We start from the raw sequence: 57,671 nt of genomic DNA, 5'->3' as shown, positions 1-57,671 counted from the left end.
TCTCTGGTCATCACTTGACCAATGTGTTGGGCTAGGTAATGAAGGAGTTCGAATTCTCGATGGGTAAGATCCACACCCTTCCCGCGTTTGGTAACGGAGTAAGAGTCCGGATGAATCACCAGGTCACCGATTTCGATATCGTGATTATCGTCTTTTCCTTCCCCAGCTGAGCCAGTGATGTTCTGCCGTCTCAAGTTGGCCTTGACCCGTGCCACTAATTCACGGTTGGAAAACGGCTTAGTAACGTAGTCATCGGCACCAAGCTCCAGTCCGAGCACCTTATCAAGTTCGGAATCCTTGGCGGTTACCATGATAATTGGCATGTTGTGGGTCTTTCGAACTTCCTTGGCAACTTCTAAGCCATCGACCTTTGGCAACATGAGATCAAGAATAATGAGATCGGGTGTATTACTATCAACCTTATCAAGGGCCTCTTGCCCATCGTGTGCGACGTCAACGTCAAATCCTTCTTTGGTTAAACTAAATTTTTCAATGTCTGTAATTGGTTTTTCATCATCGACAACTAGAATTTTTTTCTTCATAATATTATTTGTCTCCTTTGGACTATTGGCAGTCCCTATATCAATCAAGTTTGGGATCAAGGCTTATTTTACGCTCAATCCTAGTTAAATTGTAACACATCAAATTACTCGCTTCACGTTATTCAACAACTGTTGTTAATTAATAACAGCTCTTTTCAGTATTTCTTCCGTATCTGCAATTTCGCCTTTTTTTGTAAATTAGTGTTGCATGGGGTTTTGCGGTATGCTATTATAATAAATGTACTTTTGATTTGGGCAGTTAGCTCAGCTGGCAGAGCAACGGACTCTTAATCCGTGGGTCCAGGGTTCGATCCCCTGACTGCCCATCACATATCATGATCATGGTTAACGCCATGATCTTTTTTTATATCATTAATTTCACTAAAAAAGGAAAGACCATCTTCGTTAATTGCGAAGGATCCTTCCTTTTTTATTTTTTAATTGCTAAAATCTCGGTTAAAATTGCTAAAACAGCACAAAAGCCGGCCATCGCCAGACCAATCCAAATCAAGCTTTGATCCTCAATAAACGGAACGAGAATCAAAAACATTGCCGCCAAAAAGGCCAAGATTAACGATAGGACATGTTGCTTTTTCACGCTTAACACCTCTAATCCTTGAACACCATGGGATTACATCAATTGTTTCACGTGGAACAATTATCATTTAAAACAATGAAACCTGTTGATAGGCAACTTCATCTAATTTTTTCAACTGATTAATTACAACTTGGACACCTTTGGTGGTAAAAGCCGCGTTTACGTATAGTTTATCCGCTCCACATGGTTGAGGCAAGTTAAAATGACCAATTTTTGGTACCATTAACTGCTTTTTCACACTCAGGTCACTGGGGCTATTATTTCCCTTGAGCCATTTGATGGTGTAGTGATGGGCTCTTAAGAACTGGTAAAACTCACGTTTCGTCATTTCCATCCCACTTACGTGTAACTCACCGTAAACATCATCAATCGATTTGGTGATCTGATTCTGCTTTAAACTATTTCCGTAACGCAACACGATTGGTTTTACCTGCTGCTGAATCCAGCGCATTAGTCGGTCAGCACGTGGATAATTACTAAGGGAAGCAAGACGACACGTTCCTAAAACGGTTAATCGGTTAACTCCATTTTCATCAGTCACTAGTTCACTGTCTGAAAGCGAAACCATTTTGGGCTTCAATAAATTAATTACATCTAAGTAGTCAAAATAGACGTTCGACCCATCGAAACTAACGGTCAGTGGATGCCCACGAAAACCACCTACATCAATCACCTGCACGTTCTCACCTCCAACTAGTCCTTAATGTCGTTTAAGATCCATACTGAGATTGCCGCCAAAACCATGGTAACCGCCGCAATCGCAAAGATGTTAGCAATGGATCCAATTGCCATCACAACTAGTGGACTGGCAAGTGAAGCCACAATTTGGGGAATACAAATTTGAACGTTAAACAGTCCCATGTACACACCAATGTACTTTCCTGGAATCTCACGGGTTACAAAAGTCAACGGGTAGACCGAAACGCCAGCCCATCCAATGCCAATCAAAATAAACGCAAGCACCTGCAAGAAAACGGTGTGGGAGAATGCTGACATCAAAAAGCCGACTCCGCCAATTACCAAACTAATTGAAAAGAGCAACTTGTACTTTCGTTGGGGGATTCTTGATAGTAAAAGTGAAAAAATAACAGCTGATAAAGCATAAACGGCCGATAAAATTCCAAATAAATTACCACCGGACTGATAACCACTGCTCATCGGATTGGTTGTGTTGAAAACGTTTTTGGCAATGATACTCGTCCCGTACATCCACATGTAGGCAAAGCCAATGTAGGCAAAAAGTTGGATGATGGATACCACCCAGAAAACGCGTGGAGCATCTTTTAAAAGCATCCACGTACTCTTTTTGGCCCGTTCGCCATTCTGCTCCAGTCCATGATAATCATTAAACTGTCTAGGGGGGTACTCATCAACCTTCATGACGGTAATAAACGTACAGAAGATTAAAACGATCACCGCAACGTAGAACGAAAAAATGACTGAATTAGGAATCATCCCTTTACTAGCGGTGTTACTGACCCCGAGCTCGGTGAAAACCCACGGCGATAAACACGCTAACACACTCCCAATGTTTAAGAAAAAACTCTGAATTGAGTAAGCAAACCCACTCTGACGTTGATTAACCATGTCACCAATCAACATCTTGTAGGGTTGCACACACATATTGAACGCAATCATCAAAACCAACGTGATGACTGCGGCCAGTGAGATCGTAATGATGCTCGGCCAGCCAAAATCACCAACGTTTGGTAAAAGAAACAGGGTAATGGCGGAAGCAACGGTCCCAATAATGAGGTAGGGAACTCTTCTTCCCCATTTTGGCACCCAGGTTCGATCGGACCATGCTCCCACTAACGGTTGGACAAATAATCCCGCAATTGGGGGAATAATAAACAGAAGCCCTAAAAGACTCGGAGAAGTCCCGAGGGTCTGAAAAATTCTTCCCAGTTGCGAATTCATTAAGCCAAACGCCATTTGGACTCCAAGAATTCCAAAGGATAGAAACCAGATTGCGGCCGTGGTAAGTTTTGGCAACCCTTGTGTCTTTTCATTGTTATTCATTGAAAATCCTCTCAATCATTCTTAATTTTAATAAAAAGACCACTTACTCTGTAAGTGGCCTTTTACTGTACACCATCGTTTGAAGCGTATGAAATCGATGAAAACTTATTATACGATTTAATAAAGAGCAGTTTAACCGTTCCACGTGGACCCGAACGGTTCTTTTCGATAATAACTTCAACTTCACCAACGTTATCATCATCATTTTCAACACCGGAACGTGGATCTTGATCCTCATCGTCTGAATCGTGTTCATAATAATCCTCTCGGTATAAGAATGCAACAATGTCAGCATCCTGTTCGATTGACCCCGATTCACGGATGTCAGACAGCACCGGACGCTTGTCCTGACGCTGTTCCACCCCACGCGAAAGCTGAGATAACGCAATCACTGGCACCTGTAATTCATTGGCCAGCTTTTTAAGTTGTCTGGAAATCTCAGACACTTCCTGTTGCCGGTTTTCTTTATTACCACCCTCAATTAACTGGAGGTAGTCGACCACAATCAGCCCTAAGTTTCCCGTTTGTTTTGCCAAACGACGACAGTTGGCCCGAATTCCAGCCATTTTATTGCCGGGAGTATCATCAATGTAAATGTGGGCCTTAGAAAGACTGCCCATCGCAATGACTAGATTTTGCCACTCCTCTTCGGTCAACTGACCCGTTCTAAGGTGATTGGCATCAATGCTACCTTCAGCACACAACATTCGGTTTACTAACGATTCGGCACTCATTTCCAAACTGAAAATGGCCACTGTCTTGTCGGTCTTGGTTCCCACGTTTTGTGCAATGTTTAGCGCAAAGGCGGTTTTACCAACGGCCGGTCTGGCAGCTAAAATCATCAATTCACCGGGATGAAGTCCGGTCGTCATCTTGTCAAGCTCATGATAACCAGTCGCAAGTCCCGTGATGTCGTCGCCACCATTTTGAGAAAGTTGGTCAATCTTTGTAAATGATTCGTTTAAAACATCTTTGATGTTCTTAAATCCCGACTGATTACGGTCCTCAGAGACATTCATAATGTCACGTTCGGCATTATCTAAGAGGTCTTCGACGTCTTCGGACTGTTCGTATCCCTGAGTGGCAATGTTAGTAGCCGTCTGAATCAAGCGCCTAAGCACGGCCTTATTTCTTACAATTTTAGCGTAGTAGACCAAGTTAGCGGCCGTTGGCACGGCGTTGGTCAGATCAATGATGTAAGGCACACCACCAACGTCTTCCAGCTGGTCACGCTGCTTCAAAAGATCGGTCACAGTCACGGCATCAATGCCCTGATCGTCATCATTTAGATCCAACATCGCCTTAAAAATTAATTGATGCGCCCGCTTATAGAAGTCATCTGGATTCAGATATTCCATCGCGTCAACTAAACCGTCGGTACTCAGAAAAATGGAACCCAAAACGGCCTTTTCGGCCTCAATATTTTGTGGTGGCGTGTGATCATTTAAAGTATCGTTGTTCATTATCGACTCTTTTCTAACTGCAACTTACGACTATTTTTCGCTGACGTGAACCCGAATTTGAGCGGAAACCTGGGGATGAACCTTAACGGGAACATCAGTGTAACCCATGGTCTTGATTGGTTCACTTAATTCAATCTTCCGTTTATCCAGTTTAATGTTGTATTGATCCAAAAGTCCCTGAGCAATCTGTTTACTGGTAATAGAACCGAACAAGCGACCGTCAGACCCAGCCTTGGCTTTCAACTCAACGACGGTTTTGTCATTTTCAAGTTCTTTTTTCAGTTTCTTGGAATCTGCTAGTTCCTCTTGCTCGTGCTCCTGTTCAACGTGTTGTTGAGCCTTTAATTCACTGATAGCCTGCTTGGTAGCTTCTTTAGCCAAGCCCTTCTTAATCAAAAAGTTGTTAGCATACCCAGATGGCATGTCCTTAACATCGCCCCGGTTGCCCTTGCCTTTAACATCGCTTAAAAAGATTACTTTCATTTTAAATCCCTCCTTGTTTACTAATAATTTAACAGATTTAAACTAATTCTGCTATTGGTCGGTTTTATCATCGTTATTAACGATTTTATCAATGGCACCTAGCAGTGTCTTCTTAACCTCTGAAACACTTTCGTCGGGAATTTGCGTAGCTCCCGCTGATAAGTGGCCACCTCCACCAAGTGCTTCCATAATCAACTGAACGTTAATGTTACCATTACTTCGCGCCGAGATTCCAATGTTCCCGTTCGTCCGCTTAAAGACGATAAACGAGGCTTCCACTCCGTCAATCGTCAGTAGCGAATCAACGGCTTGCGCGGCAATGACCGAATCATATTCCTTATCATCTTCAGCGGTAATCAGGGCCATGTTCTCATCAATCTGTTCCATCATGGAAATCAGGTGGTTTCGGGCCATGTAATTATTGATACTTTCCTTCATGAAGTCGGCCATTTCGTCAGCGTTGGCACCGGCTGACCGCAGATAACTCGCCGCATCAAACGTTCTCGTTCCCGTTCTAATCGTAAAGGATTGGGTGTCAACCACAATCCCACTCAGCATGGCAGTCGCCTCTAACTGGTTGATTGGATCGGCGTCCTGAGACTGGTACTCAAACATCTCGGTAATCAGTTCGCAGGCTGACGAAGCGTAAGGTTCAATGTAAACCAGGATCGGATTCTCTGGGAAGTCCTCCCCACGCCGGTGATGGTCAATGATGACAACGCGGTTCTTTAAGCGTTTGTAAAGGTCACCAGAAACACCCATGTCAGGTTTGGAATGGTCAACCATAATCAGCAAACTGTTGTCAGTTGCCTTTTTCAACGCCTTATCTGGAGTAATAATTGACTCTTTAATGTCTGGATAATCATCAATCGCGTTTAATAACCGCTTGATGTCTGAGTGCGGTTCTTCGTCATCCATCACAATCCAACACTGCTTCCCGTTCATCTGGGCAATCCGTCTAATTCCCATGGCGGCTCCCATCGCGTCCATGTCAGGTTGAGCATGACCCTGAACGAAAATCTGATCCGATTCTTTCATTAACTCTTGTAAAGCGTGGGAAATCATCCGCGCCCGGACCCGAGTCCGTTTCTCCATTGGGTTCGTCTTTCCACCATAGTAGCGGGCTTCTTTGTCCTTGGCCTTAACGACGACTTGATCTCCACCACGACCGAGGGCTAAATCAAGGTTACTTTGAGCCTGGTCAGCTAAGTTGTTCAGGTTATTATCATCGTATGAAATCCCGATACTAAGGGTCAAAGGAAGGTTCTGTTTCGAGGTATCTTCTCGAATCACGTCTAAAATCTTAAATTTATCCGCCTCAATTTGATTCAACGCGGAAACGTACAACAAGATAAAGTAATGATCCGCATCAATTCGCTTTAGAAAAATCCCGTATTCCTGCGCCCACGAGCTCAGTTCGTTGGTGATGTAGTTTCTAAGGTTCGAGACGTCCTGGTCGCTCATTGACTGCGTAATTTCGTCAAAGTTATCCAGAAAAATCTGGCCGACCGCAATTTTACCGTTTTCGTACTTCTTTTCAATCTCAGCATAGCGGGTAATGTCCATCATGTAGACGGTGTTGTACTCTCTTTGAATCAACATATCGAACATGTGACCGCGCCAGGTGACCTCAATTGGCTTGGTCTGATCAAGGTTTGCCTGAATGATGTCAAAGAGGTCTGGAGCAGAATGGTCAAGTGGATATCCGACCACCTCCGTACTATCAAAGTATGGCTGTAAATATGGATTAATCCACTCCACCACGTGGTTATCATCAAGGATTAAGATCCCAATCGGCATCTCAAGCAGTGACTCCTGTTGTCCGCGCATGATTTGATAGGACAAATCGTTGATGTATTTATCGGATTCTTCACCCACGCGGTTCATCGTGTTAATGGTATAGACGAGTCCCACACAAGCAATCAGTAAAAGAACGATTCCGATAAAGAAGTTGTAGAGAAAGGCAATTACTAGTCCCAAAATCAATGAAATTGCAATAAAAATCGTAATTTTTCTTAATCGTGTATTTTTTAAAAATGGCGGCAACGTCATTTGTGAAAAGAATTTCTTCATAGTAACTCCCATCTTTGCTCCATTATAGCTTCTATTTTATCACATTGAGGCAACCCAATAATCGGATAAAAAAAAGACCTAACTAAATTAGTTAAGTCTCAAATTCTTAATTAGTCACCAACTACGAATGGCATTAAGCCCATGATGCGGGCACGCTTGATCGCAATGGTCAACTTACGTTGGTTTTTAGCGCTTGTTCCGGTAACTCGACGAGGTAAAATCTTACCACGTTCTGATACGAAACGTCTTAACAAATCAACGTCTTTGTAATCAATGTATTCAATGTGATTAGCGGCGATAAAGTCAACCTTACGGCGACGATGGCCACCTCTTCTTTGTTGAGCCATGTGTAATTCCCTCCTAAAACATTAATCAAATCGTTCCATTAAAATGGAAGATCATCATCGGAAATATCAATCTGGTCTCCAGAGTTAGCAAACGGATCCTTCGAATTGTCGTTACCTTTGCTATTGTTAGGAGTGGCCTGACCACTCGTCTTTGGAGTTCCAAATGGATTTTCGCTAGGAGCGTGATTGCCACCGTTGTTAACTTGACCCTGACCATTTCCGTTCTGTGAACGTGGTTCAAGGAGAGTGAAGTTCTCAACGACTACTTCGGTAACATAAACTCGTTGTCCCTGCTTGTTTTCGTAATTTCGGGTCTGAATTCGACCTTCAATTCCAACCAGGGAACCCTTATGCACAAAGTTGGCAAAGTTTTCAGCTGATTTGCGCCAAATAACACAGTTGACGAAGTCAGCTTCCCGATCACCATTCGAATTAGTGAAACGACGGTCAACAGCTAGCGTAAAAGTACCCACTGCTGCGCCGTTTTGGGTGTATCGCAAATCAACGTCTCGTGTTAAGCGTCCAGTAAGAACTACTGTATTAATCATACTGAAAAACTCCTTTCATTCTAATTATTTGTCGTCTCTTCTTACGATCATATGACGTAAGATGTCTTTGTTAAACTTAGCAAGACGGTCAAACTCGTCTAGACCTTGGTCGTTGTCGCCTTCTTCAACGTTAACAATGTGGTAAGTACCTTCATTGTAACCGCCGATTTCGTAAGCAAGACGACGTTTTTGCCAGTCTTTTGAATCGATTACGTTTGCACCGTTATCAGTCAAGATCTTATCGAAGCGGTTGACCAAGTCAGTCTTGGCAGCATCGTCGATATCTGGTCTGATGATGTAAGTAATTTCGTATTTGTTTTCCATGAATTACACCTCCTTGTGGACTGTCGGCTCTTCAGTGATTTGAAGAGCAAGGGGAGTCAATTAAAATCTAATTAAACTCACAACGATTGATTATATCATTGATTGTTTTTTACTTCAACAGGACATTCGAGACATTGACTTGCGATACATGATTAAATACGAAGCTTTTTTTAAATCTTTTTTTAATCACCATTATAAATTGAATTTTTTACGACCACGTAATCAACTTTTCTAATGGCATCAATGTCTTTTCCACCAGCATAAGAAATTGAGGACTGCAAATCTTCCTGCATCTCCCGTAAGGTGTCGTAGATGCTGCCTTTAAACGGAACCAACAACTTCTTACCCTCGACGTTCTTGTAGGCACCCTTTTGAAATTGCGATGCGGAACCAAAGTACTCTTTGTATTCCTTACCGTCTTTTTCAACGTTTTTACCGGGTGACTCTTTGTGGCCCGCAAACATCGATCCAATCATGCACATTGTAGCACCAAAGCGAATCGATTTGGCGATATCGCCATCGGTCCGAATCCCACCGTCAGCAATGATGGGCTTTCTGGCACCCTTCGCACAGTACCGAATGGCAGCTAGTTGCCATCCTCCCGTTCCAAAGCCGGTCTTAATCTTGGTAATGCAGGCTTTCCCGGGTCCAATTCCAACCTTGGTAGCGTCCGCTCCGGCATTTTCAAGTGCCCGCACGGCTTCTGGCGTTCCAACGTTTCCAGCAATCAGGAAGGTGTCAGGCATCTGTTCTTTGACGAATTTAATCATATTGATAACCGAGTCCGAGTATCCGTGAGCAATGTCAATCGTAACGTATTCAGGAAGCTGGTTGGCTTTGACCAAATCTTTAATGAAGTCATACTCGCCAGGCTTGACCCCAATGCTGATAGAGGCAAAGACCCCGTCAGCGTGCATCTTTTTAACAAAATCAAGTCGTTTCTCAGGTTGAAAACGGTGCATGACGTAAAAATAACCGTTTTTTGCGAGGCTTTCGGCTAAATCAGCATTAATGACCGTCTGCATGTTGGCGGGTACGACCGGAATCTTGAACTTACGGCCACCGAATTCCACGGAAGTATCACACTCACTTCTAGAATTGACCACACACTTATTCGGAATTAGTTGAATATCTTCGTAATCAAACACGTCCATCTTCATAACTCTCCTTGATTATTTTACGAACTATTTTGTCAAATTTAGTTTAAATGTTTCAAACACAACCAATATCATAATCGAATTGCACCATTTAATCAATATGAAAGTGCCAATTTACGAATGTTAACCATAAATTTAGGCAAAAAAATAGCACTACCGTTAACGTAGTGTTATTTTTGACCATTATTCTTCGGATTGATCGGCAGATGAAGCTGGTTCATTGACCTTTGATTCGTTTTCTTCATCCTTTGCAACGACAGCCATCGTAGCAACCTTAGCATTATCGTCGACTCGGATTAAATGAACTCCAAGGGTGGCACGGCCGGTTTCAGAAACGTTATTAACCGCAAACCGAATCATAACACCCATGTTAGTGATTAACATGATGTCTTCATCACCAGTCACGGTACTTAATCCCACTAGGGGACCATTTTTCTTAGTAACGTTTGACGTCTTGATTCCTTTACCACCGCGACCCTTGATCGGGTAGTCGGAAGCTTTCGTGCGTTTCCCGTATCCATTTTCAGAAATGACAAACACGTCACTATCAGGTGTCAAGATGGCCGCTCCAACCACATAGTCATTTGGTCTGAGTCGAACTCCTCTCACTCCTGAAGCGGAACGTCCCATGGAACGAACGTCATCGGCCTTAAAGCTAACGGCGTACCCCAAATGAGTTCCAATGATCATGTTGTCGCCGTTATCCACGATGGATACGCCAATCACTTCATCATTATCGTGTAAGTGAATGGCCTTTAAACCATTCTTTCGAATGTTCAAGAAGTCAGAGACTGGGGTTCGTTTAACCGTTCCCAGTTTCGTTGTAAAGAACAGGTACTTGTCCTCGTCATTATGCTGGGACGAAATACTGATAACCGTTTGAATCTTCTCATTTTGACCCAAGTTTAAGAGGTTAACAATTGGAATTCCCTTCGCGGATCGTCCGTACTCTGGGACTTCGTAAGCTTTCATACTATAAACTTTGCCAGCGTTCGTGAAGAACAAGAGTCGATCATGGGTTGCCGTTGACAGGAGATGTTCAATGAAATCGTCCTTATTGACACCCATTCCTTGAATTCCACGACCTCCACGATTTTGGGCCTTGAACTCATCGGTTGGTAACCGTTTAATGTAGCCGTTGTGGGTCAATGTAATTACGACGTTTTCCTCTTCGATTAGGTCTTCGTCCTCAATACTGGTAATTTCACCAACCAGTAATTCGGTCCGCCGTTTGTCACCAAACTTCTTCTGAATCTCAAGGAGTTCATCGTAAATAATGCCGTTGATCCGATCTCGACTGTTTAAAATGTCTTTGTAATCTTTAATGTTAGCCAGTAATTTATTGTGCTCGTCGGTAATCTTGCCACGTTCCAGTCCGGTTAATCGAACCAGCCGCATGTCTAAGATGGCCTGAGCTTGCTTGTCGTCTAAATCAAAATTGCTAATCAGTTCGTTTTTGGCGATATCGCCAGTCGCGGAATTACGAATAATCTTGATGACGGCGTCAATGTTGTCAAGAGCAACCAGTAACCCTTCCAGAATGTGAGCTCGGGCTTGAGCCTTACGTAAGTCAAACTTTGTTCTTCTGGTAATAACTTCCACCTGATACTCCAGGTAGTACTGCAAAATTTGTTTCAGACTCAAGACTTTCGGCGCACCATCAACGATGGCTAGCATGTTGAAACTAAAGGAGGTTTGCATCAGGGTTAACTTGTACAGATTGTTCAAGATAACTTCGGCTGAAGCATCCCGTTTAACATCAATCACAACCCGCATTCCATCCTTATCGGACTCATCGTTAATGGCGGTAATGCCCTCAATTCGTTTGTCCCTTACTAGTTCAGCAATCCGTTCGATTAACTTGGCCTTGTTGACCATGTACGGCAATTCAGTCGCAATAATGCGCTGCTTGCCGTTTTTTTGTTCCTCAATGTCAACCTTAGCCCGAACGATGATACTACCACGACCCGTTTCGTAGGCTCTTCTGATTCCAGATTTACCCATGACCACTCCCCCAGTTGGGAAGTCAGGTCCAGGAAGAGCTTCCATCAGATCATTGGTGGTAGCGTCTGGATTTCTCATCAAAATGTGAATTGCACTAATTACTTCGCTTAAATTGTGAGGTGGAATGTTAGTGGCCATTCCAACCGCAATCCCAGAAGCTCCATTTAAAAGCAGATTCGGAATTCTGGCCGGTAAGACCACTGGTTCACGTTCGGTACCATCGTAGTTGGGCTGAAAATCAACGGTGTCCTTGTTGATGTCTCGCAACATTTCCATCGCAATCTTAGAGAGTCGTACCTCGGTGTAACGCATGGCAGCGGCACCATCACCGTCGACGGAACCAAAGTTTCCGTGTCCGTCAACTAACATGTAACGATAACTAAATTCCTGAGCCATTCGAACCATGGCCTCATACACGGAACTGTCACCGTGAGGATGAAACTTTCCTAGAACGTCCCCAACAATTCGCGCGGATTTCTTGTAAGGCTTATCCGGTGTAACTCCTAGTTCGTGCATATCGTACAGGATTCGACGATGAACCGGTTTCAAACCGTCACGAACGTCAGGAAGCGCACGGGACACAATCACACTCATTGCATAATCCAAGAATGATGATCTCATCTTCTTCGATAATTCAATGTTTTGAACTCGACTTGGTTTATTATTTTCTTCATTTGCCAAGAGATTTTGCCTCCATTCCTTGTTAAATCAGTCAATTAACCTAATTGTTTCACGTGAAACAATTTATACATCCAGGTTTTCAACAAAGGTTGCGTTGTCTTCAATAAACTTCCGTCTTGGAGCCACCTTTTCACCCATTAACATGGTGAAGGCTTCTTGAGCAGCCGAAGCATCATCCGAAGTAACCCTTAGAAGCCGACGATGATCTGGATTCATGGTGGTGTCCCACAACTGTGAGGCATCCATTTCGCCTAAACCTTTGTATCGTTGAATTTGTGGTTTTGGTGAAGCCGGAAGTTGGGCTAACAACTCCTGAAGTTCCTCATCAGAATCAACGTATCGTTGGAATTTGTTTCCCTGACGAACTCGGTACAACGGTGGCTGGGCAATGTAGACGTATCCAGCATCAATCATTGGACGCATGTAGTTATAAATTAAGGTTAGAAGCAAAATCTGAATGTGGGCTCCATCAACATCGGCATCGGTCATGATGATTAACTTGTGGTAGTTAACCTTACTAATGTCGAAGTCACTGCCAAAGCCAGTCCCCATCGCGGTAAACAAAGAACGAATTTCTTCATTAGCCAGAATTTTTTCCATCGTGGCCTTTTCAACGTTTAAAATCTTGCCACGAATTGGCAGGATAGCCTGCGTCAGTCTAGAACGACCCTGTTTAGCGGAACCCCCGGCCGAGTCACCTTCGACAATGAACAATTCAGAGACTTTCGGATCCTTACTAGTATTATTAGCTAACTTCCCGGGTAAACTGTTGATTTCAAGTCCGCTTCGTTTTCTGGTTACTTCACGAGCTCTTTTCGCTGCGGCTCGCGCTTTAGAGGCCACGGAACCCTTTTCAACAATCTGTTCGGCAATCTGAGGATGTTCCATCATGAACTTGGAAAATTCCTGACCGAAAATGTGGTTCGTAGCGGTTCTCGCATCAGAGTTACCAAGTTTGGTCTTGGTCTGACCCTCAAATTGAGGATCGGGATGCTTAACCGAAACGACCGCGGTCATTCCTTCTCGAACATCGTCACCAGAAAGGTTCGGTTCGCTATCCTTAATTAAATTGTTGTTTCTCCCGTAGTTATTGATAATTCGGGTCAAAGCCTGCTTGAACCCTTCTTCGTGGGTTCCACCTTCATAGGTATTGATGTTATTAGTAAACGTCAAAAGGGTACTGTGATAATCATTCGTATACTGAATTGAAACTTCGACCGTGATGCCATTTTCCTGACCCTCAATGTAAATCGGATCTTTGAAAATCGGAGTGCGACCCCGATCGAGGAATTCAACGTAGTGCCGAATTCCACCTTCGTAGAAGAAATCGTGTTCCACGGGTTTTTCGGGGCGATCGTCTCTAATTGTGATTCTTAACCCCTTGTTTAAAAAGGCCAGTTCTCTGACACGCGTGGTCAAAGTCTTCATGTTAAAGGTCGTGGTCTCGGTAAAGATGTCTGGATCGGGAACAAAGTGAACCTTAGTTCCGTGAGCATCCCTGGGTGCGTCCCCAATGACTTTCATTGGCGTCTTGACGTGACCCCTTTCAAAGTCCATGTAGTACCGCTTGCCACCTTTAGTAACAACAACGTCCAGTTCCTTTGACAAGGCGTTTACCACTGAGGCTCCAACTCCGTGAAGTCCACCAGAAACCTTGTATCCGCCACCACCGAATTTACCACCAGCGTGAAGGATAGTGAAGACGGTCTCTAGTGCCGATTTACCGGTATCTTTTTGGGTATCCACGGGAATCCCACGACCATTATCAACGACCGTAATACTGTTATCCTTTTCCACGGTAACGTTGATTTCGTCAGCAAAACCCGCCAACGCTTCGTCAATTCCGTTATCGATAATTTCCCAAACTAAATGATGGAGTCCCTGTTCGTTAGTGGCCCCAATGTACATTCCAGGACGTTTTCTGACCGCTTCTAGTCCCTTTAGGACTTGGATTTGACTAGCGTCGTACTCCCCGGCCCGTTCTCTTTTTGCTTCTTTTTCTTGATCAGTCACTACAATTCCTCCTCAACTACGTTACTCGGATACAATGACTCCCTTTTCAATGTGAAAAGTCTTGGGATTGTTGATTAAATCAGATGCGACCCCACTCATACTTGTGGTGGTTAGAAAGGTTTGAACCCGATCCTGAATGGCAGTCAGCAAGTGGGTCTGCCGACTTTCATCAAGTTCAGACAAAACATCATCAAGTAGTAAAACCGGGTATTCACCGGTTTCTTCTTTCATTAAATCGATCTCGGCCAACTTCGTGGATAATGCCGCCGTTCGCTGTTGACCCTGCGAGCCAAAAGTGGAGACATCCTTGCCGTTAACCATGAAGTGTAAATCGTCACGATGCGGCCCAAAGATCGTCGTTCCTTGCCTCACTTCTTTATCTCGATTGGCCTTAAATTTAGCCAGCAAACTCCGATAGATTCGTTCCACCGATGTTAAATCGGTCTTTTTTAGCGTGGTGACGTATTTAAATCGCAACGTTTCCTTTTGTTGTGAAATTTCGTAATGGATGGCCGAAGACCATTTCTGTAATTTGGCAATCAGTTGGATGCGTTGAAAAATAATCTCGGCCGCATACGCTGAAAGCTGGTCTGACAATACATCCAGGTAGACCAGATCACTCTGTTTGTGAAGTAATAGTTCACGTAAATAGGCGTTTCGTTGTTTCAAAATTCGACGGTACTGGGTCATGTTGTATAAATAGCGATTACTCATCTGGCCAAACTCCATGTCCATAAAGTGCCTTCTAATCTGAGGCGAACCCTTTACAATCGACAAATCTTCGGGAGCAAACAAAATCACGTTCAGCTGCCCGACGTAAGACGATAGCTTGGGCTGCTCAATGTGATTGACCTTAGCTCGCTTGCCATTTTTACCAAAATCAAGCTCTAGTTCAGTGGTAGTATGGTTCTTTTTAACTCGACCCCACAATTGCGCATGGTTCTCCTCCCAATTAATCAAATCACGATTGGTGGTGGTCCGATGACTTTTGGTAAGTGCGAGCGCGTAAATTGCTTCAAGTAGATTGGTTTTGCCCTGGGCGTTTTGTCCAAGTAACACGTTCACTCCATCTGAGAAATGAACGTCAGCATCTTTATAATTACGAAAATTGCGTAATTTCAATTCTTCTAGCTGCATGCTCAACCCTACTTTGTCTTAATAAAAAACATCCCTACGTCTGGAATTGAGACCGTATCACCCTGGTAGAGTTTCTTGCCACGTCGATTCTCAGGCTCATCGTTTAGATACACCATATTTTCCTTTAGGTACCACTTCGCTTTGCCACCTGATTCAACAATGTTCTCTTCTTTTAAGAGTTGCCCTAAAGTTATGTACGGAGTCGTTATGAAAATGTCTTTTTTCATGAATTCACCCACTTTCAATCTATTTCTATTATACGCTAAAATTTGGTAAAAGTACATAAATCGGGCGATTTTATGCGTTTTATGCGCATATACGTATTTCTAGACAAAAATGCCTAAAATGATCTAAAAAGCTCATATTCGTAAATAAATGGAAATATGAGCTTTTTTAATATTTTGTGGTCTTTGGTAAGTGAAATTTAGTTTCATTTTAAGGACATAAAAAAACGACCTCAAAATGAAGGTCGTTAGTAATCATTCTTAATTAAAATGTTCGAACTGGGGTAATCAGTTGGATGAAATCTTCTTTATTTTCGGTTGGAACCAGTGTGAACGGACGAAGGGCTGATGTAAACGCAATCTCGATGTCAGTTTGACCAAAAACTCGGAGGGCTTCTTTCATGTAATCAGGGTTAAACGAAATTTCAAGGTCTTCACCCTCTGAAGTCTTTGGCTTTAAGTCTTCCTCAACGGTTCCGACGTCAGGGGAATTCCCGGAAATGGTAACCACCTGATCGGTTGGTTTAATCGTCAACTTAATGACGTTATTTCGTGATTCGTGTGACAAGAGTGAAGCCCGTTCGATTGCGGCGAGCAGGTCACCAGCCGCAAATTCCATCTTGGTACTTGACGTCTTTGGAATCAGACGTGATGTATCAGGATAGTTACCCTCAAGTAGACGGGAGTAGAACCGGGTGTCGCCGAGAGTAAAGAGGACTTGATTCTCTGACAGGTTCATCTGAATGTTTTGATCGATTCCGTCAAGCATGTGGGAGAGTTCCTTCAAACTGTCACCTGGGATGACCACGTCGAATTTCCCGTCATCATCAGCTGGGAGGCTAACTCTTCGTTGGCTCAAACGGTGACTGTCGGTCGCAACCGCCAGCAACTTATTGTTAGCAAGCGTGAAGTGCACCCCAGTCAAGATTGGCCGACTTTCCTGTTTTGAAACCGCAATGACCGTCTGTCCGATAACCTGTCTGAAAATATCAGCCGCTAAATCAACCGTATTGTCGGAATCAATTTCAGGTAGATGTGGGTAACCGTTCGCATCAAGACCGTTGATCGTAAATTCTGAGTTACCTGACTTAATCGTGGTCTGAAAGTTGTCACCAACTTCTAATGACATGGTTTTGTCGGGTAACTTTTTAACGATCTCACTAAAAAAACGGGCTGGTAAGACGATGCTACCAGTTGAGTTAATCGTGAGTTCATTATCCGGGTTAGAAGCTTGAATGCTAGTTTGAATTGAAACGTCAGCGTTACTACCAGTTAGTAAAATGTCACTTTCTGATACGTCTAATTTTAAACCCGTCAAAATTGGAATGGTCGTTTTTGATGAGATTGCTCTTGATACGGTATTTAGTGCTTTGATGAAAGCATTACGGTTAATTACGAAATTCATTGCCAAATTTCCCCCTCAAAATGTGGTGCATGTTTATTTACTTAATTAAAAAGATAAAAAACAGTAGAAGCAGTAGGCACTGTTAATACTGTGGATAACTCAATGATTAGTTACGGAATAAAAGTTATCAACTGTGGATAACTTTGTGGGTAAATCAACGGTTAATTTCTCGTTTATCCACACCCGTCATTATAACATTTTTAAACCGAGCAACGCTTAGTGCTGGAGTTCCGTCTTGATGTCTGAGATTTGCTTACTCAGATCAGAGTCATTTGCGGCCATTTTACTAATCTTGTCGTAAGCGTGAATGACGGTAGTGTGATCCTTACCACCGAATTCGTCGCCAATTTTTGGAAGCGAATTGTCGGTCATTTCACGTGACAGGTACATGGCAACCTGTCTAGGAACCACGATGGCCTTGACCCGTTTGGTGCCCTTAATTTCCTTTACACTAATGTGATAGTAAGAGGCGACTTTCGAGATAATGTCTGACACGGTCAGAGCCGAGCGCGCCTTTGCCAACTTCAGTGGCCTTAGGGCGTTTGCCACTAGTTCAGTATCAATGGGAGCGTTATTGAGTTTGGAAAAAGCCTGAACCCTTGATAACGCCCCCTCTAGTTCTCTGACGTTAGACTCAATTTGGCTCGCGATGTAGCCTAATGCGTCTGCTGGAATGTTCATGTTGTCAGCTTTGGCCTTGGCTCTAAGGATAGCGGTTCGTGTCTCTAAATCGGGAGCAGTAATGTCAACGGATAGTCCCCACGCAAATCGGGATACCAACCGGTCTTTTAGTTTTGGCACTTCGTTTGGCAACCGGTCAGACGTTAAGACAATCTGCTTGTGATTGGAATATAACGCTTGAAAGGTGTTAAAAAACTCATCCTGAGTTCCTTCTTTATTACCAAAAAACTGGATGTCATCAACTAAGAGGACGTCGACGTTTCGGTAAACGTTTCTGAAATCATCCATCTTATTGTTTTGGATGGCACCGATAAAGTCGTTGGCGAATTTCTCACTTGTAACGTACATCACTCGCTGACTCGGGTCGTGTTTGATAATGTTGTTGCCAATCGCGTGCATCAAGTGGGTCTTACCTAGACCAACTCCACCATATAAGAAGAGTGGATTGTACAATTTTCCGGGTGACTCACTGACCGCTAGCGCTGCGGCCTGAGCCATCTTGTTACCCTGTCCAATCACGAAGGTTTCAAAGGTGTAATTGGGCTCTAAGTGCGTGTCGGTGTAACTATATGACTTTTCGCTCTCGTCTTCCGGTGTAGGAACTGGGGTTTGCTTCTTTTTTAATTCTTCTTCTAGAACAAATTTTGGTGAAATGTTCTTGTAAGTAATGGCATAAGCGTACTCAACCAGCTGACTTTTAAGCATTTTCTCCCAGTAGTCACGGTGAAGCGAGGATGGTAATTCGAGTGTTAGGGTATCGCCATCATATGAGATTGGGTTCACGGTGGCGATCCATGTATCATATGTCGTTCCCTCAAATTTCGGATCCGCTTTAAATTTATTTTTAATTTTGTTCCATAATTCGTTTTGATCCATTGAGAGTGACTCCTTGTGTTTAAATTATGAATGTATAATATCATTTTTAAAAAAAGTTTTCCACAGAAAAAACAGGGTGTGGACAAATGTTTCACACCCTGTTTACTGGTTATCCACAGCATTGTTAATAAATATCAAAATCACGCGAATATTTTAGGTAATTAACATGAAAATGTGGACAACTAATTATTAATGTGACGGGGATGTCAGCGTGATTATTGATTTTATCCACAGATTGTGGTTAACGTTGTTAACATGCTGTGTTTTTGTTTAAAAACGTGTTGAATTCGTGTTAATTACGGGATGAGTTATCCACAATAATCCACAAGTAAATTTTATGAAACTTTTTTGAATCGAACGGAGTGTTACCTATGAATTTAAAATCTCTATTTGAAGATTGGTCGATTTGTGATACTATAAGTTAGAAAAGCTATTGAATAAACAATTTAATATAGGCGATTAATTAGTAAGGAGGGTTAGTAATGAAAAGAACTTACCAACCAAAGAAACGTCGTAGAAACCGCGTTCACGGATTTAGAAAACGTATGAGCACTGGCAAAGGTCGCAAAGTGTTAGCACATCGACGTCAAAAAGGTAGAAAAGTATTATCGGCATAGGCCACTGACCATTCAGTGGTCTTTTTCATTATTTTTTGAAAATACTTGGAGATTATTCATGAGAAAATCGTACCGTGTCAAAAAAGAAGCTGACTTTCAAAAGGTTTTCGAAAAACATGATTCAGTTGCTAATCGACAATTTGTCGTGTATCAACTGGAAAAGCCGGGACAAAAACATTTTCGCATCGGGATTTCCGTTGGAAAGAAGATTGGAAATGCCGTGCATCGCAACTGGGTTAAACGTAGAATTCGCCAGTCGATCACCGAATTAAAGCCAGACCTAAAAACGGACGTTGATTTTTTAATCATTGCGAGACCGAGAGCGGATGCGATGTCACAAAAAGACGTTAAGGCAAGTCTAATTCATGTTTTAAAGTTAGCTCATTTACTAGATTCTGATTATAGCGAGGAATAAAATTGAAAAAACTTAAACGAATCGCTACTACACTTGCAATTGCCAGTATTGGTCTGGTGCTTACGGCATGTAGTAACGCCCCAATTACTAGTCATAGTAAAGGAATTTGGGATGGCTTAGTTGTCTTGAATTTCTCAAGAGTGATTATTTGGTTATCAAAGTTCTTTGGCGATAACTATGGAATTGGAATTATCCTCTTCACCATTCTGGTTAGAATTATTCTTCTTCCGTTAATGATGTATCAGACCAAGAGTATGAAGAAGACTCAGGAAATTCAGCCCCAATTGAAGGCCCTGCAAAAGAAGTACTCCAGTAAAGATTCAGAGACCATGGAAAAACTGCAGACCGAGCAGCAAAAGCTCTATAAGGAAGCAGGAATTAATCCATGGGCCGGCTGTTTGCCAATGGTAGTCCAGTTGCCAGTGATCTTCGCCTTGTATCAAGCCATCTGGCGAACTCATATCCTTCGAACTGGTCACTTCTTGTGGTTACAGCTAGGAACTCCGGATCCGTACTACATTCTGCCAGTTTTGGCCGCCGTGTTCACGTTCCTTAGTTCGTGGCTGTCAATGAAAGGTCAACCCGAATCAAACGGAATGACCACGATGATGACGATTGGGATGCCAATCATTATCTTCTTCACCGCGTTAAACGTGCCATCAGCTTTGTCACTATACTGGGTGGTAACCAATGCGTTCCAAGTAGTTCAAACGTTATTGATTCAGAACCCTTGGAAGATTAATCGTGAACGTGAAGAAAAAGAACGTGAAAAGCGTCAACACGATCGCGCCGTTAAAAAGGCCATTCGAAAGGCCAAGCAGAGTAAACATCACAAATAGATTACTAAACAAAAAGCAGACGTTGGTCTGCTTTTTTTATTTTTGTGACAAATGTAATATTACATCTCTAAAATCCTATTCCAACAGCTATTTAATTTGTGCTAAGATTAATAGCGTTAGACGTTTACAAAAATAGGAGAACAATAATGACGAAATACACCGGAGCCACCATCGAAGAAGCCGTTAAAAATGGCTTAAAATCACTTGATACTAATCGAAATAATGTTGAAATTAAAGTTATTAAAACCGCAAGTAAGGGATTTTTCGGACTTTTTAAACATCCCGCAGAAGTTGAAATGGAATTGAAATCATCTGCTCCAGACCCAAAACCAGCAGGTGGCAAGTTAAAAATTAAAAGAGAAGCGAGCACGGCGGTTGCTAATCCAGTTCAAACAGAGGATCGCCACGCTAGAAACGTTGAAGCTATTAGTGGACTAATTAAATATTTACAAGCAATTACTGATCAGATGGGGATTGAGGCCGAGCTAAGTTATGAGATGCCAAACAATCGGCACGTGATCATTAACTTTGATACGCCCAAAGAGGGGCTTTTGATTGGCAAACACGGTCGGACCATCAATGCCTTACAGGAGTTAAGTGGGATTTATTTAAATAACATGGGGATTAGCTACCTTGAAGTTGAGCTGGATACGGCTAATTATCGCAGTCGGAGACTTCAGATCCTTACTAGTCTAGCTGAGCGAACCGCAAGAGAGGTCGCCGCCACCGGCAAGCCGGTCTATTTGGATCCGATGCCATCTTTTGAGCGCAAACAGATTCACGTGACGCTTGAAGATAACCCCTACGTGATGACGTATTCGGCAGGACGGGAACCCCATCGTTCAATCGTGGTAGCTCCACGGTAAAATGATTGACAAAATAAAACTTTCGTCTTATTATATGTAAGATTGTAAATTCGAATAGGTAAAGTAGTGAAAGTACTTTATCCACGCAACGGGCGTGGCTTAAGTACTTTTTTTATGCGATTAAAAATGAGAAAGGAGTTTTCAAATGGCACTGACAACGACTGATTACGATACCATTGCGGCAATTTCGACCCCACCTGGTGAAGGTGGCATTTCGATTGTTCGGGTTAGTGGATCGGATGCAATGAAAGCGGCTGAAAAGATTTATCGGGGCAAGAACCTCGAAAAGGTGGCATCGAACACGATTAACTATGGTCACATTGTTGATCCAGCAGACCACAATAGTGAAGTTGATGAAGTGATGGTCTCGGTCATGAGAGCACCCAAGACGTATACCAAGGAAGATATTATTGAGATTAACTGTCACGGTGGAATTGTGGCAACCAACAAGATTTTGCAGTTGGTCCTAAGTAACGGTGCCAGAATGGCGGAGCCGGGTGAATTCACTAAGCGGGCCTTTTTAAACGGACGTCTGGACCTATCCCAGTCAGAGGCTGTCATGGATTTGATTGAAGCGAAGACCGACGAATCGATGAAAGCAGCTTTAAATCAGCTCGATGGGAACCTTTCTCATTTAATTAAGCACCTGCGTCAGGACATCTTAGACGTGCTGGCTCAGGTCGAAGTCAACATTGACTACCCGGAGTACGATGACGTGGAGACGATGACGTCGAAGCTTTTAATGGATAAGTCCAAGGAACTAAAGGCGCAGATTGACCAATTGCTAAAGACGGCTAAACAGGGAAAAGTCTTACGAGACGGTTTAAACACCGCCATCATTGGACGTCCCAACGTTGGTAAGTCGAGTTTATTGAACCGTCTCTTACACGAAGAAAAGGCGATTGTAACCGACGTTCCTGGTACCACGCGGGATGTTTTGGACGAATACGTGAACGTTTCGGGAGTGCCATTGCACCTGGTGGATACTGCCGGAATTCGTGACACCAAGGATAAGGTCGAAAAAATTGGAGTCGATCGTTCTAGAAAAGCCATCAAGCAGGCTGATTTGGTTTTGTTGGTGTTAAATGCTAGTGAGCCGCTAACCGATGAAGATCGTGAACTCTTGGATTTAACGCAACACAGTAAACGAATTATTCTATTGAATAAAACAGATTTGCCAGAAAAAATTGATGTTGATGAGTTAAAGAACCGCTATCATGCTGATAACGTGATTAAGACCCAAGCCGTAAAGGATAACGGAACCAAATCCTTAGAGGATACGATTTCGAAGATGTTCTTTACTGGTGGCATTAAGAGTTCTCAAAATGACGTTATGGTCACCAATGCCAGGCATATTAGTCTCTTACAACAGGCCAGTGATGCCCTTCAGTCCGTTGAAAATGGGTTAAATAACGGGATGCCCGTTGATTTAGTTCAGATTGACATGACGAACGCTTGGGATTTACTGGGTGAAATTACCGGTGATAGTTACGATGGCGAATTACTGGATCAATTATTTAGTCAGTTCTGTTTGGGGAAATAAGACTTTGACTCAATGGAGGTTTTTAAATGAATAAAATGATACAGCAAGAAGTGAAGCAGACTTACAATGGTGGCGATTACGACGTCATCGTCGTTGGAGCCGGCCACGCTGGCTGTGAAGCTGCACTAGCCGCTGCCCGCATGGGTCAAAAAACACTGCTTGTGACAATTAATCTTGATATGGTGGCGTTTATGCCATGTAATCCGTCGGTTGGTGGCCCCGCTAAGGGAACGGTCGTAAGAGAAATCGACGCCCTTGGTGGTGAAATGGGGAAAAACATCGACAAGACCTACATTCAGATGCGGATGTTAAACACCGGGAAAGGTCCCGCCGTCAGAGCTTTACGGGCGCAAGCTGATAAGCACGCCTACCACCATGAAATGAAAAACACCCTGGAAAAAGAGCCCAATTTGACGCTCCGCCAGGGAATCGTAGAACGTCTGATCGTGAAAGACGGTCAGGTTGAGGGTGTGGTTACCAATACGGGTGCCAAATATCACTCCAAAGCCGTGGTCATCTGTGCTGGTACGGCCGCTCGTGGTAAGATCATTATTGGTGAACTGATGTATTCCTCGGGCCCAAACAACTCAATTCCAGCCATTCATCTTTCAGAAAACCTGGAAGATTTGGGCTTTGAACTGAAGCGCTTTAAGACTGGGACTCCACCGCGTGTCAACGGTGAGACCATTCACTACGATGAAGCGGAGGAGCAACCGGGCGACGAAACGCCCCATCATTTCAGTTACACCACTCCGTATGCCGATTATTTACCGGTTTCAAAGCAGATTTCGTGCTGGTTGACGTACACTAATGAAGAAACCCATCAGATTATCAAGGATAATTTGGATCGCGCCCCGATGTTTACTGGGGTCATCGAAGGGGTCGGTCCCCGTTACTGTCCGTCAATTGAGGACAAGGTCGTTCGTTTTGCAGACAAAAAGCGCCATCAGGTCTTCTTGGAACCGGAGGGACGTCACAACGAAGAGTGGTACGTCGATGGGATGTCTACCTCCCTTCCAGAAGAAGTCCAGCAACAGATGCTGCACTCCGTGAAGGGTCTCGAGGACGCTAAGATGATGCGTCCCGGTTATGCGATTGAGTATGACATTATCTCTCCATATCAATTGAAGCCAACGCTTGAAACCAAGAAAGTTAGTGGATTATTTAGCGCGGGTCAAACCAACGGAACTTCGGGATACGAAGAGGCCGCGGGACAAGGCTTGATCGCTGGAATTAATGCCGCTCTAAAGATTCAAGGGAAAGACCCGTTGATTTTGCAGCGTGACCAAGGATACATTGGCGTCTTGATTGATGACCTAGTTACAAAAGGAACCAACGAACCGTACCGTCTCCTGACGAGTCGGGCTGAATATCGACTCCTGCTTAGAAACGACAATGCTGATATGCGGCTGACACCAATTGGTCACCAGTTGGGTCTGATTTCAGACGAACGTTATGACAAGTTTGTTGAAAAACGTAATGCCGTTGAGGATGAAATCAAGCGTTTGAACACCGTACGGATTAAACCAAGTGAAAAGGTCAACCAGTTCGTTGAAGCTCAGGGTGATAAACCGTTAAAAGACGGCATCATCGCAGCCCAGTTCTTACGTCGGCCGTATGTAAATTACGAAAAGTTACTTGATTTTATTCCGGGACCCGACGAAAAATTGGATCCAGAAGTGGTTGAACAAGTCGAAATTAGAACGAAGTACGCTGGCTACATCAAAAAAGAAGAGGATAAGGTCGCCCGCATGAAGAAGATGGAATCCAAAAAGATTCCCGATCACATTGATTACTCCGTAATTGATGGGATCGCAACTGAGGGTCGCCAAAAATTGGAGAAAATCCAACCGGAGACGATCGCACAGGCCGCCCGAATCAGTGGGGTTAATCCATCTGACATTGCCATTCTCTCCGTTTACATTCAACAGGGTAAAATTGCGAAGAAAAAATAAGATCAAGCTGGACTACGTGAATAGTCTGGCTTTTTGTTATTTCTAAGTTAAGTTTTTAACAATTTTTGTAGTAAACTATTGCAATCAATATGTAAGCGCTTTATACTATTAACAATAAACGATACAAAAAAATGGCAAAGGGGATCATTTTTATGCGATATGGAAGTATTGAAGCAGGTGGAACAAAGTTCGTTTGTGCGGTTGGTGATGACGATTTCAATATTGTTGATAGTGTTCACATTCCAACTACGACACCAGAAGAAACGTTAGCAAAGGTCGTTGAGTACTTTAAGAAGTTTGATCACATTGATGCATTTGGGATTGCATCATTTGGACCAATCGACGTTCGAAAAGACTCTGACAAATATGGTTGGATTATTAAAACCCCTAAAAAGGGTTGGAGTAACGTCAACTTTGTTGGAACCATGAAACGTGAATTTGGGGTTCCAATTTACTGGACGACGGACGTTAACGGTTCAGCTTACGGTGAATACATCAAACGTAAACAGGCTAATAAAAATATTGAAGCCGTTAGTTATATCACTGATGGAACTGGGATTGGTGCTGGAACCGTCATCAAAGATGAATTCTTAGGGGTTCGTGGAACTCCTGAATTTGGTCACATTCGTGTTAAGAGACACCAAGATGACATGAACTTTCCTGGAATTTGTCCTTATCATGGTGACTGTCTTGAAGGGGTTGCATCTGGTCCGACTTTTGAAGCTCGAAACAACATTAAAGGTCAAGATACCCCACCAGATGATCCAGTTTGGAACATCATTGCGTACTACATTGCCCAAGGGGTTATCAGTTTAACGGTTAACTTCCGTCCTGACCAAATTGTGCTTGGTGGAGGTGTATGTACTCCTCAATTTGTGCAAAAGGTTAGAGACCAATTCAATCTGTTGTTTGATAACTATCTTGACGTTGGTCCACTTGACGAATACATTAGTCGTCCAGTCGTACCACACAACGGTTCCGCTACTTTTGGTGATTTCGTATTAGCTAAAAAGGCTTTGGACGAATCAAAGAAATAATTAATTAAATTGTTTAAAGGGATGCCTGCGGGTGTCTCTTTTTTTGTGTAAAAAAGTTCCTGACTCTGTTAATTGTTAGAAACTAGGTTAATTGATATTAATCTTTTATTATTCGTGATAACATGCAATTAAACAAGCATAATAAAACTTGGTTATCAAGTTAGTAAGATAAGATCTGAATGATGGATCATAGTATTTATCCTAAAAAGAAGCTAATTTAATTATTTTGGTGAAATTTTAGTTGCGATAATTACAAAGGTTCCCATCCATGGTCCTGTCCACCATCCATTAAAGCCTGCTTTGTATGATTTCTGGATTTTAATTCCGTTCTTTATTAGAATATCTTGATAATCAGCTTGATTGTTTTCGATGTCTACTATTACCATTGTTCCGCCAGATTTAAGTACTCGACTTGCTTCTTCAAGAGCTTTTTGACGTTTTTCTTTTGGTTTAATGTTATGAAATACTAAACTTGAAGTAACAATATTAAAGACCATATCAGAAAACGGTAATTTAGTTGCATCACCAGTTTCTAGGGTCGTCACCCTATTTACATTATTTTCATTGATAATTTTTTCAGTATTTTTTATTGAGTTACTAGTTTGATCACGACTTTTCCATAGATCAATTCCAATTATATTACCTGGTTTGTGAAGTAATTTAGCAATTTTAATTAAAACCAGACCATGACCACACCCAATATCTAAGACCCGATCATCTGGATTAATGGTTAAGTTGCTAATTATATGGTCCCAGATTAAACTCTTTCCTCGCATTGATGTATGTAAAAAAACTAAACCACCCATTAAGAATGAAATTCCAAACCATAATAAAATGATTCCAAGTATATAGTGGTGATTAAACAATTCTAAAATTCCATAAAGTGATAAAAATAATCCTGACGATAGGTAAAGTAAAGGTACTAGGGGGGCATCGATGCCATTTTTAAAAGTTTTAATTGTCTTTTCCTCCTAAAATAAATGAGTTGATTGTGTAGTATTATACATAAAAAATTAATTTATTACGAATGATCCCATTAAATCTATATACAACTATTTCCCGCAATGATATGATATACATAATGAAAGCGGTTGCAAATAGGGAGGCAGTAAAATGAGTAAAAAAGTTGTTGTGATTGGATCTACCAACGTTGATAAAGTTCTAAACGTTGATAAGTATGCGTTGCCAGGTGAAACCTTGGCGGTGAAGAATCACCAAGAATCTCATGGTGGCGGAAAGGGTGCCAATCAGGCAATTGCTGCGGCAAGATCTGGTGCCGATACGACTTTTATCACTAAGTTAGGTGATGACGAAGACGCTAAGTTCATGATTGAAGGATTTAAAAAGGACGGGATGAACCTTGATTCCGTGATTACTACGAAAGAGCAACAGACTGGACAGGCTTACATTACCGTTGATAGTACTGGTCAAAACTCGATCTATGTCTATGGTGGAGCCAACATGGCCATGACACCAGAAGACGTTGATCAACACGAAGATGCCATTAGGAAGGCAGACCGTGCGATTGCGCAACTAGAAATTCCAGTACCAACGATTATCGAAGCATTTAAGATTGCGAAGAAAAATGAGGTTCAGACCATTTTGAACCCAGCACCAGCCAAGAAGTTACCAGAAGAATTACTTCAATTGACTGACATTATTACCCCTAACGAAACGGAAGCAGAGGCCCTCACTGGAATTAAGGTGATTGACGACGATTCCATGATGAAGAACGCGGAGTACTTCTTTAAACTAGGCATTAGAATGGTGATCATTACCGTTGGTGACAAGGGTTCGTTCTACGCAACCCCAGCCAGTCATGCCTTCATTCCAGCCTTTAAGGTCAAAGCTGTTGACACAACCGCTGCTGGTGATACTTTCATCGGAGCCTTGGCATCACGTTTGGATTTAAACAGTGCTAACATCAAGGATGCGATGTTGTACGCTAACCACGCCTCATCACTGACGGTTCAAGTGGCTGGAGCACAGAACTCCATTCCTTATGAAAAAGACGTCTTGGATGTCATCAGCAAGACTTCCAAGACCAAAGAAGTGATCGAAAAAGAGAAGAGACAAGCTGCTGAATACGCCGCTGCTCGAGTTCCAAATCACATTGTGTTAGGACTTGGATCTGGTAGTACGGCTGCCTACTTCGTCAAAGCCATTAACGAACGAATCAAAAAAGAAGGCTTAGACGTTCAATGTGTCGCCACTTCAGTTGGCACCGAGAAATTAGCCGAAAGTCTTGGCATGCCGATGCTTGACGTTAATACCATTGATCGGGTGGACTTAACGGTTGATGGAGCCGACGCCGTTGACGACAAGCTCAACGGAATCAAGGGTGGCGGAGCTGCCTTACTCTTTGAGAAGTTGGTCGCAACCATGTCAGACAAGAACGTTTGGATTGTTGATTCGACCAAGTACCACAAGACCTTGGCTGGCCAAAAGTTGCCGGTTGAAGTCATTCCGTTCGGTGGGATGGGTGTCTTCCGCTACTTAAATGAAGCCGGATACAAACCAGAGTTCCGCTTCAGAGATGACGGTGATATTCTTCAAACTGACTCAGGAAACTACCTAATCGACATTACAATTCCAGAAGATGCTGACTTACAAAAGTTAGCTCACAACTTGAAGAACTACACCGGAGTTGTTGAACACGGTCTGTTCTTAAATATTTGTGATCAGTTAATTATCGGTGGCGATAAGGTTAAGGTAATTGATCGTCCGAAAGAAGAAGCTAAGAAATAGTTGATAAGTAAATTTCCGGATTGGCGATAAAGCTGGTTCGGTTTTTTATTTTGATTTTAAAGGTATAATGATTAGAAAATGGGTTGAGGTGATGTTTAATGACAATTAACGTTATTTTGAGTAGTTCAAGAAAGGCCAGTCGGGGACGTCGGATCTTTAAGTACTTACGTAATCGACAGGGTGATTTTGAGCGGATTAATGATGCTGATTTCAATTTTATTAGTTTGGCGGACTACGATTTGCCGTTTTTTTATGAAGATATTGCGCCAATGGACAACCAAAACCGGATTTTAAAACCTAATGAACAAAAATGGGTGGATGACATGAAGAAAGCGGATGGTTATCTCTTTTTGGTCCCCGAGTATAATCATTCGTTTCCAGCCGTCCTAAAGAATGCGCTCGACTTTTTGGCGTTTGAAGCCAAGGGCAAACCGGCCAAGATTATTACCTATTCTAATAATTCACGAGGTGGCCAATCTTCCTATCCAGCGTTGTTACCAACGCTTGGACAACTGGGCCTATTTACCCTGCCAAAACCAACTTTAGTGCGCAACGTCGATAAAAATTTTGCTGGCGATGGGAGTTTTCTAAAAGACGCTCCCGGTAAAACCGTGGACATAAAGAAATTGAATCGAGCTTTTTCCGAAATCGCGTTTTACAGTCAGTTATTTAGGGACCATCCCTTTAAATATGATGCCAGTATTTATGATGAATAAACAAAATTAAGATAGTTTCACATGAAACAATTTACCAAAGCACCTGTCACTACTGGCTTGAAGTGACGTGGTACACTTATTAATATAAAAATAAATTGAAATGAGGAAAATAAAAATATGAAAGCAGTTGCAGTATTTTGTGGTGCGGCTCCTGGTAATGATCCAGCATATCAAGAAGCCACCAAAAAATTAGCAAAATGGTTGGTTAACCATGACTTAGCGTTAGTTTATGGTGGTGGCGGTGTTGGTCTCATGGGATTACTTGCCAAGACAGTTTTAAAACTTGGTGGAGTAGTTCACGGCATCATGCCAAAAGAGTTAGTTGACCGTGGTGCCAGCATGGACGGCCTTACTAGTTTAGATGTAGTTCCCAACATGGATATTCGCAAACAAAAAATGTTGACTCAATCGGATGGTTGTATCGCACTTCCAGGTGGTCCTGGGACTCTAGAAGAGATTTCTGAAGCTTTTTCATGGGCTCGAATTGGTGACAATGATGATCCATGTGTGTTGTATAACGTTCAGGGATACTACGATCCGCTTAAACAAATGTTTGATGAAATGACCGAAAAGGAATTTTTGACGGTGGAAGACCGCAAAAAGTTACTCTTTTCTGATTCGTTGTCTGAAATCTATAAATTCATGACCACATACACAGCACCAAAGATTAGAACCTACACAAAATAAGTTACGAAAAAGCATCCTCACTTTTTAAGTGGGGGATGCTTTTTGAGTTTTAATCAATTATTAATAATAAACAATGTGTATATTATGTTTTCATTGTCTACATGATGCCTTACTATTGATCTAAGGGGATGGACATTATGATAAGAAGAAAAACTGAAAGTAATATACGCGATGATAAAGATACTTTAGCAAATATTCAAGCTAGAAATGATGCTCTTAACGGCAAAACTAATAAAATTGGAAATATTGATGATTTTGATAAGTGGGTTATTGAGATTGTTCCATTAGCAATGGTGGTTCTTATTATCTCGCGTGCAGCAGTTAACTTTGCCAAAGCATATGAGATAAAAAAAAGCTAACCGCAAAGATTAGCTTTTTACCCAAATAACACATAAATCTGCGCGGGAAGAGATGGTAACGACATCTCTTCCTTTTTTATTACTCTTCAATTCTATTTCTAATTTATAAATCTGTCAATTATTTTATTATTTGGCATGAAATAATCATCAAAATAGTTTCACGTGAAACAGAAAATAATTTTATCTAACAAAATTTTCTTAAGGACAACCCGTACTTATTAGTGTTGCCCTTTTTGTTCGCTCTAATTACACCGATTATTAACATTCGTTAATTAATTAATATATTGGAAATTAAAGGATAAATAGAACATATATTTAAATAAAATACGAACAATTAAAAGATATTTATTGAAAAATGTATGTATCATGATATGATTAATTTGTCTGGTACAACAATTTTTTGGGAGGGACTCGTAATGAAACTCAAGCAAGCTTTGAAATGGATCACAGCTGGTGCTGCACTTACATTTTTATCGGTTGGATTAGTTGGATGTGGGAAACAGTCAAGTAACTACAAACCAAAGAAATTAACGGTTGGTTTTACGCCGTCAGTGAACGCTGGGCAGGCCAATGCTGAGGCCAAACCACTCGCCAAACAGTTAGAAAAACAGCTTCATATTCCGGTCACGGTCAAGGTTTCAACTGACGGAAACTCACTTATTCAGGCCATGGGTTCAAAGACGTTGGATGTTTCCGAAATGAACCCCGGGGACTTTATCTTAGCACAAAAGAATTATAAAGTGGTTCCTCTCGTTCAAGCAACGCGTCAAGCACGCGATCCGAAAACTCTGCAACTTACTAACAAGTCATCCGATCACTTCTATTCTACAATTGTTGTCAGAAAAGACAGTGGTATCAACAACATTAACGATTTAAAGGGCAAAAAGATTGCCACTGGTACCACGAATTCAACGGCGGGTTATATTTATCCGGTCGTTGAGCTTATGAAGCACGGAATTAATATTAACAAGGATGGCATCAAGACCGACGTTATTAATGGTTACGATCAAGCTGTACTGTCCGTTTTAAACAAGAACAACGATGCTGCGTTCACCTTCCAAGGTGCTCAAACCTTAGTCCAAAAGGACAATCCGAACGTTATGAAGGATACCAAGGTTATTTACACGACTAAGGCTATTCCAAATGACGTGGTTGCTTGTCGAAGTGATATGTCGAAGTCATGGCAGAAGAAGATTGCCAAAGCCTACGAGAACATGGCGAAGACGAAAGAAGGTCATGACGTTATCTTCAAGATTTATCAAGAAGAGGGATACGTTCCGTACAAGAAGTCAGAATTTAAGCAACTTCATTCATACATGGACCAAGCCAACAAGATTAGTAAAACCAAAGAATAGGCGAGAGGGATTAAATTGAGCGATTCGGATATTTTACAAGTTAATCATGTTACCAAAACTTATCCTAGTGGTATTAAAGGATTAGATGATATTAGTTTTAACGTCAAACGCGGTGAATTCATCGCTGTCGTTGGACTTTCAGGTGCGGGGAAAAGCACCCTGTTTCGTTCCCTTAATCGGATGCAAGATATCAGTGACGGCGAGATTATCATCAACGGGACTGATATTTCTAAATTGAAGGGGAAAGCGCTCCGCCACTTTCGCCGAAAAATTGGGATGATTTTTCAGAGCTTCAACCTCGTGAACCGACTTACGGTTCAAAAAAACGTCTTAAGTGGAAGGGTCGGCTACTATCCAATCTGGAAGACACTCCTTGGTTTGTACACTAAAGAAGACAAAGAGAAAGCGGTTCGATCACTGGACCACGTTAACATGCTCAAAAAATTATACGATCGGGCGGACTCACTTTCTGGAGGACAGATGCAGCGGGTCGCCATCGCACGAACAATGATGCAAGAACCTGATTTGGTTCTGGCTGATGAACCCGTTGCTTCCCTCGATCCCAAGACCAGTCACGGAGTCATGCAGGATTTGAAGAATTTAAACGTCAAGGATCACGATACTGTTCTGGTGAACCTCCATTCAGTTGAACTAGCACTTGAATTTGCGGACCGAATTGTTGGAATTCGGGATGGAAAATTGGTATTCGACAAGCCAGCGGCTGATTCTACTCCAGAAGATTTGAAGGCGATTTACGAAGGAGGCAATAGCTAATGCACACTAGCGACATGCCGAAGATGTCCTTTGTCAAAAAGTATCACGTTAAGGGCATCATTGTAATTGCCATTTTGATCGTTTTGTTTATTTACTCCATGAAAATTTGTGGGGTTGATCCCAGCTTGTTTATCTCGAACATCGCCCAGTTTGGGGTTCTGATTGGTCAAATGAGTAACCCGGATTGGTCGTACTTTAGTTTTATCTGGGACCCACTGGTTCAGACCGTTCAGATGGCAATCCTTGGAACCACGATTGGAACCGTCTTTGCGATTCCTGCCGCGTTTCTGGCTGCGCGGAACCTTGACCACAGTAAGGTTATTCACGGCACATCTCGGTTCGTACTGGACATCGTCAGAACGTTACCATCACTGCTACTGGCAGCTATCTTAGTTGCCATTTTTGGGATTGGTCCAACGACTGGAACGATTACCCTTGCCATCTTCTCGTTTGGGATGATTTCTAAACTGTTCTATGAAGTACTAGAGACGGTCGACATGGGGCCGGCTGAAGCCATGAAAGCTTCTGGTGCCAGCATCCTTCAAATTATTCGTTTGGCCATTATTCCCCAGATTGCGGGTCAGTTTTGTAGTTTCTTTCTGTACACGTTGGAAGTGAACGTTCGTTCTTCAACCGTCTTAGGATACGTTGGTGCTGGAGGACTTGGGTTGTATCTTCAACAAACCATCGATGAATTCAACTACTCCGAGACAGCGGTTGTAATTTTAGCAACCTTCGTAATGGTTCTGGTGATTGACATCCTTAGTAATTATTTGAGGAGGAAACTACAGTGACCATTCCAAAAATTAACGAAAAACAAAAGCGATGGGACCATTACAGCTGGATCGTTTGGGCAATCATCATTATTTTGATCTATGGCTGGTGTTTTTCAGACATGAAATTTAGTCAGATTCAAGAATCCGCTGGCACGGTCTCGAAGTCCATCTTCATGGGACTAATTCACCCTGATTGGTCCTACATCTACAACGGTAGTGGTGAAGACCTGGTGTCACAGTTGATTATGACGCTTGCCATTGCATTTTTGGGAACCATCATTGCCGCCGTCATCAGTGTTCCGTTTGCTTTCTTCGCTGCTCGTAGTAAGAGTAGTAAGTACAACATAACGTCTAAAGTGGGGACCTTCCTTTTGACCGCTATTCGAGCTTTCCCCGAAATCGTTTTGGCCATTATGTTCATTAAAGCAGTGGGACCCGGTAGTTTTGCCGGAGTCATGGCGCTTGGAATTCATTCAATTGGTATGCTAGGGAAACTCTTTTCAGAATCCATTGAGGAAATGAATCACAGTTCGGAGTACTCTATCGTGGCTGCAGGTGGCAGTAAGCCGCAGGTCTTCGCACTATCGACGTGGCCGACCATCCTGCCGGCTTTGATTTCATACACTTTGTACAGCTTTGAAATTTCAGTTCGAGCTGCCTCAATCCTTGGTTTGGTTGGTGCTGGCGGAATTGGGGCGCCAATGATTATGGCGTTGAACACGCGCAATTGGTCCAGAGTGGGGATCATCTTATTGGGGATCGTCATCATGGTCATGGTGATTGATGGCTGTTCCGGATACATTAGAAGGAAATTAATTTAATGAATAGTCAAAAATACCAACTAATTCCAAATGGGAGTTAGTTGGTATTTTTTTCGTTTATAGTATAATTTACCTAAGGATTGAATTTAATTGAAAGAAGAGTGTCTACATGCGATTTCTTAAGTCATTAGGTAAGTTTATCTTGGCACCATTGCTTTCGGCTTTGATTGTTTTCGGTAGTTTTCCTGAATTGTTTGCGGTTATAAACATTAAGACTAGCCTCACCCTTAGTCCCGCCATGTTTTGGATTATTTTAATCTACGGAATGGTGGTGTTTGCTGTGGTTTACGCTTTGTTTTATAACGTCTTGTTTAAAAAGGGTAAGTCAAGTTCAACTAAATACAGTAAGTACGCATCAGTTGGGATGCTTATCATTAACCTGATTTATGTGGTTTCTGCGTTGCTGCTTGGTTTGATCATGATTGGAATGAAAATGCCGCAATTTATTGATTCTATTGTGAGTGGTTTTACGATAATTGGGTTGCCCATTATCCTAATTCTGAACTTAATCGATTTCTTGTGTTATCCAACCAAGAAAACGTACGTAATTAATGGGATTTTCTTTGCGTTTGCCACTATTGTTTATGTGATGTTGTGGTGGAACTAATTATCAATATTGAATAACGAAATATTTTGATTGAGCTAGTCAGTGATGATTGGCTTTTTATTTTTAATGGCATATTTTGATTATTTTATTAATTTAGTACAATAGACGTATAAGTGTTATCTACAAAAAATATCATTTAATAAAAAGAGGTCATTTGATTTTGAAAAGTAAAAAACATCAATTACTGACGCTGAGCGTGATATTTTCGCTGGTGTTTTTAATCATGCCGCTGATCTTCAATCCTAGTACGGTCGATGCTAGTAACAAACAGCCGCCCATTTCACAAAATGAAATTAACATAAAGGCCAAAAGTGCCATTGCCGTTGATGCCACCAGCGGCCAGATCATTTATAGCAAAAACGCTAACCAAGAGTTGCCGATCGCATCCGTTAGTAAACTTATTACTACATATATTGTATTAAACCAAATAAAAGCAAAAAAGATCTCGTGGGACAGCAAGGTCAAAATTAGCCCTGGGATTGCCAGTTTGAGTCAGAAGGATGATTTTACCAACGTTCCGTTGAAAGCTGGTCAATCATACACGGTTAAACAACTGTACGACGCGAGTCTGGTTTGTTCTGCTAACGGTGCTGCCATGGCACTTGGCGAATATTTGGCAGGTCCTAACCACGACTTCGGTCAAATGATGAATCAAGAAGTCAAAAAATTGGGAATTAAGAACGGGCAATTCTATAACGCATGTGGATTGGCTAATCACGATTTAGGCGTGCTAAAGAATCCTAAATTAAGTGATGACGCTGAGAATACGATGTCAGCTAAGGAATTAGCTCAATTAGCACAGAAATTAATTACTCAATACCCGCAAATCTTAAAGACTACCTCAATGACCACGTTGGAATGGGATGGAAAGACGCACAAGAACACTAACTTACTTCTGGGCCAAACTAATCCATTTAAGATTGACGGATTAAAGACGGGAACCAGTAATACTGCGGGAGAGAATTTTGTGGGAACTGGTACTAGTAACAACGACCGCGTGATCACCGTCGTTTTGGGAGCGCCCAAGGAACAGCGCTTCGCCCAAACTCAATTAATGCTCAATCAAATCAGTCAGAGCCTGGAACCAATTACGATTGGTGACAACGTGATTAAAAATAAAACCGTCAACGTTGTTAACGGACAAAATCCTAAAACTAAAATTGGCTTGACTGCACCTCAAACGTACTGGTTACCGCAGGGTGAAAAATTAAAGACAGACTTTGTCTCTACCAACCACTCTAGGGTTTTCAAAACGCCACTTGCTCCAATTACGAAGGGCGAGAGGGTTGGAACGGTTAACATCCAGGCGTCTCAAAATGAATTAGACTTATTACCAAACAGTTCCATGAGTGTCCCCGTCGTTTACAAATCGACCAATCCAGTAAATGTGATGAAGATGGTCATGGGCGCGATTGAATTACTGGTTATCCTTCTGTTGTTAGTCTACTTAATTCTGCAAATCAGGAAGTTTAATCGACATCGTCGCTAGTAATTAAAATTATGAAGTTTTCATTAATCGACTGTAAAAAGTGTTGTCGAACGCGCTAATATGCATTATACTGGTAAATGTAATTGAGTTTTGCTTGCGAGCGGCTAGCTCAACTTGTTAGAGCAACGAATTCTTTATTCGTGAGATTGAGGTTCAAGTCCTTGGCTGCTCATATAAATATAAAATAAAATGATTGCCTGGTGGGGCAATCATTTTTTTATGGATTCGATTTAAATTGACACCCAACCATTTATTCCATATAATAAAAACGAGAAGAAATCTCTAACTTTTTTCTCATCGCAAGTTGGATGCGATTATCATAGGTGAGTTAGTCCACTATGATTGGCTTTTTTTATTATTACGTCTGCTGTGGTGATTTTAATTGCTGACAGTACTAAAACACACCGTAACTGCTAGAAAATCTAGTGGTTATGGTGTGTTTGTGTTTTAACTGTATTTTTCAACGTTCTTTTTGATAAAGTTGGCGGAAGCCTGGAGTTTATCTTTCTCTTCATCGGTTAAATCAAGTGGGACATCTTCGATTACGCCGTCTCTTCCAACTACAACTGGATAGGAGAAGTATACGCCATAGTCGGAACGGTAGTTGGATACTGGCAAAACGGTGCGGGCATCAGAGAGAATGGTATTTGCGAGTCGCACTGCGGCACTGGCAACTCCGTAACTGGTGTAACCCTTACCTTGCATTACTCTAAAACCGCCGTGGCGCGCTTCCTGGTCTAAGGTGTCGAGGTCAAGATGACGACTTTTGGCTAACTTTTCGATTGGTTGGTCAAGAGCCCGAACGGTCGACCATGCGGTAAATTGGGAGTTACCGTGCTCACCAAGGTTGTAACCAGTGACTGAGCGTGAATCAATTCCTAGTTTTTCACCAACGGCACGTTTCATTCTGGCGGAATCTAGGAGTGTTCCCGTTCCAATGACATGCTTTTTCGGTAAACCAGTAATTTGTTGATACAACTGGGTAATCACGTCAACCGGGTTGGTAATGGCAATTAGAACGCCATTAAAGCCAGAGTCGCGAATCTTAGGTGCGACCTCTTTGACTTGTTCGATGTTGTAGGATAATTCGGCGAAACGATTGTCACTGTCGTTATTTGACAGTTTAATCTTACCAAGGGCTGAGATAACAACGTCAGCGTCCCTTAAAGCGTTGTAATCATTCACAATGATATTGGTGTGAAAGGGTAAATTAGGCATGCCCTCCCGAAAATCAATTGCGTCAGCGTTGACCTTGGCGTCGTTTTTATCAATCATTACTAAGTCATCGGCGAAACCGTTCACAACGATGTAATTTGCCACCGTTGATCCCACGTGACCGTCACCAATGACTCCAATTTTTCTAGTCATAATATGCCTCCCATTAATTATTTGGTTTCAGTTTAACAGATTGAGGTTGATTGGGAGTAAAAAAAGTTGGATTGACATTTATGCGTTTATCACATACAATAATAGTGTAATAAAAAAAGGAAGAGATATTGCGCATCTCTTCCAAGCGCGTATTTCAGGTGCGTTAATTTGGGTAAGCTAATCAGTGATGATTAGCTTTTTTTATTATATATGGATATTAAAGCGACCCGTTAATTTATCGTTTCCAATAATTAACTTTATTAGTATTTATTAATTAGCTTATTAGGATTATTTAATTCGTTAAATTCATTTTGATTTAAGTGAATAATGCCATTTCCAATCATTGGAATTCCGCTCACTTTTGCGATCTTATAATTTGAATATACGGTCAAAGAAGTTTTAATATTGTGTTTGCTTTTATGACTTACATATTTATAGCTTACTTTAGCATCCTTAGGAACCCTTTCTTTTTTTACTGAATTATAGTTTTTATCTATTTTTGAAAGAATATCAGTGCTTTTATGACCCTTTGCCGTTTCAATAACTTTGTTATTTGCATCATATACTTTTAAGTAATCTTTCCCGGAGCTATTTAACGAGAAATTCTTACATCCACTTAGAATAAACAACATTGTTACGCAAAGAATTGGAATTACAAACTTTTTAGATAAATTCATAACTTCCTCCTTGTTTTTTAATAATTTTACCGAAGTTAGAATAATTGTCAATATAAGTTAATTTGGTACCTCATGATTAAAAAATATTGTTCGGCAAAATAAAAGAACTAGCATATTCGTATCTAAATATGCTAGTTCTTTACTTCCTAAATTTTATCAAACGCCTGTTTCAAATCGTCCAGTAAATCTTCCTTATCCTCAATCCCAACTGACAAACGAATCAGACCGTCAGCAATTCCGTCCTTTAAACGTTCTGCTCTTGGAACGGAACCATGGGTCATGACCGCCGGAACCTCAATCAAGCTTTCCACGCCGCCAAGGCTTTCGGCCAGGGTGATGATTTTCAAACTTTCGACAAAGGTTTTCGCTGACAGTCCTGGTTGAAGTTCAAACGAAATCATGGGACCAAAGTTACGCATCTGTTTCTTTGCCACTTCGTAGTTCGGATTGTCAGGATCACCAGGATAGTAAACCTTCGCAACTTTGGGTTCATTTTTGAAAAAATCAAGAATCGCATTGGTGTTATCCTGGTGAACCCGCATGCGAGCACCCAGCGTCTTAATGCCACGTTGAACCAACCAACTGTCATCTGGTCCAAGTGTACTACCGATGGAATTCTGCAGAAAGGCCAACTGTTCGGCAATCTGGTCGTCGTTAGTAACGGCAACGCCCGCCACCACGTCACTGTGTCCACCGAGATACTTTGTAGCTGAGTGAACCACCACGTCAGCGCCCAAATCCAATGGGTTCTGATTATAAGGGGTCGCAAAGGTGTTATCAACGATGGTTTTGGCACCGTGTTTTTTCGCCATTTCGGATAATTTATGAATGTCGGCTACCGTCAGCAGTGGGTTTGTGGGGGTCTCAAAGTAAATGGCTTTAGTGTTGGGCTGAAAAGCAGCCTCGACAGCATCAGTGTCCTGCATGTCAACGGCCGTAAACTCTAGTCCAAAACGTTTCATCACCTGATTAATTAGACGAATCGTCCCACCATACAGGTCTTGTCCGACAATGATGTGGTCACCCTTGGAATACATCGAAAGGATGGTATTGATGGCAGCGGTCCCCGAACTGAAGGCAAAGCCGGCAGTTCCGTTTTCGAGTTCTGCCATCTGGGTTTCAAAGGCGTAACGGGTCGGATTGCCCGTCCGTGAGTATTCCCAGCGTGGATTGCCTCCCAGCTTAGTTTGTTTGAAAGTTGAGGCGCGATAGACCGGGACGGAAACGGCTCCCGTTTCCTTGTCACCAGTGATTCCGCCGTGAATTAATTTTGTGTCAATGTGCAAATTAAAAACCTCCTTGAATGTGACTATTAGGATTGATTATAGACTAGTGGTGAAAGTTAAGAAAGAAATGGCATTATGGAATTTAATTTTGTAAAATCGGTTTTATCGTTTCGTGACATGTGTTAGAATCTCCCTATTCAATTAATGTTAGGGGAAGTTTATCATCATAAAAAAATTAGAAAACAAGAAAATCGTATACTGTCTTTTAGCGATTATCGTTGTTATTGGATTAGTGATTCTGTTTAAAGATTATTTTCCACAGATTCGGATGTTTTTTGATCCGAGTCAGAGGGGCGTGGCCGTCAAAGAAATTCATGAGCATGGGGTCATTGATGCGGCTCTGTTTTTAATTGTTTTAACGTTTGCGACGCTGTTACCATTTGTTCCTTATCAAGTAATCTGTGTGTTAGCCGGCATTTGTTTTGGAAACGTTCTGGGCTTTTTTATTAATTTAATTGGATTAACCCTTGGTGGACTATGCAGTGTTAAGTTGATTAAGTCCGTTCGTAACATCGCAAGTAATTATCGAGATAAAGAATTGAGTTTTAGTAACGTTAAGCATCCCTTTATCATTCTGTGTATTGGTTATGCCATCCCATTCTTCCCCGTTTATTTAATTAGTTACGCGGCTTCACGGTTCAAAATATCACGCAAACTACTGGTTCTAGCGGTTGTGATTGGGTCAATCCCACAGTCAATTATTTATATCGTTGGTGGGATGTACATCATTAACGGTAGTTTGAAGCGAATTGTCGGCGTCCTAGTTGGTGCCATCCTGTTTATTATTGTTTTACACATGGTTATTAATCACTTTACAAATAAAGATAGTTCTAAGACTAAGCATCAAGAAACAGCGAAAGATAGTCAAAGCAAATCGAACTAGACTAATTAGGCAATCCATCCGGGTTGTCTTTTTTTACGTTCAAAATTTGACTTCTAGTAATGATAATGGTGTTATAATCGAGCCGTTCAATTGTTTGTAACAAAAAACTAAATAACGAGGGTTGCTTCCGATACGCCTCGCTAAAAACAATGAGGAGATGTTCATAATGTTACATGCATTAGCAAAAAGTCGATGGTTTGACCTAGTTGGAGTCGCAATCGTGGTGATTGCGTCGATTGCGAGTGGTTATCTGACGGAGAATCTGGCAGACGTCACGCACTGGGGCTCCTGGGCGGTCTTTGTTCCGTTTGGAATTATTTCGATCGTAAACGCCGTCCTCTCCATTTATTCAACGCGTTTAACTGGGAGAATGAATAACCTCGGCAACGTGATTGGCATCATTAACGTAGTTCTGTCCGGCTTTATTGATTACGTTTTAGGTAATAAAGCGGCGGTCGTTACCTATCCGGTGACTTTCATCATCTACACGTTTGCGATTAATAAGTGGATGAAGACCGCTAAGTACAAGGCGACCAAACCGTATACGGGAATCAAGAAGTGGGTCGTCATGACCAGCATTTTACTTTTGAGTCTGGTATTTTCGTTTGAAGCCAATCTGGTTGGTTGGCCTAACGGTTACACGCATTTGTTATTCTGGATTGTCGTGATTGCGTTTGATTTGTCGCTGACTGCGAACATTTTAAACGCCATGAAACTGACCGTTCAGTGGAAGTACTGGTTCGTCTACAATCTGATCCAGTTACTAAAGGCCATCGTGCAGGGCAACTTCGCAAACGTTGGCAAATACATCTATTACATTATCAACTCGATTTGTGCGCTTGATTTCTGGGAGAAGCCAATCTTGAAGCCAGCGAAAATTAAATAATTAAGTAAAGGGAATCCATTTATTGGGATTCCCTTTTTTATACATAATTAAAGTTTATTCCATCACAATATTGGGGAATTTTTTTGGCTTTTGACTCTACTAGAAACACAAGGGTTTGAAAGAATAATTTCTTAGATAATTATGATTTTGATGTGTTATAACTTGAATTTTTTTAGAAGACGAGTATAACAATCTGTAAGCGGTTACAGATCAAACCAATCATTTCGAAAATTCCAATCCTGTTTTATAGAAAAGAGTTTAAAAAATCAATTGTTGATTAATGAAATCAGCTTTTTCTTTGATCATAATTGCTCAATAATTAACAATTTTACATTATGGGAGGGTTTACTTATGAAGATTGAAGCAGCGGTCGTTAATAAGAAAAATGGCAAGTTCGAAATTAAAGATGATGTCGAATTAGCCAAAATGCAACCAGATGATTTACAAGTTCACATGGTTGCGACCGGAATTTGTCACTCAGATGAAGCTTTAAGAAAGGGCACGGCCGAGATTGGTTATCCGATTATTCTGGGTCATGAAGGTTCTGGGATTGTCGAAAAGGTTGGTTCGGAAGTAAAAGACTTTAAGCCCGGCGATCACGTCGTTCTGTCATTTTATGGTTGTGGAAACTGCATTAACTGTTTAAGGGGAATTCCCACTCAATGTTTAAACTACGCGGCCAATAATCTATCGGGGGTTCGTCCCGACGGCAGTGCGCACTTTACCGAAAATGGACACGATGTTGCCGACATGTTTGACCAATCATCGTTTACCACGACCACGGTGGTTCGTGAACGAAACGCCGTTAAGGTCTCAAAGGACCTCGATTTGAGAAAGTTAGGACCATTAGGTTGTGGCTACGTGACTGGTAGCGGAACGGTCTTTAATACTTTAAAGCCCGAGCCCGGCTCAACGATTGCGGTCTTTGGAACTGGAGCCGTTGGGTTAGCTGCCATGATGGCTGGTCGCATTTCCGGATGTACCAGTGTGATTGCCGTTGACATCGTTCCTTCCCGTTTGAAGTTGGCCAAGGAACTCGGCGCCACTGATGCCATCAACAGTAAAGACGAGGATCCCGTTGAAGCCATCAAGAAATTAACTAATGGGCACGGAGTCGACTATGCCGTTGATACGACTGGCGTTAAGCAGGTCATGGAAAGTTCTATTCAAGCCTTGGCTCAAGGTGGAACAACGGCTACGATTGCCGTCACCGACCAGCACATTAACTTGGATACTTGGAACGACCTTTGTACCAGTGATCGCAAGGTTGTCGGTGTTAACATGGGTGATTCGATTCCGCAAGTCGACGTTCCCCGTTTAATTCGTTTTTACCAATTAGGCATGTTCGACTTTGATAAGACCGAGAAGTTCTACCCGTTTGATGAAATCAACGAAGCCAATGCTGATTCCATCAGCGGAAAGACGATTAAACCGGTATTAGTAATTGATAAGGACTACCAACCCGGCAAATAAGGTTGATTAAATCACTTTAACATGATTGTTGAAATTAAACGTTATTGAAAGGAAGCATCATATTATGGCTGAATTAAAACATTACCAAATGTACATTAACGGAGAATTTAAAGATTCAGATTCAGGAAAAGTATTAACGGTGCTCAATCCAGCGACGGGACAGGCAATCTCAACCGTTCCTAGTGCTAGTAAGGAAGAGACTAAACAAGCCATCGATGCCGCAGCTAAAGCCGAAGAATCATGGAAGAAGGTTCCAGCTGCCACCCGGGGTCAGTATTTGCACGCGGTCGCAAACGAAGTTCGTAAACAAAAAGATCATTTGATTTACATGCTTCAAGAAGAACAGGGTAAGATTAAGTCACTTGCCACCACTGAGATTCTGTTCTCAGCTGATTACTTTGACTACATGGGAAGTGCCAGTCGAACCTATGAGGGGGAAATCCTTCAATCTGATAACGAAGACGAAAGTATCATGATTGAAAAACAACCAATTGGCGTTGCGGCCGGCATTCTTCCATGGAACTTCCCGTTCTTCTTAATTGCCAGAAAGATGGGTCCAGCACTAGTCACCGGGAACACCATTGTGATGAAACCAAGTTCTGACACCCCGAACTTAGCGCTCGAATTCGCTAAGATCGTTGAAAAAGTTGGCATTCCTAAGGGCGTCGTTAACATTGTTACGGGACCTGGTTCGGTCGTTGGCGACGAATTGTCAAAGAATAAAAAGGTCGGCATCATTAGTCTGACTGGTTCGGTTGAATCAGGGAAACGAGTCATGACGAGTGCCGCTACCCATTTGGCCAAAGTGTCACTTGAACTTGGTGGAAAAGCTCCCGCCATTGTATGTAAAGACGCTGATATTGACTTGGCGGTTCAATCCATCATTGATTCCCGAGTTGATAATAACGGTCAGATCTGTAATAACTGTGAACGAGTATACGTCCAAGAAGACGTGGCCGACGAATTTATCAAGAAATTATCGAAGAAAATGTCAGAAATTACGGTTGGCGATCCGATGAAGGACGAAAACGTTGGGATGGGTCCGTTGATTAACCAAGGAGCTTTGGATAAAGTTTCGAAAATGGTTGACCGAGCCGTTGAAGCTGGCGGTAAGGTTACCGCTGGTGGTCACAAGTTGAACATCGAAGGTGGCTTTTACTACGAACCAACGGTCATCACGAACGTCAAACAGGATTCTGAGATTATTCAAGATGAAATTTTTGGACCAGTTCTCCCAATTGTGACCTTCAAGACCTTAAGTGATGCCATCAAGATGGCTAACGATAGTGACTTTGGCCTTACTTCATCAATCTTTACCGAGAATCTGGATAACGCTCATCGAGCCGCAAACGAACTCGAAGACGGTGAAACCTACATTAACCGTTACAACTTTGAAGCCATTAATGGTTCACATTCTGGTTGGAAAGAATCTGGAATTGGTGGTGACGATGGTAAACATGGAATTGATGAATTCTTAAACACCCACACCATCTACTTGCAGGGACACCCTGATAAAGCAAAATGATAATCAATATTAATAATTAGAAACGGGATGAACTCATAGAGTTAGACCAAAAGTCGACTTTATGGGTTCATTTGTTTTACTCCATAGTTGCGTTCAAGTGCACTGTAAGATTTAAACTTAGTTTACGTTTAAATAGGAGGTATATTTTATGAAATTGTTTGTGAATACAAGTATGGATAAAGATGGTAATACAGCAAAAATTGCCAAGGAATTGATTAATTCATATTTTAGAACGGTCAACTTGGTTGATTACACGGTTTATCCACTGGGACAACAAGATCGTAGTGATGACCAATTTGACCAAGTCATTGAACAAATTAGAGCGGCTGATACTTTAATTATTGGAACTCCCGTTTATTGGTCGTCAATGTCAGCATACATGAAAATTATGATTGATCGAATGACGTTATATAAAGATAATGGGAATCCATTTGATGGAAAAGATATGTATTTAATTGTTGATGGGATGTCTCCAGAAGATGCACTTCCACACATTACGCATGTTTGGGAACACGTATCGAATCGGTACGGTATGAAGTTGATGAATGTGTCATCAACGATTCAAGAAGCAAAAAAGAATCAAATTGTATAGGAAAAGAGGAGCCAATTATCTTGGTCCCTCTTCTTTTTCATAAATTAGCTTTTCGTTTTCATACGTTAACATGTGAGAATCGAAATTATCGATTTTGTAATTTAAATAGTTTAATGTTTTTTTGATTTTTTGGACCTGATCTTGAAGTTCATCTCGTTGTTCAATCAAGATTTGTTTGCGGTCATCGTTAGACTCTTGATTTTGTAGCATTGACACGAATTTCTTTAGTTTACGGATTGGCATCCCGGCTTCTCTTAAAACTTTAACGTAGAAAATCCAATTTAAATCGGTTTTATCGTAAACCCGATTTCCGTTTTCATCACGTTTTATTTCGGGCAATAATTGAGCATCTTCCCAGTAACGAAGGGTGGCTTTGGAAACGCCAAATTCTTTACTAGCTTCATTAATATTTAACAATTTATCATCTCCAAATGTATCGTTATTATGTGATAAAACAATTCAAAAAGCAAATTAGTTCACTACCCTTGCATTCAAGTGCACATGAAGGTGTAGATTATCAATAGTTAATCAATATTAAATTAATTTGAGGAGAGATATTATGGAATACTTTGCTTTAAATGATGGCAACAAAATTCCAAAAGTGGGATTTGGGACGTTTCAAATTACTGATCCAGAAGAAGCTGCTCAAGCAGTCAAAGATGCTATTGACGTTGGTTACCGTTTGATTGATACCGCTCAAGCATACGGAAATGAAGAAGCCGTTGGAAAAGGTATCAAACAATCCGGGATTGCTCGTGACGATTTATTTGTCACTTCAAAATTATGGTTAAGCGACACTGGTTACGATAAAACGAAGGCTGCTTTTGAGGAAACTTTGAAAAAATTGGATTTAGATTATCTTGACCTTTACCTGATTCACCAACCATATGGTGACAACTTTGGTTCATGGTGTGCCATGGAAGACCTTCAAAAAGAGGGAAAGATTAAGTCCATTGGGGTTTCTAACTTTTACGATGATCAGATTACTAATCTAGCAATTTACAACGACGTGAAACCTGCTGTTGACCAAATTGAAGTTAGTCCATGGGAGCAACAGAAGAAGTCCGTTGACTACCTAGAATCATTTGACGTTCTCCCAGAAGCTTGGGCCCCATTTGCAGAAGGAAAGCATGCTATTTTCAATAATGAAACTTTGAAGTCAATTGGTGATAAGTACAACAAGAGCGTGGGACAAGTGATCTTACGTTGGGAGATTCAACGTGGAATTTTACCATTGGCTAAGTCCGTTCATAAATCAAGAATGGAAGAAAACATCAATGTCTTTGACTTTGAATTAAGTGACGATGATATGAAGAAAATTGCTGGTCTGGACAAGAAGGAAAGTCAGTTCTTTGATCACCGTGATCCCGCAATGATTAAACAACTAAAGGGCTAGTTCTGAAATTGTCAAAGTGGCGAAAGATTGATAAGATTTAGGCACTAATTAAAAGACAACCGAGGAATAATTAATGAAATTACGTGTTTTAGAGAAAACTGATCTACCCAAACTCCATGAACTGTTTAATGATAAACGCGCCATGGACTACTGGTTTACCGAACCATATCTTTCTATGTCGTCCCTTAACGAAAGATACGAACGTGAGAACAATGATCCGGCCATTCGCAATTTTGCGATTGACGTCAAGGGCAAGTTCGCTGGCATCGTGGCGTTGATTGATATTAATCCACGCGATCGGAACGCTGAGATTGAGATTGCGCTTGGCGACGAATTCGTTGGTAATGGCATTGCGCAGGCGGCGTTTGATGCCTGTGTGAACTATGGATTTGAGACGTTGAACCTCCACAAGATTTTCTTGTACGTCGACGTGCAAAACAAACCGGCCGTTCATATTTACGAAAAGTTTGGCTTTAAGATTGAGGGAACGCTCAAAGACCAGTTTTACGTTAACGGAAGTTATCATGACGTGTACTGGATGGCAAAATTTGAAGATGAACCGGTTTAAGACAACCAATCTTTGGTTGTTTTTTCTTTCCTACAAAACGCTTTACTTGCATTCAAGTCCAAGTAAAGGTGTAAATTATGTGTAGTTAATAAATAACAGATAAGGAGAGTTATTATGGAATACTTTACATTAAATGACGGCAACCAAATGCCCGCAACTGGGTTTGGGACCTTTCAAATCACCAACCCAGAAGAGGCCGAACAATCGGTCATCGACGCCATCGCATCGGGTTATCGTTTAATCGATACGGCTCAATACTACCGAAACGAAGAAGCCGTGGGTCGGGGTTTGAAGAAGTCTGGCGTAAAACGCGAGGATTTATTTGTCACCTCTAAGGTCTGGTTCACTGACAGTGGTTACGACAAAACCATGAAAATGTTTGAGACCAGCCTCAAAAAATTGGGACTGGATTACCTTGATTTATACCTGATTCACCAGCCTTACGGCGACACTTTCGGTTCATGGCGGGCCCTTGAAGAACTTCAAAAAGCGGGCAAAATTAAGTCCATTGGGGTTTCCAACTTCTACGATGATCAGATTACCAATTTGGCACTGTTCAACGACGTTAAGCCCGCCATCAACCAGATTGAGATTAATCCTTGGGAACAACAAAAGACCGCCGTCGACTATCTGGAATCATTTGATGTTCGTCCAGAAGCTTGGGCTCCATTTGCGGAAGGCAAACACGCTATCTTTAACAATGAAACCCTGAAAGCAATCGGTGACAAGTACGATAAGAGTGTTGGTCAGGTCATCTTACGTTGGGAATTTCAACGTGGAATCGTGACCCTGGCTAAATCAACTCATAAGAATCGGATGGAAGAAAACATTGATATCTTCGACTTTGAATTAAGTGACGATGATATGAAGGAGATCACCAAGTTGGACAAGGGTGAAAGCCAATTCTTTGACCACCGTGATCCAAAGACCATTCAAAATTTCGTTAAGTAATGAGAATGCGAAAGGCATAATTTATGAAGAAAATTTTAATTATTGGAGCGACCGGAAACGTCGGTCAAGAGGTCAGAAAGAACCTGTTGGAAAAGACCGATGATTTTTTGACACTCTTTTCAAGAAGTGCAGGTCAAAGGTTTAGTGATGATGATCGTGAACGAGCCGTAAGTGGCGACGTAAATGATTTATCTGACCTTGAAAAAGTAGTGCATGGTCAGGATGAAGTGTTTGTGGCGCTTAGTGGCAACTTACCGGAAATGGCCAGGAACGTTGTGTCCGCCATGGATGATGAAAACGTCAAACGCCTAGTCTTCATTACGTCAATGGGCATTTATAATGAAGTCCCTGAAGAAATTTCGGCAAGTGGAAACCTGAAAAATAATCCGCGACTGGCACCGTATCGTGAGGCGGCCGATGTGATTGAAAGTTCTGATTTAGATTACACGTTAATTCGACCGGGATGGTTTGATAACGGCAGTAGTGAATACGAAATTACGTATAAAGGTCAAGATGTTAGCGGTAATCGGGTAGCCGTTGCCAGTATTGCTGACCTAGCGACGCGCCTGCTTCAAGATGACCAGCTGGATGTAAGAGAAAGTTTAGGAATTAATCGAAAAGCTTAGTTAAATGAATGTGAGGAATTGAAATGAAAGCAACGGAATTTATCAAACCGGGTGATGTTGAACTCGTTGACACGCCTAAACCCAAGATTGAAAAACCAACCGACGCCATTATCAAGGTGGTGCGGGCCAGCGTTTGTGGTTCTGACCTCTGGTGGTATCGTGGCATTGACGAACGAAAACGCGATACCTTTGTTGGTCACGAAGCCATCGGGATTGTCGATTCAGTTGGGTCCGACGTCAAGGACGTTCAACCCGGTGACTTTGTGATTGCCCCATTTACCCATGGTTGTGGTCACTGTGCCGCTTGTTTGGCGGGCTTTGACGGTAACTGCATGAACCAGGAGAAGGGTGCAAACATTGGTTATCAAGCCCAGTACTTCAGATACATCAACGCCAATTGGGGACTCGTCAAGATTCCGGGTCAACCATCGGACTATTCAGATGAGATGTTGAAGTCATTAGTTACCCTTTCTGACGTCATGGCAACGGGTTATCACGCCGCTGCCAGCGCCGAAGTGAAGGACGGTGACACCGTTGTCGTTATGGGTGACGGTGCCGTCGGCCTTTGTGGTGTAATTGCGGCCAAGTTGCGTGGCGCAAAACGCATCATTGCCATGAGTCGTCACGAGGATCGCCAAAAGTTAGCCAAGGAGTTTGGCGCCACTGACATCGTCCCAGAACGTGGGGATGAAGCGGTGAAGCACGTGATGGAACTAACTGACGGAGCTGGCGCTGATGCCATCCTTGAATGTGTTGGAACCGAACAGTCGGTTGATACGGCAACTAAGGTTGCTAGACCAGGCGCTGTCGTTGGCCGGGTGGGAATTCCCCAAAAGGCTGACATGAATACCAACAAACTTTTTTACAACAACACCGGTTTGCGTGGCGGCATTGCGCCCGTTACCACTTACGACCGTGATGTATTGTTGAAGGCGGTTCTTGACGGCAAGATTAATCCCGGAAAAGTCTTTACCAAGGAATTTGATTTAGACCACGTCAAGGATGCTTATACCGCCATGGATAAACGAGAAGCCATTAAATCGTTATTGATTGTTGATAAGGATTAATTATGTTTGACTGAACAATAGTTTAATGAAATTAGAATGACTAGTTTTTCAAAAAAATAAGCCCTTACTCGATTTGAGTAAGGGCTTATTTGGTATATTCACTTACACATCCTGGTCGGTTGGACGAACCAAGACTTCGTTAATATCAACGTTTTCTGGTTGACTCATCATGAAGACGGCGATTTCTGCGATGTTTTCGGGACTTAACCAACCATGCTTGCCAGCTTCAATCTGTTTTTTAATCTTGTCATCGTTGATGGTGTCCATCAAGTTGGTGTCGACAAAACCGGGTGAGATAATCCCAGTCCGAATTCCATTTTGGTGTTGTTCCTGACGGAGACCCTCCATGATGGCTTTGACGGCATACTTGGAACCGTTATAAACGGCGGAATTAGGGTAAACCACGTGACCAGCAACGGAATCGGTGGCCATGATTAAACCTTGACCCTGTTGTTTCATTTGTGGGACCGCCGCCACAATTCCGTTCAAGACTCCCATGATGTTGGTGTCAATAGCTTTTTTCCAATCGGCTAAACGATCAAGGTCGTCGACAGGACCCTGTGGCATGATGCCAGCGTTGTTATACATGACGTCTAGTTGACCATACTTGTCAATTGCCATGCCGGTCAGTTCCTGGACGTCTTCTTTTTTAGTAACGTCAGTAATTTTGTAAGAAAAGTTTTTTGGATTATCAACTTCGGTGGAAAGTTCTTCAAGTTGTTCCTCGTTTCTAGCACCGGCGACCACTTTGGCGCCCCTAGACAAAGCTAACTTGGCGGTGGCAGCTCCCATCCCAGAACTACCACCTGTGATAACTACAACTTTATTTTCGATTGTCATAATAAAACCCCTCTTCCAACTTATGACTTCCAATACGAGATCATTTAACGCTAAATTTAATCCTGATTCAAGTAAATGGGTTCCAAAATTGATTAAGATTCTGTGACAAAAAACTCCCACTCATTGAATAGGAGTCAAATCAAAGTTTTATTAGATGTTTTGGTCGGTTGGGCGAACCAGGACTTCGTTAATGTCAACGTTTTCTGGTTGACTCATCATGAAGACGGCAATCTCTGCGATGTCGTCAGGTTCTAACCAGCCATACTTGGTGTTGTTATTTTGTTCAATACTCTTTTGAATTTGATCGTCGTGAACGGTTGACATCAGGTTGGTATCAACGGCTCCGGGTGACACAATCCCGGTCTTGATGCCGTTTTGATGTTGTTCCTGACGCAATCCTTCCATGATGGCCTTAACGGCGTACTTTGAACCGTTGTAGACGGCTGAACCAGGGTAAACTACGTGACCTGCGACCGAGTCGGTAGCCATGATTAGGCCGTAACCCTGTTTCTTCATTTGAGGAACCGCGGCCACAATACCGTTTAGGACTCCCATGATATTGGTGTTTAAAATATCCTGCCATTCGCTCAATTTAGCTGGATCGTCAACCATTCCCTGCGGCATGATGCCAGCGTTGTTATAAATTACGTCGAGCTTGCCAAACTTTTTGATGGCTAAATCGACTAAGGATTGCACCTCGTCTTTTTTCGTAACGTCAGTTTGTTGATAGGCAAAGTTTTCGGGATGGTCAACTTCATCGGCCATTCGTTCTAATTTTTCTTCGTTTCGTGATCCAACGACCACTTTGGCACCTCTTTTGAGGGCTAACTTAGCGGTTGCTTCTCCCATTCCAGAAGAGCCACCGGTGATGACAACAACTTTATCTTTAACAGACATCATAACAACTCCCTTCTTAATACAGTTAAAGGGTAAACCCTCATATGGCGTAAACGTCAAGAAAGGCGACTTGATGAAATTTTTCCGTCTTCCATGTAACGTTTTGAGACATTAAATCTGTTCAAATGAAAATTAAAGCCTAGACTATTAGTATACTAAATTGATGAACGGGCGTGACTAACATGGCAGCAAACGAGGTTTTTGTATTTATCTGTACGATTTTGGTGTTCTTCATGACACCGGGACTGGCGTTTTTCTACGCCGGGATGGTTTCAAGAAAAAACGTGGTGAACACCCTGATGTCGGTCTTCATCATGTGCAGCATTCCCGTTCTTTTGTGGGTCATCATTGGCTACTCGCTCTCATTTTCGGGGAACTACTTCAACGTTATCGGTGGGCTGCATGATTTCATGTTACATAATTTCAACTTTACCGCCCCAGCAACTGCCGGTCCCATCTCGAACGGTTCCTACATGCTGTTTCAGATGATGTTTGCCATCATTACGCCAGCCCTTTGGATTGGTGGAATCGTTGGCCGGATGAAGTTTAAGTTCTTGATTATGTTCACGATTGCCTGGTGTATCTTGATTTACTATCCACTCGTTCACATCGTGTGGGGTGGGGGCTTTTTACAACAGATGGGAGTCTTGGACTTTGCTGGTGGAACGGTCATTCACATTAACGCGGGAATTACCGCTCTGGTGTTGGCCATCATGCTCGGACGACACAAGCGCGGCAAAAACGACAAGGCTTATAATCTGACCTGGGTCTTTTTGGGAACGGTCATCTTGTGGCTCGGTTGGTACGGTTTTAACTGTGGGTCGGCACTCGCCATTAATCACATCGCTTTTCAGGCCATGCTAACGACCACGATTGCCACGGCAACTTCAATGTTGACATGGATTATTTTAGACGTCTTCATTCTAGGCGCACCATCCCTGATGGGCGCATGTACCGGAACTTTGTGTGGTCTGGTTGCCATCACTCCAGCCTGTGGGTTCGTTGGGATTGGCAGTGCGATTGCGATTGGCATCATTGCCACGTTATGTAGTTACACTTTCATTAAATACTTAAAGCCCCGTTTGCACGTCGACGATACGTTGGATGCGTTTGGCTGTCATGGGGTGTCTGGAATCGTGGGTAGCCTTTTGACCGGACTGTTCGCTAGTAAGAAGATTAATCCGCAGGTCAAGTTTAGCGGAATTTTTGCTGGTGGTTCACTCCATCAGTTCTGGATTCAGCTACTGGCAACCGGTTTCAGTATCGTGTTTGTGACCATCATGGTTTTCTTGATTGTCATTGTTTTAAATCACATTACTAAGATGCGAGTCACTCCAGAAGAAGAGGCTAAGGGACTGGACCTAAGCGAGCATAAGGAACGAATTGATTGTGATGCGATTAATCGCTAGAATAACATGAAAGAAAATAATTTTATGTAGTTTTCCTACTAAGTAAAAAATCTCCTTCCTAAAGTGAAAGGAGCTTTTCTCTAGTCTTTAGTTCCAGAAAAATAGTTAAGTAAAAAGGCAATTAATTTTTCAATCAAATGAGTTAATAAATTAATTATTACTGGAATAATGACTGATAGTAAGAGATACATCAAATCACCGACGAGTATAGTTAGTATTGTGGTGTAAATACTCGCCTTAATTAGTACATTATTGACTAAATAATAATATTAGATATAATTAAAACAGTAAGAGATACACAAGTCACCAGTTTGTGGTGAACTGATGATTGAGCTTATCAGCTAAAGCTGGTGGGCTCTTTTTTGTCTTACTATCGAAGTTAATGCCAATTGAATTACCACGTTTTTGATTTTATTTTTTTCATTTTAAAACCACCATTGTTAATATTGTCTATTCAGTTTGATTATTCTATCTCTATATACTTCACTTGAAATTGTGGGAATAAAATTTTGAACCCAGAATAGTTTAGATAACCATAAATGCCAATGCTTTTGTTGCCAATTGATCCTACATAATAATGAAGATTAACTGACCCTTGATCATCAGATAAATTTTTGAGTGGTTCATATTTATGGCGTTTTATGTAGTTGTAAGTGGCTAAATTTTTGCTAAACTTTTTAATTTTAGTATTTGATAAAGTTATTGCTCTCATTTGAATGCTTACTGCTGCATGGTCAGCAAATAAAAGGTCAAAAGCAAGAAAACCAATCGATAAAATGATAATGAGTGATGTTGATATAAGAATTGTTTTAGCTTTCATTTTGTAGTCCCCTTAATTTATTATTTTTCGTTATAATATTTTATCACGAAATGTTATTTATGTAACATAGCACCTATGAAAACGGATAAGTTAATTTTGTTTGTTGTAATTTCAATTTTCTCGGTGCTTTTGGTTGTTTTTAGTAATATTAATTCAAATACAATTAATATTTTTAGCAAGGACTTAATGAGCATGGATATGGGGTTAAAGATTGCTAATCATGGAGAGTCAAAAGAAACGACATCACAATTGGCCTAAAACTGCATGGTATCGAAATTAGAAAAAGTACTATTAGACACTAAAAAAGTACTATTAGATACTATAGGTAGGCATTTATGTGATTTTTCTGTTTCTCATTATAATGATGATACAATCGTCGTAGGAGTCTTTATAACTCTAAAAAACAAAAATCGAGGTAGATATCTATGTCCCAAGAAGATGATCTTTTAAAAGCCGCCTTAAACGGTGGGACGTTTGACTTTCGTGACCCGTCGTTTAAACCAATCTTTGATATTCATTTTAAAAATGCTGAATTATTGAAACAGTTTAACAGTGAACCAGATCCAGTTAAGCAACAGGAAATCCTGGCGAAGATTACTGGCAGAAAAGTACCAGAAAATGTGATTGTCTTTCCACCACTTCAGACTGATTTTGGTCGCAATATTTTCCTAAAACCAGGGGTTTTAATTAACACCGATTGTCTCTTTGACGATGCTGGTGGAATTTATCTCGACGAAAACGTTTTGATTGGACCACGAGTTTCACTGATTACGCTTAACCATGATACGCGACCAGACCACCGGAATTTGATTACTACTGGTGCCATTCACATTCACAAGAATGCTTGGCTTGGAACTGGTGTCATTGTCCTTCCCGGTGTTACCATTGGTGAGAATGCTATTATCGGTGCTGGCTCGGTTGTCAATAAGGATGTTCCCGCCAATTCAACTTACGTAGGTGATCCGGCTAAACCAATTAAGAGACATGATTAAGAGTAAAATTGGTTCTGGCTTTTTGAATTCGATGCATAAAAGAATTGATTAATAGGATCTTATTGTTTTCGAATATTTATTTCGAAAGTTAAATATGTAAAAATGCGACTAAATTTTTTAAAATTTAGTCGCATTTTGTAAGGCAAATTATTTATTGATACTTTTGTCAAAAAACGAAATCAAATATCGTCCAAATTTTGAGCTTAAATTAAAATTATTTGTTTTTTAATTTCGACTTTTAGCTTGGTTATAACCATCAATAAAGTTATTTATTTCATGTAATTTATTTCTAAAAATCATGTTTAAGACTCTGATTATTTTTGTAGGATATTTTTTAAATCGTTTATTCTGTTTATAATCGTTTATAGCTTGATTGTATCCAAGTTGAAAATCATCCTTGCTACTTTTTATGTTACTATAGTTATTTTTATCATAATTACTATAATAATTATGATAATTTCCGGTTTCATAATGTTTTTTTATATAATCGTGTAGTTGTTTTGCAAAGGGCATCTTAAGTTATCTCCTTGGAAATGTTTTTTGTAATTATGTAAACAATTTAATAGAATTATTGCATTGAAATAGTAGTAAGTAAAGTGGTAACAAAAGATATTTCGAAGATAACTTTAATTATACACTAAAGTCTATTAACTATTTAACCAGAGTTGCATATGGGTGTACCTCAATTAAGCAAATTGGAGCATTTTTTGTTTTCTTTAAAAAATTGTGTTTTGCGGATGGTTGTGGGTTGCTTTAGTGTGATTAATGTATTGGGTAATTAGGATGTGTAAAATTAATTTGTACATTTCCTTGATTATATCTGTGAAACGGATATAATATTTATATAACAAAGAATAAGGGAATGCATATGATAAGAAGTTTTGGTAATAAAGAAACAAAAAAAGTTTTTGAAGGAAAATTCTCTAAAAAGATACCTCCTGAATTACAGGAGAAACTCTTAATAAAATTAATGTATATGAATAGAGCAAGAGATTTAGAAGATTTAAGAATGCCACCATCTAATCATTTAGAAAAAATGATAGGAAATCGAAGCGAAAATTACAGTATCAGGATAAATAATCAATATCGTTTGATTTTTTCTTATAAAAATAATGACTTTTATGATGTTGAATTTATTGATTATCATTAACTAGTAAGTGAGGTAAGAAATGATGAATGAAAAATATTTAAAAATACCAACTGTTGGTGAGATAATAAATGAAGAATTTTTAAAGCCAATGAATTTATCTGGGTATGAGTTAGCCAAAAAAATGCAAGTTCCATATTCAAGGATCAACGAGATTCTTAATGGTAAACGTCAAATTACTATTGATACGGCAATTCGTTTAAGTATTGTTTTTGGAACATCTATTGAATTATGGACGGGATTACAAGCAGATGTTGATGCTAGAAAAGCTGAGTTCATTTCAAGAAGTAAGAAATACCATAATTTAAAGAGAATAAAATCTGCCTAAAAAGACTTGAAGTGCCCCATAATTGTTAGACAATAATCTAATAATTATGGGGCACTTTACACATTAATTAGGGAATTTTTTGCTTTGATTTGTTCGTTATTTGTTACTAATAGGAGCTTGGTAGAGCTTTCCGTTGGCATATTTTTTATCACCATAGATTTGTTTTTATTTTAGGAATCAACATAAGTGTTCCCTGTTGGTTTTTAGTTAGAAAGTATTCTTGCCCCAAAGCTAATCCGTATTCTTTTTGAGTCTTGCTATTGAAGTTAAGAACAATTGAGTTTCCAAACTTTAGGATTTTAACTTTTTCCATTGACATCATCTCTTTAAATATGTTGTATCACAAGTAATACTAAAGAACATAAGATTACATGATTTTTAGTTGGTTTTGAATTTGTGATTTTAAATGTTATTCTCAAAATTCATATTAATTTTGGAATAAAGTGGACAAATAGAAATGAGACAAAAGAATAAATTAATTTGGGTTTAATATGTAATGAAATTTATGTGTTATAATAATGACGTAGATGATTAACAATATGAATGCCAAAGGCCCTTAACTAATGCGATAGTTAAGGACCTTTTTTGTGGCATGGCTAAGATGTTGGCTCAATTGTTACTACTTGTTTAGCCAATGTTGAAATAATAAAAGTATTATTCCACTAACAAGTTGTAACATAGATGATAAAAGGATTAACAATATGAAGTACCTCCTCGCAATAGATTTACGACGAGCCAGCCTTATTATTTTATCACTAATTAGGCCCCTGTTTACTAATGTAAATAATTATTTATTATTCGATATGAATAAATCAGTAAAAGATACAAAAGTCTCAATCTGTGGTGAACTTTTTTGTATCATGACAGCTGCTGAAATAGCAGATTTGATATATTCTCAATAATCAGCGGTGGTAAAACACACGCACAGTATGAATTTTTGGTATTTTATTTCTCATTATTGGTGGCTGTTGTTCGTTTTTGGAGGATTTATAGGATGGTTTGTTCCTGAAATTGTTGATGTATTTAAATAAATTAAATGAAGTGCCAGACATAGAATTTTAACTTTATCTGGCACTTCATTTTATTTTTACGGTTTTTATTAAATAGTTTTACTTCATCTCAATCACTATCTTGCCAGTAACGTGGTGTGATTCCAGTAGTTTATATCCTTCAAGCACGTCACTAAACGGGAAGACCTTATCAATAATCGGTCTTAACTGCTGGTTTTCAATCATCTGGGTTAAAATGTCCAGTTGAGGTCCACTGGGATGCATGATGAAGAAGGTGTATTCAACGTGATGTTTTTTGGCTAAAAGTCGCAAGGGATCACTAGCAATCCCAAATAAAATCGATTTAAACCAACCAAGATGGTGTTCCATTCCAAATTTGAAGGTTGGAATTCCGTTGATGGTGATTAGCTTGCCACCAGGTTTTAAGATTTTAAAGGTATCTTTGAGGGTCTTGCCGCCACGACTGTCAAAGGCAATGTCGTAATCACTTAACACCTCGGAAAAATCCGTCGTATGATAATCAATCACTTGATCGGCACCTAAAGAGCGCATTAACGCCACGTTCTTTTGACTCGTGGTCGTCGCAACGAAGGCACCCCGCGCTTTGGCAATCTGAATTGCCATGGTACCAACGCCACCAGACCCGGCCTGAATGAAGACTTTTTGGCCCCTTTTCAGTTTGCCAATTTCAATTAAAGTTTGGTAGCTCGTTAATCCGGCTAGGGGAACAGCACTAGCGTCAACTAGA

General features: G+C 41.2%; 59 protein-coding genes and 2 tRNA genes (2 of these 61 cut by a window edge). 33 read left to right on the top strand and 28 right to left on the bottom strand.

Annotation, left to right across the window (positions count from 1 at the left end):
* Window positions 1-542: the 5' portion of a response regulator YycF gene (gene yycF, locus AC6UDE_RS00555; RefSeq protein ID WP_039143559.1), read on the bottom strand. 172 nt of this gene lie to the left of the window's left edge; 542 of the gene's 714 nt are visible here — the first part of the coding sequence; it begins with the start codon at window positions 540-542; its stop codon lies off the left edge, out of view.
* A 253-nt stretch (window positions 543-795) separates the two neighbouring features.
* On the opposite strand from yycF, the gene AC6UDE_RS00550 reads away from it, so the two are divergent.
* Window positions 796-868: transfer RNA gene (locus AC6UDE_RS00550), tRNA-Lys, on the top strand.
* A 104-nt stretch (window positions 869-972) separates the two neighbouring features.
* On the opposite strand, the gene AC6UDE_RS00545 is transcribed toward AC6UDE_RS00550, so the two are convergent.
* From AC6UDE_RS00545 to dnaA, 16 genes are all read right to left on the bottom strand, one after another.
* A complete protein-coding gene (locus tag AC6UDE_RS00545) occupies window positions 973-1,140 on the bottom strand; it encodes a hypothetical protein (protein ID WP_500695955.1) in 168 nt (55 codons plus the stop codon).
* A gap of 67 nt (window positions 1,141-1,207) precedes the next feature.
* Entirely contained in the window at window positions 1,208-1,819 is a 612-nt protein-coding gene (locus AC6UDE_RS00540; protein WP_500696261.1) for a hypothetical protein, read from the bottom strand.
* A 14-nt stretch (window positions 1,820-1,833) separates the two neighbouring features.
* A complete protein-coding gene (locus tag AC6UDE_RS00535; RefSeq protein WP_500696260.1) occupies window positions 1,834-3,162 on the bottom strand; it encodes an MFS transporter in 1,329 nt (442 codons plus the stop codon).
* Between the two features lie 62 nt (window positions 3,163-3,224).
* A complete protein-coding gene (dnaB, locus tag AC6UDE_RS00530; protein ID WP_500696259.1) occupies window positions 3,225-4,625 on the bottom strand; it encodes a replicative DNA helicase in 1,401 nt (466 codons plus the stop codon).
* Window positions 4,626-4,655: 30 nt separating this feature from the next.
* Window positions 4,656-5,108 carry a 50S ribosomal protein L9 gene (rplI, locus tag AC6UDE_RS00525; RefSeq protein ID WP_500694197.1) on the bottom strand — a complete coding sequence of 151 codons (453 nt, stop codon included), beginning with the start codon at window positions 5,106-5,108 and terminating at the stop codon, window positions 4,656-4,658.
* Window positions 5,109-5,159: 51 nt separating this feature from the next.
* A complete protein-coding gene (locus AC6UDE_RS00520; protein WP_500695951.1) occupies window positions 5,160-7,181 on the bottom strand; it encodes a DHH family phosphoesterase in 2,022 nt (673 codons plus the stop codon).
* Window positions 7,182-7,291: 110 nt separating this feature from the next.
* Window positions 7,292-7,528, bottom strand: coding sequence for a 30S ribosomal protein S18 (gene rpsR, locus AC6UDE_RS00515; RefSeq protein ID WP_010022194.1), 237 nt, complete (start codon window positions 7,526-7,528; stop codon window positions 7,292-7,294).
* A gap of 38 nt (window positions 7,529-7,566) precedes the next feature.
* Window positions 7,567-8,076: a single-stranded DNA-binding protein gene (gene ssb, locus AC6UDE_RS00510; RefSeq protein WP_500694199.1), complete on the bottom strand. Its 510-nt coding sequence runs from the start codon at window positions 8,074-8,076 to the stop codon at window positions 7,567-7,569.
* 24 nt (window positions 8,077-8,100) lie between these two features.
* On the bottom strand, window positions 8,101-8,400 hold the full coding sequence (gene rpsF, locus AC6UDE_RS00505; protein WP_500694200.1) for a 30S ribosomal protein S6: 300 nt from the start codon (window positions 8,398-8,400) through the stop codon (window positions 8,101-8,103).
* Window positions 8,401-8,582: 182 nt separating this feature from the next.
* A complete protein-coding gene (locus AC6UDE_RS00500; RefSeq protein ID WP_500696258.1) occupies window positions 8,583-9,554 on the bottom strand; it encodes a GMP reductase in 972 nt (323 codons plus the stop codon).
* A gap of 186 nt (window positions 9,555-9,740) precedes the next feature.
* Window positions 9,741-12,182, bottom strand: a complete 2,442-nt coding sequence (gene gyrA, locus AC6UDE_RS00495; RefSeq protein WP_500696567.1) for a DNA gyrase subunit A — start codon at window positions 12,180-12,182, stop codon at window positions 9,741-9,743.
* 123 nt (window positions 12,183-12,305) lie between these two features.
* Complete coding sequence (gene gyrB, locus AC6UDE_RS00490) at window positions 12,306-14,255, bottom strand: DNA topoisomerase (ATP-hydrolyzing) subunit B (protein WP_500694202.1); 1,950 nt, start codon at window positions 14,253-14,255, stop codon at window positions 12,306-12,308.
* Between the two features lie 21 nt (window positions 14,256-14,276).
* The gene (gene recF, locus AC6UDE_RS00485; protein ID WP_500696257.1) at window positions 14,277-15,392 is read right to left on the bottom strand and encodes a DNA replication/repair protein RecF; all 1,116 of its coding nucleotides are present in this window, start codon (window positions 15,390-15,392) and stop codon (window positions 14,277-14,279) included.
* Between the two features lie 8 nt (window positions 15,393-15,400).
* Window positions 15,401-15,619, bottom strand: a complete 219-nt coding sequence (gene yaaA / locus AC6UDE_RS00480; RefSeq protein ID WP_500694205.1) for a S4 domain-containing protein YaaA — start codon at window positions 15,617-15,619, stop codon at window positions 15,401-15,403.
* Window positions 15,620-15,881: 262 nt separating this feature from the next.
* Window positions 15,882-17,021, bottom strand: coding sequence for a DNA polymerase III subunit beta (gene dnaN / locus AC6UDE_RS00475; protein WP_500696256.1), 1,140 nt, complete (start codon window positions 17,019-17,021; stop codon window positions 15,882-15,884).
* A 216-nt stretch (window positions 17,022-17,237) separates the two neighbouring features.
* Window positions 17,238-18,578 (bottom strand): chromosomal replication initiator protein DnaA, encoded by a 1,341-nt coding sequence (gene dnaA / locus AC6UDE_RS00470; protein ID WP_500696255.1) that lies wholly within the window; start codon window positions 18,576-18,578, stop codon window positions 17,238-17,240.
* Between the two features lie 482 nt (window positions 18,579-19,060).
* Here dnaA and rpmH point away from each other — a divergent pair, with 482 nt between their 5' ends.
* From rpmH to AC6UDE_RS00435, 7 genes are all read left to right on the top strand, one after another.
* Entirely contained in the window at window positions 19,061-19,195 is a 135-nt protein-coding gene (gene rpmH, locus AC6UDE_RS00465; RefSeq protein ID WP_500694208.1) for a 50S ribosomal protein L34, read from the top strand.
* 58 nt (window positions 19,196-19,253) lie between these two features.
* Entirely contained in the window at window positions 19,254-19,610 is a 357-nt protein-coding gene (gene rnpA, locus AC6UDE_RS00460) for a ribonuclease P protein component (protein ID WP_500695946.1), read from the top strand.
* A gap of 2 nt (window positions 19,611-19,612) precedes the next feature.
* Window positions 19,613-20,449 carry a YidC/Oxa1 family membrane protein insertase gene (locus tag AC6UDE_RS00455; protein ID WP_500696254.1) on the top strand — a complete coding sequence of 279 codons (837 nt, stop codon included), beginning with the start codon at window positions 19,613-19,615 and terminating at the stop codon, window positions 20,447-20,449.
* 146 nt (window positions 20,450-20,595) lie between these two features.
* Window positions 20,596-21,315: an RNA-binding cell elongation regulator Jag/EloR gene (jag, locus tag AC6UDE_RS00450; RefSeq protein WP_500694211.1), complete on the top strand. Its 720-nt coding sequence runs from the start codon at window positions 20,596-20,598 to the stop codon at window positions 21,313-21,315.
* Window positions 21,316-21,460: 145 nt separating this feature from the next.
* Window positions 21,461-22,858: a tRNA uridine-5-carboxymethylaminomethyl(34) synthesis GTPase MnmE gene (gene mnmE / locus AC6UDE_RS00445; protein ID WP_500696253.1), complete on the top strand. Its 1,398-nt coding sequence runs from the start codon at window positions 21,461-21,463 to the stop codon at window positions 22,856-22,858.
* Between the two features lie 26 nt (window positions 22,859-22,884).
* Window positions 22,885-24,813, top strand: coding sequence for a tRNA uridine-5-carboxymethylaminomethyl(34) synthesis enzyme MnmG (mnmG, locus tag AC6UDE_RS00440; RefSeq protein ID WP_500696252.1), 1,929 nt, complete (start codon window positions 22,885-22,887; stop codon window positions 24,811-24,813).
* A gap of 152 nt (window positions 24,814-24,965) precedes the next feature.
* On the top strand, window positions 24,966-25,850 hold the full coding sequence (locus tag AC6UDE_RS00435; RefSeq protein WP_500694214.1) for an ROK family protein: 885 nt from the start codon (window positions 24,966-24,968) through the stop codon (window positions 25,848-25,850).
* A 221-nt stretch (window positions 25,851-26,071) separates the two neighbouring features.
* Here the strand turns inward: AC6UDE_RS00435 and AC6UDE_RS00430 are convergent, their stop codons facing one another.
* Entirely contained in the window at window positions 26,072-26,626 is a 555-nt protein-coding gene (locus tag AC6UDE_RS00430; protein ID WP_500696251.1) for a class I SAM-dependent methyltransferase, read from the bottom strand.
* Between the two features lie 337 nt (window positions 26,627-26,963).
* On the opposite strand from AC6UDE_RS00430, the gene rbsK reads away from it, so the two are divergent.
* The 11 genes from rbsK (at window position 26,964) to AC6UDE_RS00375 (ending at window position 36,354) form a co-directional block, all read left to right on the top strand.
* Window positions 26,964-28,598, top strand: coding sequence for a ribokinase (rbsK, locus tag AC6UDE_RS00425; protein WP_500696250.1), 1,635 nt, complete (start codon window positions 26,964-26,966; stop codon window positions 28,596-28,598).
* A 98-nt stretch (window positions 28,599-28,696) separates the two neighbouring features.
* Entirely contained in the window at window positions 28,697-29,314 is a 618-nt protein-coding gene (locus AC6UDE_RS00420) for an NADPH-dependent FMN reductase (protein WP_500696249.1), read from the top strand.
* Window positions 29,315-29,431: 117 nt separating this feature from the next.
* Entirely contained in the window at window positions 29,432-30,001 is a 570-nt protein-coding gene (locus AC6UDE_RS00415; protein WP_500696248.1) for an LOG family protein, read from the top strand.
* Between the two features lie 137 nt (window positions 30,002-30,138).
* Window positions 30,139-30,360 (top strand): hypothetical protein, encoded by a 222-nt coding sequence (locus AC6UDE_RS00410; RefSeq protein WP_500696247.1) that lies wholly within the window; start codon window positions 30,139-30,141, stop codon window positions 30,358-30,360.
* 416 nt (window positions 30,361-30,776) lie between these two features.
* Window positions 30,777-31,715 carry a phosphate/phosphite/phosphonate ABC transporter substrate-binding protein gene (locus AC6UDE_RS00405; protein WP_500696246.1) on the top strand — a complete coding sequence of 313 codons (939 nt, stop codon included), beginning with the start codon at window positions 30,777-30,779 and terminating at the stop codon, window positions 31,713-31,715.
* A 9-nt stretch (window positions 31,716-31,724) separates the two neighbouring features.
* The gene (gene phnC, locus AC6UDE_RS00400) at window positions 31,725-32,489 is read left to right on the top strand and encodes a phosphonate ABC transporter ATP-binding protein (RefSeq protein WP_500696566.1); all 765 of its coding nucleotides are present in this window, start codon (window positions 31,725-31,727) and stop codon (window positions 32,487-32,489) included.
* Entirely contained in the window at window positions 32,489-33,283 is a 795-nt protein-coding gene (gene phnE / locus AC6UDE_RS00395; RefSeq protein ID WP_500696245.1) for a phosphonate ABC transporter, permease protein PhnE, read from the top strand. The genes phnC and phnE (AC6UDE_RS00395) overlap by 1 nt, the downstream gene beginning before the upstream one ends.
* Window positions 33,280-34,086, top strand: a complete 807-nt coding sequence (gene phnE / locus AC6UDE_RS00390) for a phosphonate ABC transporter, permease protein PhnE (RefSeq protein WP_500696244.1) — start codon at window positions 33,280-33,282, stop codon at window positions 34,084-34,086. Before phnE (AC6UDE_RS00395) ends, phnE (AC6UDE_RS00390) begins: the two co-directional genes overlap by 4 nt.
* Before the next feature lie 109 nt (window positions 34,087-34,195).
* On the top strand, window positions 34,196-34,693 hold the full coding sequence (locus AC6UDE_RS00385) for a hypothetical protein (RefSeq protein ID WP_500696243.1): 498 nt from the start codon (window positions 34,196-34,198) through the stop codon (window positions 34,691-34,693).
* 160 nt (window positions 34,694-34,853) lie between these two features.
* Window positions 34,854-36,182, top strand: coding sequence for a D-alanyl-D-alanine carboxypeptidase family protein (locus AC6UDE_RS00380; RefSeq protein ID WP_500696242.1), 1,329 nt, complete (start codon window positions 34,854-34,856; stop codon window positions 36,180-36,182).
* 98 nt (window positions 36,183-36,280) lie between these two features.
* A tRNA-Lys gene (locus AC6UDE_RS00375) sits at window positions 36,281-36,354 on the top strand.
* A gap of 275 nt (window positions 36,355-36,629) precedes the next feature.
* Here AC6UDE_RS00375 and AC6UDE_RS00370 read toward each other — a convergent pair.
* The 3 genes from AC6UDE_RS00370 to AC6UDE_RS00360 all read right to left on the bottom strand — a co-directional run bounded on the left by AC6UDE_RS00370 (window position 36,630) and on the right by AC6UDE_RS00360 (window position 39,513).
* Window positions 36,630-37,550 carry an L-lactate dehydrogenase gene (locus AC6UDE_RS00370; protein WP_500696241.1) on the bottom strand — a complete coding sequence of 307 codons (921 nt, stop codon included), beginning with the start codon at window positions 37,548-37,550 and terminating at the stop codon, window positions 36,630-36,632.
* 260 nt (window positions 37,551-37,810) lie between these two features.
* On the bottom strand, window positions 37,811-38,227 hold the full coding sequence (locus AC6UDE_RS00365) for a hypothetical protein (protein WP_500696239.1): 417 nt from the start codon (window positions 38,225-38,227) through the stop codon (window positions 37,811-37,813).
* Between the two features lie 146 nt (window positions 38,228-38,373).
* The gene (locus AC6UDE_RS00360) at window positions 38,374-39,513 is read right to left on the bottom strand and encodes a trans-sulfuration enzyme family protein (protein ID WP_500696238.1); all 1,140 of its coding nucleotides are present in this window, start codon (window positions 39,511-39,513) and stop codon (window positions 38,374-38,376) included.
* 268 nt (window positions 39,514-39,781) lie between these two features.
* On the opposite strand from AC6UDE_RS00360, the gene AC6UDE_RS00355 reads away from it, so the two are divergent.
* The 5 genes from AC6UDE_RS00355 (at window position 39,782) to AC6UDE_RS00335 (ending at window position 44,872) form a co-directional block, all read left to right on the top strand.
* Window positions 39,782-40,396, top strand: coding sequence for a TVP38/TMEM64 family protein (locus AC6UDE_RS00355; protein WP_500696237.1), 615 nt, complete (start codon window positions 39,782-39,784; stop codon window positions 40,394-40,396).
* Window positions 40,397-40,562: 166 nt separating this feature from the next.
* Complete coding sequence (locus AC6UDE_RS00350) at window positions 40,563-41,282, top strand: nicotinamide mononucleotide transporter (protein ID WP_500694227.1); 720 nt, start codon at window positions 40,563-40,565, stop codon at window positions 41,280-41,282.
* A gap of 351 nt (window positions 41,283-41,633) precedes the next feature.
* Window positions 41,634-42,755 carry an NAD(P)-dependent alcohol dehydrogenase gene (locus AC6UDE_RS00345; RefSeq protein WP_500694228.1) on the top strand — a complete coding sequence of 374 codons (1,122 nt, stop codon included), beginning with the start codon at window positions 41,634-41,636 and terminating at the stop codon, window positions 42,753-42,755.
* A gap of 64 nt (window positions 42,756-42,819) precedes the next feature.
* Window positions 42,820-44,280: an aldehyde dehydrogenase gene (gene aldA, locus AC6UDE_RS00340; RefSeq protein ID WP_500696236.1), complete on the top strand. Its 1,461-nt coding sequence runs from the start codon at window positions 42,820-42,822 to the stop codon at window positions 44,278-44,280.
* Between the two features lie 148 nt (window positions 44,281-44,428).
* Window positions 44,429-44,872, top strand: a complete 444-nt coding sequence (locus AC6UDE_RS00335) for a flavodoxin family protein (RefSeq protein WP_500696235.1) — start codon at window positions 44,429-44,431, stop codon at window positions 44,870-44,872.
* A gap of 15 nt (window positions 44,873-44,887) precedes the next feature.
* On the opposite strand, the gene AC6UDE_RS00330 is transcribed toward AC6UDE_RS00335, so the two are convergent.
* Entirely contained in the window at window positions 44,888-45,289 is a 402-nt protein-coding gene (locus tag AC6UDE_RS00330; RefSeq protein ID WP_500696234.1) for a MerR family transcriptional regulator, read from the bottom strand.
* 142 nt (window positions 45,290-45,431) lie between these two features.
* On the opposite strand from AC6UDE_RS00330, the gene AC6UDE_RS00325 reads away from it, so the two are divergent.
* The 5 genes from AC6UDE_RS00325 (at window position 45,432) to AC6UDE_RS00305 (ending at window position 49,480) form a co-directional block, all read left to right on the top strand.
* Window positions 45,432-46,268, top strand: coding sequence for an aldo/keto reductase (locus AC6UDE_RS00325; protein WP_500696233.1), 837 nt, complete (start codon window positions 45,432-45,434; stop codon window positions 46,266-46,268).
* A 73-nt stretch (window positions 46,269-46,341) separates the two neighbouring features.
* Complete coding sequence (locus tag AC6UDE_RS00320; RefSeq protein WP_500696232.1) at window positions 46,342-46,836, top strand: GNAT family N-acetyltransferase; 495 nt, start codon at window positions 46,342-46,344, stop codon at window positions 46,834-46,836.
* Between the two features lie 114 nt (window positions 46,837-46,950).
* A complete protein-coding gene (locus tag AC6UDE_RS00315; RefSeq protein WP_500696231.1) occupies window positions 46,951-47,787 on the top strand; it encodes an aldo/keto reductase in 837 nt (278 codons plus the stop codon).
* A 23-nt stretch (window positions 47,788-47,810) separates the two neighbouring features.
* A complete protein-coding gene (locus AC6UDE_RS00310) occupies window positions 47,811-48,413 on the top strand; it encodes an NAD(P)H-binding protein (RefSeq protein ID WP_500694232.1) in 603 nt (200 codons plus the stop codon).
* Window positions 48,414-48,436: 23 nt separating this feature from the next.
* On the top strand, window positions 48,437-49,480 hold the full coding sequence (locus tag AC6UDE_RS00305) for a zinc-dependent alcohol dehydrogenase family protein (RefSeq protein WP_500696230.1): 1,044 nt from the start codon (window positions 48,437-48,439) through the stop codon (window positions 49,478-49,480).
* A gap of 102 nt (window positions 49,481-49,582) precedes the next feature.
* Here the strand turns inward: AC6UDE_RS00305 and AC6UDE_RS00300 are convergent, their stop codons facing one another.
* Together AC6UDE_RS00300 and AC6UDE_RS00295 are read right to left on the bottom strand one after the other, a co-directional pair.
* A complete protein-coding gene (locus AC6UDE_RS00300) occupies window positions 49,583-50,320 on the bottom strand; it encodes an SDR family oxidoreductase (protein WP_500696229.1) in 738 nt (245 codons plus the stop codon).
* 150 nt (window positions 50,321-50,470) lie between these two features.
* Complete coding sequence (locus AC6UDE_RS00295; protein WP_500696228.1) at window positions 50,471-51,217, bottom strand: SDR family oxidoreductase; 747 nt, start codon at window positions 51,215-51,217, stop codon at window positions 50,471-50,473.
* A 182-nt stretch (window positions 51,218-51,399) separates the two neighbouring features.
* Here AC6UDE_RS00295 and AC6UDE_RS00290 point away from each other — a divergent pair, with 182 nt between their 5' ends.
* Window positions 51,400-52,626, top strand: a complete 1,227-nt coding sequence (locus tag AC6UDE_RS00290) for an ammonium transporter (RefSeq protein WP_500696227.1) — start codon at window positions 51,400-51,402, stop codon at window positions 52,624-52,626.
* 463 nt (window positions 52,627-53,089) lie between these two features.
* On the opposite strand, the gene AC6UDE_RS00285 is transcribed toward AC6UDE_RS00290, so the two are convergent.
* A complete protein-coding gene (locus tag AC6UDE_RS00285) occupies window positions 53,090-53,446 on the bottom strand; it encodes a hypothetical protein (RefSeq protein ID WP_500696226.1) in 357 nt (118 codons plus the stop codon).
* A 425-nt stretch (window positions 53,447-53,871) separates the two neighbouring features.
* Here AC6UDE_RS00285 and AC6UDE_RS00280 point away from each other — a divergent pair, with 425 nt between their 5' ends.
* Window positions 53,872-54,438, top strand: a complete 567-nt coding sequence (locus tag AC6UDE_RS00280) for an LbetaH domain-containing protein (RefSeq protein ID WP_500696225.1) — start codon at window positions 53,872-53,874, stop codon at window positions 54,436-54,438.
* Between the two features lie 225 nt (window positions 54,439-54,663).
* Here AC6UDE_RS00280 and AC6UDE_RS00275 read toward each other — a convergent pair whose 3' ends face one another.
* A complete protein-coding gene (locus AC6UDE_RS00275) occupies window positions 54,664-54,951 on the bottom strand; it encodes a hypothetical protein (protein ID WP_500696224.1) in 288 nt (95 codons plus the stop codon).
* A gap of 355 nt (window positions 54,952-55,306) precedes the next feature.
* Here AC6UDE_RS00275 and AC6UDE_RS00270 point away from each other — a divergent pair, with 355 nt between their 5' ends.
* Together AC6UDE_RS00270 and AC6UDE_RS00265 are read left to right on the top strand one after the other, a co-directional pair.
* On the top strand, window positions 55,307-55,588 hold the full coding sequence (locus AC6UDE_RS00270) for a type II toxin-antitoxin system RelE/ParE family toxin (RefSeq protein WP_500696223.1): 282 nt from the start codon (window positions 55,307-55,309) through the stop codon (window positions 55,586-55,588).
* 19 nt (window positions 55,589-55,607) lie between these two features.
* Window positions 55,608-55,913 (top strand): HigA family addiction module antitoxin, encoded by a 306-nt coding sequence (locus tag AC6UDE_RS00265; protein ID WP_500696222.1) that lies wholly within the window; start codon window positions 55,608-55,610, stop codon window positions 55,911-55,913.
* A 148-nt stretch (window positions 55,914-56,061) separates the two neighbouring features.
* Here AC6UDE_RS00265 and AC6UDE_RS00260 read toward each other — a convergent pair whose 3' ends face one another.
* Window positions 56,062-56,226, bottom strand: a complete 165-nt coding sequence (locus AC6UDE_RS00260) for a hypothetical protein (RefSeq protein ID WP_500696221.1) — start codon at window positions 56,224-56,226, stop codon at window positions 56,062-56,064.
* A 796-nt stretch (window positions 56,227-57,022) separates the two neighbouring features.
* Window positions 57,023-57,671, bottom strand: the 3' portion of a protein-coding gene (locus AC6UDE_RS00255; RefSeq protein ID WP_500696220.1) for an NADP-dependent oxidoreductase. It continues 368 nt past the right edge of the window; the window shows 649 of its 1,017 coding nt (coding positions 369-1,017); its start codon lies beyond the right edge, outside the window; it ends in the stop codon at window positions 57,023-57,025.

Source organism: Fructilactobacillus sp. X2R5C3 (assembly GCF_059901325.1).
Note: the sequence above shows the minus strand (reverse complement) of the source record. Positions and strands in the feature narration are given on the sequence as shown.

What these genes read in the sequence shown, in the direction of transcription:
- AC6UDE_RS00535 (WP_500696260.1), bottom strand. Translation starts at nt 3,162, where the DNA reads ATGAATAACAATGAAAAGACACAAGGGTTGCCAAAACTTACCACGGCC.
- dnaB (WP_500696259.1), bottom strand. Translation starts at nt 4,625, where the DNA reads ATGAACAACGATACTTTAAATGATCACACGCCACCACAAAATATTGAG.
- rplI (WP_500694197.1), bottom strand. Translation starts at nt 5,108, where the DNA reads ATGAAAGTAATCTTTTTAAGCGATGTTAAAGGCAAGGGCAACCGGGGC.
- AC6UDE_RS00520 (WP_500695951.1), bottom strand. Translation starts at nt 7,181, where the DNA reads ATGAAGAAATTCTTTTCACAAATGACGTTGCCGCCATTTTTAAAAAAT.
- rpsR (WP_010022194.1), bottom strand. Translation starts at nt 7,528, where the DNA reads ATGGCTCAACAAAGAAGAGGTGGCCATCGTCGCCGTAAGGTTGACTTT.
- ssb (WP_500694199.1), bottom strand. Translation starts at nt 8,076, where the DNA reads ATGATTAATACAGTAGTTCTTACTGGACGCTTAACACGAGACGTTGAT.
- rpsF (WP_500694200.1), bottom strand. Translation starts at nt 8,400, where the DNA reads ATGGAAAACAAATACGAAATTACTTACATCATCAGACCAGATATCGAC.
- AC6UDE_RS00500 (WP_500696258.1), bottom strand. Translation starts at nt 9,554, where the DNA reads ATGGACGTGTTTGATTACGAAGATATTCAACTAATTCCGAATAAGTGT.
- gyrA (WP_500696567.1), bottom strand. Translation starts at nt 12,182, where the DNA reads ATGAGATCATCATTCTTGGATTATGCAATGAGTGTGATTGTGTCCCGT.
- recF (WP_500696257.1), bottom strand. Translation starts at nt 15,392, where the DNA reads ATGCAGCTAGAAGAATTGAAATTACGCAATTTTCGTAATTATAAAGAT.
- yaaA (WP_500694205.1), bottom strand. Translation starts at nt 15,619, where the DNA reads ATGAAAAAAGACATTTTCATAACGACTCCGTACATAACTTTAGGGCAA.
- dnaN (WP_500696256.1), bottom strand. Translation starts at nt 17,021, where the DNA reads ATGAATTTCGTAATTAACCGTAATGCTTTCATCAAAGCACTAAATACC.
- dnaA (WP_500696255.1), bottom strand. Translation starts at nt 18,578, where the DNA reads ATGGATCAAAACGAATTATGGAACAAAATTAAAAATAAATTTAAAGCG.
- rpmH (WP_500694208.1), top strand. Translation starts at nt 19,061, where the DNA reads ATGAAAAGAACTTACCAACCAAAGAAACGTCGTAGAAACCGCGTTCAC.
- rnpA (WP_500695946.1), top strand. Translation starts at nt 19,254, where the DNA reads ATGAGAAAATCGTACCGTGTCAAAAAAGAAGCTGACTTTCAAAAGGTT.
- jag (WP_500694211.1), top strand. Translation starts at nt 20,596, where the DNA reads ATGACGAAATACACCGGAGCCACCATCGAAGAAGCCGTTAAAAATGGC.
- mnmE (WP_500696253.1), top strand. Translation starts at nt 21,461, where the DNA reads ATGGCACTGACAACGACTGATTACGATACCATTGCGGCAATTTCGACC.
- mnmG (WP_500696252.1), top strand. Translation starts at nt 22,885, where the DNA reads ATGAATAAAATGATACAGCAAGAAGTGAAGCAGACTTACAATGGTGGC.
- AC6UDE_RS00435 (WP_500694214.1), top strand. Translation starts at nt 24,966, where the DNA reads ATGCGATATGGAAGTATTGAAGCAGGTGGAACAAAGTTCGTTTGTGCG.
- AC6UDE_RS00430 (WP_500696251.1), bottom strand. Translation starts at nt 26,626, where the DNA reads ATGCGAGGAAAGAGTTTAATCTGGGACCATATAATTAGCAACTTAACC.
- rbsK (WP_500696250.1), top strand. Translation starts at nt 26,964, where the DNA reads ATGAGTAAAAAAGTTGTTGTGATTGGATCTACCAACGTTGATAAAGTT.
- AC6UDE_RS00420 (WP_500696249.1), top strand. Translation starts at nt 28,697, where the DNA reads ATGACAATTAACGTTATTTTGAGTAGTTCAAGAAAGGCCAGTCGGGGA.
- AC6UDE_RS00415 (WP_500696248.1), top strand. Translation starts at nt 29,432, where the DNA reads ATGAAAGCAGTTGCAGTATTTTGTGGTGCGGCTCCTGGTAATGATCCA.
- AC6UDE_RS00410 (WP_500696247.1), top strand. Translation starts at nt 30,139, where the DNA reads ATGATAAGAAGAAAAACTGAAAGTAATATACGCGATGATAAAGATACT.
- AC6UDE_RS00405 (WP_500696246.1), top strand. Translation starts at nt 30,777, where the DNA reads ATGAAACTCAAGCAAGCTTTGAAATGGATCACAGCTGGTGCTGCACTT.
- phnE (WP_500696245.1), top strand. Translation starts at nt 32,489, where the DNA reads ATGCACACTAGCGACATGCCGAAGATGTCCTTTGTCAAAAAGTATCAC.
- AC6UDE_RS00385 (WP_500696243.1), top strand. Translation starts at nt 34,196, where the DNA reads ATGCGATTTCTTAAGTCATTAGGTAAGTTTATCTTGGCACCATTGCTT.
- AC6UDE_RS00370 (WP_500696241.1), bottom strand. Translation starts at nt 37,550, where the DNA reads ATGACTAGAAAAATTGGAGTCATTGGTGACGGTCACGTGGGATCAACG.
- AC6UDE_RS00365 (WP_500696239.1), bottom strand. Translation starts at nt 38,227, where the DNA reads ATGAATTTATCTAAAAAGTTTGTAATTCCAATTCTTTGCGTAACAATG.
- AC6UDE_RS00355 (WP_500696237.1), top strand. Translation starts at nt 39,782, where the DNA reads ATGTTTTTTGATCCGAGTCAGAGGGGCGTGGCCGTCAAAGAAATTCAT.
- AC6UDE_RS00350 (WP_500694227.1), top strand. Translation starts at nt 40,563, where the DNA reads ATGTTACATGCATTAGCAAAAAGTCGATGGTTTGACCTAGTTGGAGTC.
- AC6UDE_RS00345 (WP_500694228.1), top strand. Translation starts at nt 41,634, where the DNA reads ATGAAGATTGAAGCAGCGGTCGTTAATAAGAAAAATGGCAAGTTCGAA.
- aldA (WP_500696236.1), top strand. Translation starts at nt 42,820, where the DNA reads ATGGCTGAATTAAAACATTACCAAATGTACATTAACGGAGAATTTAAA.
- AC6UDE_RS00335 (WP_500696235.1), top strand. Translation starts at nt 44,429, where the DNA reads ATGAAATTGTTTGTGAATACAAGTATGGATAAAGATGGTAATACAGCA.
- AC6UDE_RS00325 (WP_500696233.1), top strand. Translation starts at nt 45,432, where the DNA reads ATGGAATACTTTGCTTTAAATGATGGCAACAAAATTCCAAAAGTGGGA.
- AC6UDE_RS00320 (WP_500696232.1), top strand. Translation starts at nt 46,342, where the DNA reads ATGAAATTACGTGTTTTAGAGAAAACTGATCTACCCAAACTCCATGAA.
- AC6UDE_RS00315 (WP_500696231.1), top strand. Translation starts at nt 46,951, where the DNA reads ATGGAATACTTTACATTAAATGACGGCAACCAAATGCCCGCAACTGGG.
- AC6UDE_RS00310 (WP_500694232.1), top strand. Translation starts at nt 47,811, where the DNA reads ATGAAGAAAATTTTAATTATTGGAGCGACCGGAAACGTCGGTCAAGAG.
- AC6UDE_RS00305 (WP_500696230.1), top strand. Translation starts at nt 48,437, where the DNA reads ATGAAAGCAACGGAATTTATCAAACCGGGTGATGTTGAACTCGTTGAC.
- AC6UDE_RS00300 (WP_500696229.1), bottom strand. Translation starts at nt 50,320, where the DNA reads ATGACAATCGAAAATAAAGTTGTAGTTATCACAGGTGGTAGTTCTGGG.
- AC6UDE_RS00295 (WP_500696228.1), bottom strand. Translation starts at nt 51,217, where the DNA reads ATGTCTGTTAAAGATAAAGTTGTTGTCATCACCGGTGGCTCTTCTGGA.
- AC6UDE_RS00290 (WP_500696227.1), top strand. Translation starts at nt 51,400, where the DNA reads ATGGCAGCAAACGAGGTTTTTGTATTTATCTGTACGATTTTGGTGTTC.
- AC6UDE_RS00285 (WP_500696226.1), bottom strand. Translation starts at nt 53,446, where the DNA reads ATGAAAGCTAAAACAATTCTTATATCAACATCACTCATTATCATTTTA.
- AC6UDE_RS00280 (WP_500696225.1), top strand. Translation starts at nt 53,872, where the DNA reads ATGTCCCAAGAAGATGATCTTTTAAAAGCCGCCTTAAACGGTGGGACG.
- AC6UDE_RS00275 (WP_500696224.1), bottom strand. Translation starts at nt 54,951, where the DNA reads ATGCCCTTTGCAAAACAACTACACGATTATATAAAAAAACATTATGAA.
- AC6UDE_RS00270 (WP_500696223.1), top strand. Translation starts at nt 55,307, where the DNA reads ATGATAAGAAGTTTTGGTAATAAAGAAACAAAAAAAGTTTTTGAAGGA.
- AC6UDE_RS00265 (WP_500696222.1), top strand. Translation starts at nt 55,608, where the DNA reads ATGATGAATGAAAAATATTTAAAAATACCAACTGTTGGTGAGATAATA.
- AC6UDE_RS00260 (WP_500696221.1), bottom strand. Translation starts at nt 56,226, where the DNA reads ATGGAAAAAGTTAAAATCCTAAAGTTTGGAAACTCAATTGTTCTTAAC.